The organism is Arthrobacter sp. 'calajunan' (assembly GCF_046940185.1).
GTDB lineage: Bacteria > Actinomycetota > Actinomycetes > Actinomycetales > Micrococcaceae > Glutamicibacter > Glutamicibacter soli.
On record NZ_JBKZDY010000003.1, the window covers coordinates 283,237 to 339,344 of the forward strand.

The window sequence follows — 56,108 nt, forward strand, 5'->3', positions numbered from 1 at the left end:
CGGACGCCGCGGCGCTGACCACCCGCGCGCGCCGGGACGGGGATGAGTACGTGCTCAGCGGGGTCAAGCAGTTCATTTCAGGAGCCGGCACCTCGGCGCTCTACATCGTCATGGCGCGCACCGAGGACACCGGCTCGCGCGGCATCAGCGCCTTCCTGGTTCCGGGGGACAGCGCAGGGCTGAGCTTCGGCCCGAACGAGAAGAAGATGGGCTGGAAGGCGCAGCCCACCCGGCAGGTCATCATGGACGGCGTGCGCATCCCGGCCGGCAACCTGCTCGGCGCCGAAGGCCAGGGATTCTCCATGGCCATGCAGGCGCTGAACGGCGGACGGCTGAATATCGCTGCCTGTTCGCTGGGCGGCGGGCAGCATGCACTGGAGCAGTCCGCGGCATACCTCAAGGAACGCCAGGCTTTCGGCGGGCCGCTGACCCGCCAGGAGGCGCTGGTCTTCAAGCTGGCCGAGATGGACATGGGACTGGAGGCGGCCAGGTCGCTGCTGCGCAGGGCCGCCGCCGCGCTGGACGCGAAGGCGCCTGATCGGGTCAGGCTGTGCGCCATGGCCAAGAAGGTCGCCACGGATGCAGGTTTCGAGGCCGCGAACAGCGCCATCCAGCTGCACGGCGGCTACGGCTACCTCAGCGACTACGGTCTGGAGAAGATCGTCCGCGACCTGCGGGTGCACCAGATTCTGGAAGGCACCAACGAGATCATGTCGCTGATCGTGGGCCGCGGCCTGGTCGACAAGTAGCTGCCGGGCGCCCGCGGCTCAGTCGTGCCGCGGGCGCAGCTCGACATCGAGAACCGGGGTGGAGGTATTGGTGTCCTTCCCGGTGGGATGCACCGGGATGATCTCCCGGTCGAAACTCCGCAACGCAGCGATGGACCCCAGCTCCATGGCATCCAGCAAGGTGCGCTGGGTGGGGCGCATCATCTTGATTTCCTTGCGCTCCAGCGCCGCGAACAGCGCTTCGGGATGGATCCAATTGGAGATCGCCGCTTCGGAGGTCTGGTGGCGTGGTTCCTGGTCCTCGCGCAGCACCGCGATGAAGAAGTAGGTATCGAAGCGCTTGGGATAGCCCACCGGGGTGACCCAGTTCGCCCAGGGAAGCAGCTGTTCGGGATCCAGCAGCAGACCGGTTTCCTCGAATACCTCGCGGCGGGCGGCCGCCAGCATTTCCCCGGCGTGGAAGGAGGCCTGCTGCTCACCCTCGTCCCAGACGGTGGAGTGCTTCCAGCGCTGAGCCTGTTCGGCGAGCAGCCGCGCATCGAGGGCTCCGCTGCGCACCAGCTGAGCGTCCTGCGCGTCGACCCGGCCTCCGGGGTAGACGACCATACCCGCGGCAAAGTCCATGGTGCTGACCCGGTGCTGGATGAACACCTCGAACCCGGTGTCCGCTGCGCGTAGCAACAGCACGCTGGCGGCGCGTCGGATGGGAACTTCTACGGCCGGATCTAAAATGGGCTTCGTCGTCATGAACCCCAGTATGTCCTGTATTTGCCGTGCTGAGCCAACGGTATGCACGTTCAGGCGTCATCGAGCCCGGCTATCGCTGCAGGATTCCTTGCCACTACGCTGCTGCTTGCATAGAGTGTGACGCACGCCGGGGCCTCTGCGTTCCCGGCGTACCTCGGGGCCTCGGTGGCCTGACGTCTGCTGAAAGAAGGAACTCGCGTGAAGGGTCCGCAGCTCTATGTCCTTTTCCCCGGTACGGCGCGGGAAGCCTTGAATTTCTATGCAGGGGTGTTCGGCGGCGAGCTGGCCCTGTACTCCTATGCGGAGTTCAACCGGAGCGACGGGCCGCCCACGGCGATCGCCCATGGAATGCTCAGCGGGAACGTGACGCTGGGTGCGGCCGATGCGGCGCCGGACGAGAACCCGGTGCAGATCCAGGGCGCCATGCTCTCCTTGCTGGGCGCTGCGGAACCACCCGTGCTGCACGGGTGGTTCGAGGCGCTGGCCGAGGGAGGCCGGGTCCTCGACCCGCTGGCCGCCAAGCCCTGGGGCGCCTGCGACGGCCAGGTCCTCGACCGCTTCGGCCTGACATGGCTGATCGGCTACGAACAACCATCCCAGTGAGCGGCGGGACTACTGCGGCGGGAAGGCGAGGGTTCCGAGCACCGAAACAACCGTGATGACTATCGTGGCCAGCAGTCCCAGCAGCAACGACTTGCCGCCGGTTTTCACGATGCTGCGCAGGTGGACTCCGAGCCCCAAAGCGAACATGGCTGACGAGAGCAGCAGGGTCTGCAGCATCTGGCCCGCGTCAAGGGCCCAGACGGGAACAATTCCGCTGCTGCGCAGCAGCATTGCCGCGATGAATCCGAGCACGAACAGCGGCACCAGCGGCGGGTTCTTGCCGCCGGTTACCGCGTGGCGGCGGCGCATGAACATGCCCACGCCGGCGATGATCGGCGCCAGAAGCACCACGCGGGCGAGCTTGACGGTCACCGCCACCTCGAGGGCGGCCGCTCCCACCGACCCGCCGGCCGCCACGACGTGCGCGACCTCGTGGGTCGAGGCGCCCACCAGCATGCCGATGCTGCGCTCATCCATTCCCAGCAGCGCGCCGAGCGCAGGCATGGCAGGGATCATGAGGGTTCCGAAGAGCACCACCAGTCCGACGGCCGTGGCGACTTCGCTCTGCTTGGCCCGCACCACGTTCTCTGCCCCAGCCACCGCGGCCGCGCCGCAGATGGAGAACCCGGCGGCGATCAGCAGCCGTTGCGGCAGATCCATGCCCAGCCGGGAGCCGATCCACAAGGTGGCGAAGAAGGTCACTCCGACGGAGAGGAAAACCACCAGCAGCACCCCGGGGCCCAGCCCCAGGATGGTACCCAGGGACAGCTGCAGACCGAGCAGGACGATGCCCAGGCGCAGCAGCTTTTTGCCGGAGACGGCGATGCCTGGTTCCAGGGCCGTGGGAACCGGAACGATGTTTCGCCACAGCGCGCCGAGCACGATGGCCAGCAGCAGTGCGCTGACTCCGTCGAGGAATCGGCTGATGACCATGCACAGGGCCCCGGCCAGTAGGCAGACCGCCAGTCCGGGGAACAGGGTGCGCAGCGTTGCGCGGGTTGATGTCGGGGAAGTTGTTTGTGTCTGGTCTGTCGATTGCATGTTTTCAGTCTTCTCCCGTCACGGTTTCGGCGGTATTCGTCCCGTGGCTATTGGAGGCATATGCTCTTGATATGGATCAAGACCCGTCATCACTGAACAGCATTGCGCACTGGATCCAGTTCTCCTCGCTTTCCCTGCTGGTCGGCATCGCCGACCACGGCAGCCTCAGCGCCGGAGCCCGGGCAGCCGGCATCGCCCAACCGAATGCCTCGCGCGCCTTGAAAACCCTCGAACGCCGGCTCGGATACCAGCTGGTGGATCGCAAGACCACGGGGTCGACGTTGACTCCGGAAGGCGTGCTCACCGTTCAGTGGGCGCGCGAAGTGCTCGAATGCCTGCAGACCTTCGCCGCCGGAGCGCGGTCCCTGGCAGACCCGGGCCAGAGCGAGCTGGGTTTCGGGGCCAGCATGACCGTGGCGGAGTACCTGGCGCCCAGCTGGATCGGGGCGCTGCACCGCAAGATGCCGTTGGTGAAGCCGCGGATGCGGATCATGAACTCGCAGGACGTGATCCAGTCGGTCCGGGAGGGCGAGCTGGAATTTGGTTTCGTCGAGACGCCGCACATCCCCATGGGGCTCAGAAGCCAGCAGGTCTACAGCGACGAAATGCTGATCGTCACCGCGCCGGATCACCCGTGGGCGCAACGAGGCGGCGCACTGACCCTGCACGAGCTGCAGAACACCGCGTTGATTGAGCGAGAGGCGGGCTCCGGGACCCGGGCCTTCCTCGACTACATTTCACATGCCGACCGCCCCAAGCCGTTGGCCGAGTTCAACAGCAACGCCACCATCTGCCAATGCGCGGCCGCCGGCATGGGCCCGGCGGTGCTCAGCCAGCTGGCCGTGGAAAGCCAGCTGAAGCTCGGGACGCTGGTGGAGATCCCCTTCGACGGCCCGGCGCTGGTCCGCGAGCTGCGGGCGATCTGGTCGGTGGACCACGTCCCCGGCGCCGCCGAGCAGGCGCTGCTGGAAATCGCCGCGGAATCCGCGTCCTAACCCTCCAAGAGGGAGGCTGACCTCGGATAACCTCGGCCGCAGCCGCTGTTCGATGGAAGCAAGCCCGTGCAGTGACGGGCGCATGCTGCGGGGTCCGCTGTGCAACAATGCACGCTTGGTGTGCGCAATCGGCCCCTCGAACAAGACTGGTAAACCTTTCAAAGCTGTGTGAGCTGCGACATACTCGGGTGCTACGGGACGGGTCCAATGGGGGACCTGCGGCATCGGAAGGATTGGCAGTGGCATCGGAAATTTCTGATAAAACCGAACGCAAGGGGCTGCGACGGGTCGTCGCGGCATCGATGGCGGGCACTATCGTCGAGTGGTACGAATTCTTCCTCTACGCGACCGCGGCCACCTTGGTGTTCAACAAGGTCTTCTTCCCCGACTCGGGCAACGACCTGGACAACATCATCAAGGCATTCCTCACCTATGCGGTGGGATTCATCGCCCGGCCGATCGGCGGCATCGTCTTCGGCCACTTCGGCGACAAGTACGGTCGCAAGCACCTGCTCCAGGTGGCCATCATCCTGGTCGGCGTGACCACGTTCCTCATGGGCTGCCTGCCCACCTACGACATGATCGGCTACGCGGCCCCGATCCTGTTGATCGTCCTGCGCTTCCTGCAGGGCTTCGCCGTCGGCGGCGAGTGGGGCGGCGCCGTGCTCCTGGTGGCCGAGCACGCGCCCAACCGCGAGCGAGGATTCTGGGCTTCTTGGCCGCAGGCAGCGGTGCCGATCGGCAACCTGCTGGCGACCATTGTGCTGCTGGTGCTGTCCTTCACCCTCAGCGACGAGGCATTCCTCGCATGGGGCTGGCGCGTGGGTTTCTGGCTCTCTGTAGTGATCGTGGGCGTTGGCTACTACATCCGCACGAAGGTCTCCGACGCGCCGATCTTCCACGAGGCCAAGGCCGAAATGGAAGCCAATGCCGCGGCAGGCTACGGCGTGGCCGAAGTGTTCAAGCGCTACCCACGCGGGGTGTTCACCGCCATGGGCCTGCGCTTCGCGGAAAACATCCTCTATTACATGGTGGTGACCTTCTCCATCACCTACATGAGCGTGCAGCTGGACATGCAGACCTCCAACATCCTCACCCTGATGCTGCTGGCCCACGTCTTCCACGCCATCGTGGTTCCGCTGGTTGGACGCTTCACCGATACCCTGGGCCGCCGCCCGGTCTACGCCGCCGGCGCCGGATTGATGATCGTTTGGGCTGTGGTCGCCTTCCCGATGTTCAACACCCGCAACGACGCGATCATCCTGCTGGCCATCGTTGCAGGACTCGCAGTGCACGCGCTGATGTACGCGGGGCAGCCGGCGATCATGGCTGAGATGTTCCCGACCCGCATGCGCTACTCCGGGGTGTCGCTCGGCTACCAGGTCACCTCCATCGTCGCCGGGTCGATGGCTCCGATCATCGCGGCGGCCCTGCTGCGGGCGTCCGGAAGCTGGGTGCCGGTAGCCGGATACATCGTCTTCGCCGCGCTGGTGACGCTGGTTGCCGTCTACTTCCTTCGTGAATCCAAGGGAGTGGACCTCGGCGACATCGACGAGCAGGACCGCATCAGCAACGGCCTGTCCACCGAGGTGCTGGACTCCGAAAGCAAGCTGACGCGCTAGCTGCCAAGCCGCTACTGCCAGAGTGCCGCATCCCGCACCGGGGAGCGGCACTCTGGCAGTTAAACGGCACCGGCCCGGCTGTGGTGTCCCTTCAGGAATTGGCCGCGGAGGACACCGGGGCGAAGGGCGCCAAATGCCAGTCCCCGCGCTCGGCGGCCTCGTGCAGCGCCGTGGCGGTGAGCTGCACCGCCGGATTGCGCAGCGCTTCCTCACGCCCGACCAGCCAGTATTCCGATTCGTAGGTGAACTGGTCGTGGAGCACCGGAACCAGTGCCTCGTAGTGCCGGCTGAGGAATGTTGGCAGCAGGCCGATGCCGCCATGGCCCATGGTCGCCGAGTACTGCACCGCGATGCTGTTGGACGAGATGGCTCGGCGCATGGGCGGCAGCCCGCTGGTGGCATCGTCGAGCTTGTCCACCGTCAGCGCGGTGTCGATGTAGTAGTTCAGCGCATGCTCGCGCAGGTCTTCCAGTTTCCCGGGGGTCCCATGCAGGTCCAGGTACCTTTTAGTGGCGTAGAGCCGCAGCTCGTATTTCAGCAGCAGATGGGAGACCGCGCGTCGCACCTGGGGCTGGCCGATGACGATTTCCAGGTCCATGCCGGTGCGGCCCTGGCGTGCCCGCGTGGTTTCCGAGACCAGGTCGAACAGTAGCTGCGGGTGGATCTCGTGCAGCTTCGCGAGGGTCGGCGCGGCCAGATGGGCGCTGAAGGCGTCCGGTGCGGCGACGCGCACGTGGCCGGTCACCTGTCCAGGCTCGTCGGCGGAGCCGATGGCGGCGACGGCCCGTTCGATGGCCTCGGCCGAGGCCATGGCGCGCCGCCCGAGGTCGGTCAGTTCCCACCCCTGCGCCGAGCGGGTCAGCAGCCGTCCGCCCATGGCCTGCTGCAGCGAGGCGATGCGCCGGGAAATCGTGGAGTGGTTCACCCCGAGCACGTTGGCGGCCGCCGTGTACCTGCCCAGCCGGGCGACGGTCAGGAAGGCGATCAGGGACTCGAGATGGTGGTAATCGATGGGACGCTGCATGCTCCCAGTGTGCGCCAGCGCACAGCGGTGTTGCAATTTTCTCGGGTCTTTGTGCATTGAGGAAGTGATGTGGCGCACCTACGCTGGCCATATCCGGGATTACCCGAATTATCAAGCACCTGTCGGCGCGTGGAAGGAACAGCACAATGAGCGTATATGCATGGATCGGACTGGGGAACATGGGCGGACCCATGTCGGCGAACCTGGTCGCCGCCGGGCACGAGGTGCGCGGCGTCGACCTGAACGAGCAGGCCCGCGCCGCGGCGGCGGGAGCCGGTGTGCTCCTCGTCGATTCCGTGGCCAAGGCACTGGAGGGGGCGGATGCGGTGATCACCATGCTGCCCAAGGGCCAGCACGTCCGTGCGGTTTACGAGGGCCCCGAAGGCATCTGGGCCCATGCCACCGACTCGATGATGCTGCTTGACTGTTCCACCGTGGACATCGAGACCTCCCGCTACATCCACGAGCAATCCGCGGCCCGCGGCCTGAAGTTCGTCGACGCCCCGGTTTCCGGAGGCATCTCGGGAGCGGCGGCCGGATCTCTGGCCATCATGCTGGGCGGGGCGCCGGAACTCATGGAACGGGCCAGCGAACTGGTGGCGCCGATGTCAGCGCGAGCCATCGTCGCCGGCGGCCCGTCCATGGGCATCGCGGCGAAGATCTGCAACAACATGATGCTGTTCATCGACCTCATGGCCAGCGCCGAAGGATCGCAGCTGGCCGAGAAGCTGGGGCTCGATCCGCAAGTGTTCTGGGAGATCGTGTCGGTATCCTCAGGCCGTTCGTGGGCGCAGCAGACCTGGTACCCGGTTCCCGGCATCGTCGAGACCGCCGCGGCGAACAACAACTTTGACGCGACCTTCCGCGTGGACCTGGCGCGCAAGGACGTAGGGCTGGCGCTGGATGCGGGAACCACGTCAGGCATCTCGCTTCCCGCCGCGGAACTGGTCAGCAAGCACTTCGACGAGCTGATCTCCGAAGGACTGGAAGACAAGGACTGCTCGCTGATCGTTAAGAACCTGGTGCCCGGCGGGCAGGTGCGCGGCTACGGAGCGGCAGAGCATGCAAGCCGGTGACACCCGGCGCACCGTGCGCCGGGCGGTAGTCACCGGCGGCGCGGGAGGCATCGGGCTGGCCTGCGCCCGCGAGCTCTCCGCCCAGGGAGTCCGCGTCGTGGTGGCGGACCTGGACGAGCAGGCGGCGCGGAATGCGGCGGCCGAGGTCGGAGGGGAAGCCTGGGTGGTGGACCTGTCCGACACCTCGGGGCTGGAGGAGCTGTCCCTCGACGCCGACATCCTGGTCAACAATGCCGGGGTGCAGCGGGTGGGACCGATCCATGAATACCAACCCGATCATTGGCGCCTGATCCACCGATTGATGCTCGAAGCGCCGTTCCTGCTGATCCGCGCGGCGCTGCCGGGGATGTATGAGCGGGGGTTCGGGCGCATCATCAACATCTCCTCCGCCCATGGCCTGCGCGCCAGCGCGTTCAAGAGCGCCTACGTGTCGGCCAAGCACGGACTGGAGGGCCTGTCGAAGGCGACCGCGCTGGAAGGAGCGGAGCGCGGGGTGACGAGCAACTGCATCAATCCCGGATATGTGCGCACCCCGCTGGTCGAAGCGCAGATCGCCGACCAGGCGAGGGCCCACGGCATCGACGAATCCGAAGTGATGGAAAAGATCATGCTGACCGAGATGGCGGTTAAGCGGCTCATCGAGCCGGAGGAAGTCGCTTCGCTGGCCGGTTGGCTTGCGGGGGACAGTGCTGCGATGGCCACCGGAGCCAGCTACGCCATCGACGGAGGCTGGACGGCGCAATAGCCATTGAACCCGCCGCGGCAAACAGCGGGCAGGTGCCGGGAATGGACTTCCCGGCGCCTGCCCGCTGTCGTTTCTCGGCCGTATTTATGCCTTTGCTACGTGGTGCCCCAGCTGGCTGGTCGGCACGCGGTAGGTTTCGCGGGCGGTCAGCGCGGAGAGCGAGGCGATCAGGGCGATGGCCGCGGTGAACAGGCTGATCTGCACCCAGCCGCCGGGCTGCAGTCCGCCCAGGGCGGCGACGATGGACGGGGCGAAGCCAGCCATCAGGAAGCCCAGCTGGGTGCCGATGGCCAGGCCGGAGAAGCGCACCTGGGAGGAGAACATCTCCGCGTAGAAGCTCGGCCATACGGCGTTGGCCGCCGCGTAGGCGCAGGAGAAGACCAGCAGCGAGAGCCCGAACTGCAGCAGCGTGTTGCTGGTTTCCATGGATCGCAGGTAGAAGGGCATGACCGCGGCGGAAGCCAGCGCGCCGTAGATGAAGACCGGTTTGCGGCCGATCTTGTCGGCCAGCATGCCGAAGAGCGGTTGGGTGAGCAGTGCTCCGATATTGCCTGCCACGACCAGCCACAGGGTGATGGACTCGTCCATGTTGCCAATGGTCTTGCCGTAGGAGATGGCCAGGGTTCCATACACGGTGGACACCGCGGCGATGAACGCGCACAGCACCACGCGCAGCACGTCCTTCCAATGGAAGCGCAGCAGCACCGCCAGCGGCAGCTTGGCGATCTCGTTGTTCTTCTTGGCCTTCTCGAATTCAGGGGTCTCATGCAGCGAGCGGCGGATGAAGAAGGTGACCACAACAACCACGGCGGACAGCCAAAACGGGATGCGCCAGCCGATGCCGAACTTGATCTCGTCCGGCAGTGCCACTACCGGAATGAAGATCAAGGCCGCCAGGATCTGGCCGCCCTGGGTGCCGGTCAGGGTCCAGGAGGTGAAGAAGCTGCGCCGGTGATCCGGGGCGTGCTCCAGGGACATGGAGGAGGCTCCGGCCTGCTCGCCGGCGGCGGACAGGCCCTGCATCAGGCGGGCGACCACCAGCAGGATCGGGGCCAGCCAGCCGACCTGGTCGAAGGTGGGCAGGCAGCCGATGGCGAAGGTCGAGGCTCCCATGAGCACCAGGGTGAACATCAAGACCTTCTGGCGCCCGATCCGGTCGCCGAAGTGGCCCAGGATGATCGCGCCGATGGGGCGGGCGATGTAGGCGAAGCCGAAGGTCGCCAAGGACATGACCGCGGCGTTGGTGTCGGCGTCGGGGAAGAAGATGTGCGGGAAGATCAGGGCTGCGGCGGAGCCGAAGATGAAGAAGTCGTAGTATTCGACGGCGCTGCCCATGAAGCTGGCCAGCGCGGCCTTGACCGGCGTGCGCTGACCGGCTCCGTTGTCTTCAGATGCCGACGGCTTCGGTGTCGTGGTCATCGGGTTACTCCCTAGATGGTGGCGATGTTCTGGCCTCATTCCTTCTAATGTTCGCTATGCGACCACTTGTTCGGAATGTGTTCATTGGTTTAGAGTAGATGCAAATCACAGACGAAGCAATACCTGTTGCATCGATGACTGAATGCGAGGACCTGCGATGAGTACAACTGCCGAAGCCTATTTGGTGGGCTTGATCGGCGACGGGGTGATGCCGTCGCTGACTCCCGGAATGCACGAGCAGGAGGCTGATGCGCAGGGCCTGCGCTACCTGTACCGTCCCATCGACCTCACCGTGCTGGAGCGTCCGGGCAGCGATGTGGGTGCTCTATTAAAGGCCGGTGAGCAGCTCGGATTCAATGCCTTCAACATCACCCATCCGTGCAAGCAGCTGGTCCTGGAGCACCTTGATGAGATCTCCCAGAACGCGCGGGACATCGGCGCGGTGAATACGGTGGTCATCCGCGACGGGAAGTTCCACGGCTACAACACCGACGCCTCAGGATTCGGCCGCGGCTTCGCTGAAGGGCTGCCCGGAGCCAACCAGCAACAGGTCCTGCAGCTGGGAGCCGGCGGCGCCGGATCCGCCGTGGCCTACGCGCTGCTGGCGTCCGGAACCGAGCAGCTGTTCCTGGTGGACCCGGACGCGCAGCGCGCTGGGCAGCGGGCCGCGGAATTGAACCGGCTTTTCCCTGAAGCCACGGTCACCGCGGCGTCCCCTGACCAGGTTCCCGAGCTGCTGCCTGCGGCGGACGGGCTGCTGAACGCCACCCCGATCGGCATGCACCACCACCCGGGCCTGCCGCTGGATTTGGCCGGGCTCGAATCCCGCCACTGGGTAGCCGACTGCATCTACCGCCCGGTCGACACCGAACTGATCCTCGCAGCCCGCGACCGCGGCTGCCGGGTGCTTGACGGCGGGCACATGGCGGTGGGCCAGGCCGTGGACTCCTTCGAGATCTTCACCGGCATCAAGCCCGATGCCGCGCGCATGCGCGCACACCTGCTGGAAATGCTGGAGGCGGGCCTGTAATGCGCACCTCCATTGCCACCGTGTGCCTCTCGGGCACGCTGGAAGAGAAGATGCTCGCCTGCGCCAAGGCCGGATTCGACGGCATCGAGATCTTCGAGCAGGACCTTCTGGTCAGCCCGATGTCCCCGGAGGAGGTCCGGGCGCTGGCCGCGCGACTGGGGCTCACCTTGGACCTGTTCCAGCCCTTCCGCGACTTCGAAGGCGTCGAGCCGCAGCTGCTGCAGGCGAATCTGCACCGGGCGGAGGCGAAGTTCAAGCTCATGACGCGCCTGGGCATGGACATGATGCTGCTGTGCTCCAATGTCGGCACCGCCACGATCAACGACGACGAGCTGTTCGTCTCCCAGATCCGCCAGCTCGCGGACCTGGCCGCCGGATACGGGATCCGCATCGCCTACGAGGCGCTGGCCTGGGGCACATACGTGAACACCTACCAGCACTCCTGGGAGATCGCCCGCCAGGTGGACCGCGAGAACGTGGGCATCTGCCTGGACAGCTTCCACATCCTCTCGCGCGGGGACGACCCCGAGGCGATCGCGCAGATCCCGGGGGAGAAGATCTTCTTCGTGCAGCTGGCCGACGCCCCGGTGCTGTCCATGGACATCCTGTCCTGGTCGCGGCACTACCGGGTGTTCCCGGGGCAGGGCGGATTCAAGCTGGACGAGTTCCTCGGCGCCATCGCCCGCTCGGGCTATGCCGGCATCATTTCGCTGGAAATCTTCAACGACGTCTTCCGCCAGTCGAATGTCGAGCGCACCGCGGTGGACGGGCTGCGCTCGCTGAACCTGCTGCAGTCCCAAACCGCCGCGCTGCTCGATGCGCAGGGCATCGGCTCCGCTCTTGCACTGCAGGCACTGCCCGGCGGGCAGAAGGCCAACGGTTTCGACTTCACCGAAATCCGCACCGAGGACCCCGAACCGGTGGCCCGGCTGCTGGCCCAGCTGGGCTTCGAATTCCGCGGCCAGCACCGGCGCAAGCCGGTGCAGCTGTTCAGCGCCGGCGGGGCGCGGATCATCATCAACTCGCAGCGCAGCCGCGGGGTCACCGCCGCGGTGTCAGGCTTCGGGGTGCAGGTCCCGGACCCCGCCGCGGCCGGCGAGCGCGCCGTGCAGCTGCTGGCCCGCCCGGTCCCGCGCCAGCACCTGCGCAACGAGGCGGACCTGCCCGGCTTCAACGCCCCAGACAACACCGAGGTCTTCTTCGGAGCCACCGGGGACGCCGGGGGCTGGGAAGCCGAATTCGGGGTCCACGAGTCCGGAGCCGCGGCGGGGCACCCCGCGCTGATCCAGTGCATCGACCACCTGAACCTCGCCCAGCCTTGGCAGTCATTCGACGAATCCGTGCTGTTCTACACCAGCGTGCTGAACCTCCAGGCGCTGCCCGGCACCGAGGTTCCCAGCCCCATGGGGCTGGTCCGCTCGCAGGTGCTGGCCACCGGGGACAATGCGGTCAGGTTGGCGCTGAACATCGTTCCGCACGGGCTGGAAGAGGCCATCGACAGGAACCACGAGTACCCCGAGCACACCGCGGTGCGCACTGGGGACATCATCACCCTGGCCCGCAACGCGGTGGCCGACGGCATGGAATTCCTGCACATCCCGGCCAACTACTACGAGGACCTCGCCGCGCGCTTCGACCTGGAGCCGCAGCTGCTCCAGACTTTGCAGGAGCTGAACCTGCTGTACGACCGGGACGAGCACGGGGAGTTCCTGCATTTCTACACAGAGACCATTGGAAACATGTTCTTTGAAGTAGTTGAGCGCCGCGATGGTTACGATGGGTACGGGGCGCCCAATGCCCCAATCCGGCTGGCCGCGCAATTCGAGCGCAACCGCTGGAGCAGACACTAGCCACGGGGAGAATCGACTGTGACGCAGCGGCCGGACTACTTTGTTAAATCCACGGAGAAGACCCTGGCCGTTCTGCTCGCCTTCAACGGCGGAAACCCGGAGATGACCGTCAGCCAGGTCGCCGCCGCCACCGAACAGACCCGCGCCTCCGCCCGCCGCTTCCTGCTGACCCTCACCGACCTGGGCTACCTGGAAGCCAACGGAGCGAACTTCCGCCTGACCCCGCGCGTGCTGGACCTGGGAGCCTCCTACCTTTCCGGGCTGACGCTGCCCAAGGCCGCCACCTTGCACCTGGAAAGCCTGGCCCGCGAGCTGGAGGAAAGTGCCGCACTGTGCGTCTTGGAAGGCCAGGACATCCTGTACATCGAGCGGGTGTCCTCGCCGCGGCTGTATTCGATGAACGTGTCCATCGGCAACCGGCTTCCTGCCTGGGTCACCTCCATGGGCCGTGTTCTGATCGCCGAGCTGGGCGACGCAGAGCAGAAGGAGTTCTTGGCGCAGATCGACCTGCAGCGCTACACCGAGCACACCGTGGCGAACCTGGAGCAGCTGCGCGCGGAGCTGGCCCGGGTGAAGGAGCAGGGCTGGTCGCTGGTGAACCAGGAACTGGACGAGGGCCTGCGCGGGCTGGCCGTGCCGGTGTACCGGGGAGACCAGCTGCTGGGCGCGCTGAACATTTCGGTGCAGCGCGGGCGCGCGGACCTGCAGAGCATCACCGAGCAGCTGGTGCCGCGCCTGCGCCGGGCCGCGCAGGACATCGCCGACGACTTCGGGGGACGGCTGGCCTGACAAGCCGCCCGGTTGCGCCGCGACGGCGTAGGCTGTCCTGCATGAGCACAGGCAAGGCGGCCATGGCGCCGCACGAGCACCCGGCATTCGCCAACGACAAGTCCGCCCAGTGGCTGGGCGCCGAGGTGCTGCGCGCTGACTACGGCGACGTGGTGATCAAGATGCGGCTGCGCGATGACATGCTCAACGGCTACGGCATCGCGCAGGGCGGCATGATCGTCGCCTTCGCGGATACCGCCTTCGCCCTGGTCTGCAACGACCCCCACAGCGATGCAAGCACCATCACCGTGGCCTCCGGGGTGGACGTGAACTTCATGAATCCGGGATTCTCCGGGGATACCATCACCGCCACCGCCAAGCTGGTGGGCCATGCCGGGCGCATCGGGCTGTTCGACATCGAGGTCACCCGCGACAACCAGGACGGCAACACCACTCACCTGATCCATATGCGCGGGCGTTCGCGCACCATCCCCAACCGCAGCTAGGTCCGGGCGATCGCCTGCCCAACCCGGAGTCCGACAGGGCCCTGCGCCCGAGCCATTGCGGCCCTCGGCCGCTACGAGCCGGCCGGCGCTGAAGCAGTCGGGGCGGTGCCAGGTTGCTGCCCATCGGGCAGTGCAGGAGGACGCCCGGTAGGCATGCCTCCTGGGGCCCCTCCGCCGCCTGGGGCCCCTGCGCCGCCTGGAGCACCGCCGCCTCCAGGGGCTCCTCCGCCGGTAGCCTCGGTGTTCGTATCCACATTGACCGTGAGGCGCACGGTGTAGCCGGCGCTTGTATCTCCGGTGATGGTCGCCAGCTGGGTGGCCCCCGAATCATCGCCGAAGACATTGTCCGAGTCCAGACTCACGCCCTGCAGGTTCTTCACCGACTGCTCGTAGCCGGTGGTGGCGTACACCGCGGTACAGGTTTCCTGCGGCAAGGCGACCTGCGAGGTGGCGATCGCCGTGGTGTGGTCGGTAATCGACCCGGTATCCGGGTACACCTCGAAGTGGATGTGCGGCCAGCGCCCGGCATAACATGCAGGGAAGATGCTGGTGTAGCGCACCAGACCCTCGGCATCGGCCACCTGGACCCCGCGCAGGTAGTTCTCGTCTTCCAGACCGCTGGAGTACATGGAGTATTCCCCGGACCGGTCGCAGTGCCACACGTACACTGCCACACCCTCGAAGGGCTGGTTGTTGTTGGCCATGTCCACGATCTTCAGTTCAAGGGTCATCGGGATGCCCTCAGCCGTGGTGGTGCTGGTGCCGAAGCTGGAGCGGATGTCGCTGCGGACGATTCCGCTTTGCTCCAGCACATCGGGCCCATTGGACCCGTCGCCCGGGTACGGGCCGGCGGTCTCGTCAGGGATCTCCGCGGCGGTGGACGGGGAAGGGGTGCCGTGGGTGCCGGTGGGGGAACAGGCCGCCAGGGCGAACGCGAGGGTGCCCACTCCCATCCCGGCCAGGACCTTGCGCCGCTCGATCAGGGTGCCGACGTCGAAGGACAGACCCTGGTCCTCAAGATCTTCTTCGGGCCGGGGCAACTGTCGGTGTCCGAACCAGCGTGGTGGGGGATTCATAGCGCGCTCCTTGAAGCAGGTGACATGGGATTGATTGCCGTGTTCACTACCGTAGACGCACGGATCATGGCCCATCACAGGAGGCACTGTGGGTTTTCTGAGAAGGGCCGGCGGCTAGCTTCCCTTGGAGGCGATGGCCTGCTCGAGCAGCAGCGAGAGACGGCGCACGCCCTCGGCGATGGTTTCCTCGTCCACCGAGCAGAACGCCAGCCGCAGCTTGTTGCTGGCCTCTCCCGAAGGGCTGAACGCCGCCCCCGGAATGAAGATGACCCCGGCCTTCACACCCTGTTGCAGCAGCTCATAGGTGTCGATGCCCTCGGGCAGCGTCAGCCAGATGAAGAATCCGCCCTCCGGATGGGTATGGGTGATCCCCGCCGGCAAATGCTCGCCCAGCGCGGCCAGCATGGCGTCGCGGCGCGAACGATACAAATCGTTGTACTTGGCAATCTGGCCCTTCCAGTCATGCTCGTCCAAGTAGGCGCTGATGATCATCTGGTTCAACGTCGGCGGGCACAGCGCCACGGCCTCGCCGGCCAGATAGAAGCGCCGGAACAGGTTGGTGGGCACCGCAGCCCAGCCGATGCGCAGGCCCGGGGCGAAGATCTTGGAGAAGGAACCCATGTAGATGACGTTCTGCGCATCCAGACTGCGCAGCGTCGGGGCAGCCTCGCCCTCGTAGCGCAGCATGCCGTACGGGTTGTCCTCGAGGATCAGGATTCCGGCCTCGCGGCAGATCTCGACGATTTCGCTCCGGCGCTCGGCGGCCAGCGTGATTCCCGAGGGGTTGTTGAAGTTCGGAATGGTGTAGAGGAACTTGATGCTCTCGCCGGCGGTGCGCAGCTCGGCGATGCGGGCGCGCAGCGCGTCGGGGATGAGCCCGTTCTCATCGGTGCCCACCGGGCGGGCCTTGACCTGGTAGGCCTCGAAGGTGTTCAGCGCGCCCACATATGTGGGATCTTCGCACAGGACGGTGTCGCCAGGGTCGCAGAAAACCTTGCAGGCCATGTCCTGGGCTGACTGCGAGCCGTTGGTGACCACCACGTCCTCGATACCCACGTTCGTGATGCCCTCGGCAGCCATGACTTCGATGATCTGCGCGCGCAGCTCGGGGGTTCCCAGACCGGAGCCGTATTGCAGGGCCACCGGCCCCTGCTCGACGATGATGCGCTGGGCCAGCTCGCCGACTTTCTGAAGCGGCAGCAGCTGCAGGTACGGGTTGCCGCCGGCCAGCGAAACCAGCGAAGGATCCAGCGACAGCTCGAACACGTCGCGGACCGCCGACTGCTTGATTCCGGCGGCGCGCCGGGAGAAGAGCGCTTCCTGCACGTCCTGGATGGAACGCTGATCGGTTGACATGGGTCCTCCTGGATCGGCCGGCCCCACGGTAGCGGGAGCGCGGCGACTGCGACGTTCAGTGGCGCAGAAAAGTTTTCAAATAGAATACTTTGGTATTCCAGCAGGAAAACAGGTGCTTGGCAAGATCCTGGGCCCCGAAAACCGCAATTTCCCTGTCAGTCCGCCTTGGATGACGGGTTCTCGCGGGAGTCGAGCCAAGCCTGGATGGCGCTGGGGCGGATGCGGCGATGCGTGCCCCGGTATTCCACCGGAATGATTCCGGAGTCCGCGAGCTTGCGAAGATAGCTGTTGGAAATCCCCGCCATCTGGGCCGCCTGCGAGGTGTTCAGCAGCAGTTCGGCGGTGCCGATGGTGACCGAGTCCCCGGCGGCGAAGCGCGAGAGCACTTCGATCAACGCGTCGTGGGCATCCTTCGGGATCTGTAGGGCGGTGCCGTTGACGAATACCGTCGTGTCGCTGGATTCGGCCAGCGCGCGGCGCAGCCTCGCGGTGGTTTTTTCATCGAGTGCCTCGAATGTGCGCACCTTGCCCAGCGCGGAAGTCGGAGTTGCCATAGGTCTCATTTTGCCTGAGAACCGCCCTGGCCGCACGGTTGGTGACCGAGGCCTTCCAGATGCCGATTATGAAACTTTATGACGGTGATGCGACGAATGGGGGTTGTCTAGCGACCAGCGGTTCCCGTATGGTGGAAATCGTAGGTCTAAAGAAAGTACTGACCAGCCATCTTCCGGCACACCGTGGGGGAACGCTTCGCCTTACCAGGCTGCTTCGCTCGGGGAACTGTGCACATGGACGCTTGATACCTGCCTTAACTGCGCAGCCTCAAGATCCATTGCGGTCGGATGAATGGTCATGCGCGTTCCTACGCTATTCCACAAGCTTCGTGGGTACTGCGTTTTCGTCATTCAGAACTTTCTTGAAAGTAGAGCTATTCAATGTCTGTTGAATCCACTAAAGACCTGTCCACCATCACCGACACCGAAATCTTCGACTCCCACCTCGGCGGCAAGCTGAGCGTCCAGTCCAAGATGCCGCTGACCTCTAAGCGCGATCTGTCCATTGCCTACACCCCGGGTGTCGCCAAGGTATCGCAGGCCATCGCGGATGATCCGGCAAAACACGCCACCCACACCTGGGCCTCCCGCTTGGTCGCCGTGGTCTCCGACGGCACCGCGGTGCTGGGCCTGGGCGACATCGGCGCCGCCGCCTCGCTTCCGGTTATGGAAGGAAAGAGCGCCCTGTTCAAGGAATTCGGCGGCCTGGATTCCATCCCGTTGGTGCTGGATACCAAGAACGTCGATGAAATCGTTGAGACGATCGTCCGCCTGCAGCCAAGCTTCGGCGCAGTGAACCTGGAAGACATCTCCGCCCCACGCTGCTTCGAGATCGAGCGCCGACTGATCGAGGAACTCGACGTTCCGGTCATGCACGATGACCAGCATGGAACCGCCGTGGTGGTCCTCGCGGCCCTGATCGGTGCAGCACGCCAGGTCAAGCGGGACATCAGCTCCATGAAGGTTGTCGTCTCCGGTGCCGGTTCGGCCGGCGTCGCCGTGACCAACCTGCTGCTGTCCGCCGGCGTCGACGACGTGATCGTGCTCGACTCGCGCGGCACCATCCACCGCGAGCGCAACGACCTGAACCAGTTCAAGGCAGACCTGGCCGCCCGCACCAACCGCGACGACGTGATGGGCGGACTGGCCGAGGCGCTGGACGGCGCGGACGTCGTGGTCGGCCTGTCTTCCTCGACCTTCCCGGAGGAAGCGCTGGCCAAGATGAACAAGGACGCGATCATCTTCGCCCTCTCCAACCCGTCCCCGGAAGTCATGCCGGATGTCGCCGCCAAGTACGCGGCAGTGGTCGCCACCGGCCGCAGCGACTTCCCAAACCAGATCAACAACGTGCTCGCATTCCCGGGCATCTTCCGCGGCGCGCTGGATTCTGGCGCCAAGAAGATCACCGAGGAAATGAAGGTCGCAGCCGCACACGCCATCGCCGAACTGACCGGCGACGACCTGGCCGCCGACTACATCATTCCTTCGGCGCTGGACGACCGTGTGATGCCGGCCGTTGCTGCAGCCGTTGGCGCCGCTGCCAAGGCGTCGGGCGCGCTGTAAAGATTCCCCTGCGAGGGAGCTCATAGGCGGCAGTTGGAGAGCTGCCGCCACCGGAATTCGCCGTTCCGAATCATTCGATTCGGGACGGCGTTTTTCGTTGCCGCGGGATTCACCGCGATGATCCGGAATGGGCGGCATCCGTTGTCCACATGTCGCACCGCACCGCGCTGGTCCCCCCGGAAGCGCGCTGAGACTGGGAATATCTCGGCTCACTACCTAGGGAGGACACTTATGGAAACGTCCGGCGGAACCTTAAGTTTCATAAGCAGCACACCCGATGAAGATTTCATGTACAGGATCGCGCGGGAACTGGACGAGGCGGGATTCGCGGTGGTGGCGTACCTTCCCGACGACGGCCGGACCTTCGCGGCATTTTCCATCGGGCTCAGCAGCTACGGGCATCCGGAACTCGTGGTCACCGCGGACTGCGAAGAGTCCGCGCGCTGTTTCCTGCTGCACCTGATCGAGCAGGTGCTCCGTCGCGGCAAGGCCTTCCGGGAAGGGATCACGTCGACGCCGTTCTTCCCCTCGCTGGAGGTCGTGGACATCACCGACCCCTTGGCTGGGCTGCGCATCTACGATGAATTGCTCGACGCCGAGGATTTGCGGGTGTTCGGAGTACGACCGAAACACGCACTCGATAGCGCCCCTGCCGACAGCACTTCGGTGCGCTGAACACGGAGAGGAAATGACATGTGCGATATGTGCAATGGCATGACCAGGGAACAAGTCAATGCCAAAACGAACCGCCACATCCAGGAATACGGCAGATCCATTGTCTACGTCGAAGCAGATGCAACCAGCGGATCCTACGGTTACACAGTTGGGCTGAGCAAGGTTGGCCATCCAGAATTCCTGGTTCGGGGCATGGGCCCGGAGGACACCATGCAGATGCTCAACGGCTTCTCGGAAAGCGTTTTGTCGCGCGGCGAGAAGTTCGGGCAGGGGCACACCGCAAATTGGAAGGATGGCAGCCTGTTGTTCTTCAGCACGGTGTCCGGCCGCCTCCATCTGCTGATTCCGGCTGCCTACTCGCGGTACGCGCAGCGGACCCGGCTGCTGGAGATCAGCTTCGTCGGGGAGGACGTTCCGTACAGCGTGCTCGCCGCGCGAAAGAACTAAGCTGGAGGCCGGACGGGAACTGCTCCGGGGGTACGGTTTGGGCTTACCACTACGAGACTGATGGCCCTGCGCTACCGGAATGGAACAGGCCCGGGCAGCGAGTACCGGGATTCGGTTGCTGCGCTCCTGTTCGGAGCGACTCTTCGCCGGGGCTCCGGCCGGATTTGCAGCCGGGATTAGCGGAATGAGGCATGCACGGTACCCAGCCTGCTGATTTGCGCGGACGCTGCGGCAGCATTGCCCAGCGACACCGGTACGTTCATGGAGCCGCTGAGCACGACGTCGCCCGGCTTCAATCCCGAACCCAGCGCTGCGAGGTGGCGGGCCAACCATGCGACGGATTCGAGCGGGTTGCCCAGGACGGAGTCGGTGGAGCCGGGATGCTGCGCCCCGCCGACTGTCAGCAGGCTCGTCGCGTCGGCGATATCGGCAGGTAGCCGGACCGGTTCGCCAACCACGGCCGCGGCCGCATTCGTGTTGTCGGCGATGAGCAGCGGGAGACTTGCAGCTCCTCCGGACCAGCGGCTGTCGATGATTTCCAACGCAGGGGCCACGGACTCGGTGGCCTCGATGACGTCTTGCACCGAAGTGGCGGGGTCGTCGAGCGGCGAACCGATGGTGAACGCGATTTCCGCCTCCACCATCGGATTGCTGAGCTGTTGTGTCTCGACGAAACTACCGGAGGGCGACAGCGTGCTTTCCAAAACGTATCCGTGGACCGGGGATTCGTACCTGTATGAGGCGCGCGCGGACGCTGCGGTCAGGCCGATTTTGTAGCCCGCGACGCGGTCGCCGTCAGCTAGTGCAAGTTCGCGGCCCAAGGCAGCGATTTCGCAGGCGAGCTCGAGATCCAGGGCTTCGAATCCGGCAGGCGTGAGTGGTGAGCCGCAGCGTGTGGCGTGGCGCAGATCGCGGGCGACGGCATGAATGTTTGACGCTTCCATATCTTCCTCCGTTAGGACGAACAATCCACTGGCTGCGGAGCTTTAGCAGCCTGTTGGATCTTTCGTTGGGGCACTGCGGGGACCGTTGGGTTTACGGATCCGGCGAGGCGTCTTCGTCGGGATTTTTCCGAGCTACAGTACCAGCATGGCAAATCGCATAGTGGAAAATAAATTTCATTACACGAAAAAAAGTCATATTTCGGTGAGAGGTCGAAGGCCCTCTCGGCGGCCCATGCCGCAGCGAAAGAACGAGAGGGCCGCTGGAACCAGAACTGGTTCCAACGGCCCTCTCCGTATGGGGGATCGTCCCTGGCGCACCTCGCCTAGTGCGACAAGCGCGAGCCCTTGGCTTCGAGATAGGCGGCTGCATCGCGCTTCTCCTGGGCGATGCGCACCTCGTGGTCCCGGCGCAGCTGCTTGTGCTTCGGATTCTTGCGCAGCAGCAGGTATCCGAGACCGACCAGCGCGAACCAGATCGGGGCCGCGTACATCCCCAACAGGGTGTCCGGGTCCTGGGTGAAGGCCCACAGCAGGAACACGAAGAAGGCCAAAACTACCCACGGCATGAACGTGCCGCCGGGGACCTTGAAGATCGACTCGTCGTGGGCCTGCGGGCGGCGCTTGCGGTAGACGATGTAGCTGATCAGGATGATGCTCCAGACGAAGATGAAGCACAGCGAGGAAATCGTGGTGACGATGGTGAAGCCCTTGGACTCGCCCAGTCCGAAGACCAGCAGGACGATCGCGCTGAGCAGCACCACGCCGGAGAGGAACAGCGCGTTGCGCGGAACCTGGCGGCTGGTCAGCTTGGAGAACGCCTTGGGGGCGTTGCCGTCCGTGGACAGGCCGAACACCATGCGCGAGGTGGAATAGATGCCGGAGTTCGCGGAGGACATGGCAGAGGTCAGCACCACCATGTTGACGATGTGCGCAGCGGCGCCCAACCCGGCCAGGGAGAACAGCATCACGAACGGGGAGTTGTCCGCATCGAAGCGGTCCCACGGAACCACTGACATCAGCACAGCCAGCGAGCCGACGTAGAACAGCAGTACGCGGACCGGAATGGCGTTAACGGCCTTGGGGAGGTTGTGCTCGGGGTTCTTGGTTTCCGCCGCCGCCGTGCCCACCAGCTCGATGCCCACGAACGCGAAGACCGCGATTTGGAAGCCCATGATGAAGCCCATGAGCCCGCCTCCGAAGAAGCCACCACCCACGTTGAACAGGTTAAGGAAGGAAGCCCGGGCGCCGTCGTGCTCGAAGCCGGTGAACACCATGACCAGGCCGATCACGATCAGCAGCACGATGGCCGCGATCTTGATCAGCGCGAACCAGAATTCGGTTTCGCCGAATCCCCGCACCGAGGGGAGGTTCAGCGCGATAAGCGCCACGATGACAACCAGTGCAGGAATCCAGGTCGGGATCAGCGGCAGCCAGAAGGTTACGTAGACCGAGGCAATCACGATCACGTCGGCCACGCCGGTGACGATCCAGCAGAACCAGTAGGTCCAGCCGGTGAAGAACGCGGCCCAGGGACCGAGGATGTCTCCGGCGAAGTCGGAGAAGTTGCGGTAGCTGCTGCGGCTGAGCAGCAGTTCGCCCATGGCCCGCATGACGAAGTACAGCATGAAGCCGATGATCATGTAGACGAGGATGACCGATGGGCCGGCCACTGAGATGGTTTTGCCGGAGCCCATGAACAGGCCGGTGCCGATGGCACCGCCAATCGCAAGCAGCTGGATATGTCGGTTGGACAGGGCGCGTTGGAGCTCCGGTCCGTTCTCGCTGGCAGTATCCGTGGATTCGTGCGCCACGTGGTGCCCCTTTCGTGCATCGCCCCGCGGGACGCCGGTCGTACTGGTGCGAGCTCATACGAGCCCAGTGAGTGACATTACAGCATCCGAATCTCGTTCAATAGTCGAATTTCCGCGGGAAGTGCAATGCCAGAGGTGGGAATAGAGTTAATTGTGTTCGAGCTCATTAGTGCCGATGACGGGTCAATGAGTAGTCTTGGATCATGGCATTTCGAAATCGTCGAGCAGCGGCTCTCCCGGCAAAGTTGTCCCGATCCTGGCTATTGGTTAATGCGGCCAAGGACGAAGATTTTGCCCCGGCCCTGGCCTCGGAAGCGGACTCAGTCATCTTCGACATGGAAGCCGCGGTGCCCGATGACAAGAAGGCAGAAGCCCGTGACAAGGTGGTCCACGCGCTTTCCAACGGCATGACCGCCTGGGTGCGTGTCAACGGCATCGACACCGACTACTGGTCCGATGACTTGGCAGCTCTGTCGGCCACTCCCGGCCTGCGCGGCGTCATGCTGGCCATGACCGAAAAACCTGAACAGGTCACCTACACCGCGATGCGCCTTCGTGCCGGAACCCCGGTGCTGGCGCTGATCGAATCAGCAGTCGGCATCGAGAATGCTACTGCCATTGCCTCGGCTCCCGGCACTTTCCGCCTGGCCTTCGGCGTGAACGACTTCCGCAAGGACACCGGCGTCTCCGACGACCCGCTGGCCTTAGCCTACGCCCGCGGCAAGCTCGTGGTCGCATCCCGCGTGGGCAAGCTGCCTGGCGCCATCGACGGCCCGCCTCCTGCAGGCTCCGACGGAGCCAAGGTCACCGAGGAGACCCTGGTGACCGCATCGATGGGCATGACCGGAAAGCTGTCGCTTTCGCGCGACCACGTGGACGGCATCAACGCAGGGCTTGCACCGAGCGAGGACGAGCTGTCCTGGGCCATGGAGCTGCTCGAAGCCCACGCGGCGGGCGCCTCGGTGGGCGACGGTTCCTACCTGCCACGACTGGCCCGAGCACAGAAAATCGCCGATCTGGCCGATTCCTACGGCCTGTGGAACGCCTAGGCATCTGATACACAGCACCATTGCATCCCTCCCGGCGGCTCGCCGGGAGGGATGCTTTTTGGTGTGCTGGTGGCTTGGGCCGCCGACTGGGTTGGACTGCGTTTCGGAGAATAAAACAGCGCCCTCCCTGATCCGTGAATCAGGGAGGGCGCAGGGACGGAGTCCGCGTTTCGAATTAGCGGATTGGATCCGGTTCCTGGACGTCGCCGCCGTACTTGTGCGACGAGCCCACGACATCGCCGGACTTCCACTCGGCCCAGCCTGGGCGGCCTGCCATGAAGTCCTCGATCTGGGCCTTGTCGGCTTCCAGCTTCGGGTCGTTCTTGAGGTACCACTTGGTTTCGCGGGCGATGAGTCCGGACATGATCAACAGGCCGATGAGGTTCGGCAGAGCCATCAGGCCATTCATCATGTCGGAGAAGTTCCAGACCGCGGTCAGCTCGGTGGTGCAGCCGACGAACACGATCAGCGAGAAGACCACGCGGAACGGCATGACGGCGCGGCGGCCGATGAGGCGTTCGATATTGCGCTCACCGTAGTAGGACCAGCCGAGGATGGTCGAGAAGGCGAACATGACCAGGCCGAGGGTCACGATCCAGTGGCCCCACTGGCCCGGCAAGCCGTAGCTGAATGCCTGGCCGGTCATCAGTGCTGCGGAGATCTGCTCCCCGGTTTCCGGATCGGTCATGTTCCACACCCCGGTAGTGATGATGACCAGGCCGGTGCAGGTGACCACGATGATGGTATCGATGAAGGTCTGGGTCATGGAGACCAAGCCCTGGCGTACCGGGTGGGTGGTCTGCGCAGCCGCTGCTGCGATAGCTGCCGAACCCATGCCCGACTCGTTCGAGAAGATACCGCGGGCCACACCGAACTGCACGGCGATGATGATGGCCGAACCGGCGAAGCCGCCGACTGCCGAGGTGCCGGTGAAAGCATCGGTGAAGATCTGCGCGAAAGCGGCGGGAATTCCACCGACGTTGGCGATCAGGATGTACAGCGCTGCGGCAACGTAGAAGATGATCATGACCGGGACGAAGCCGGCGGTGACCTTGCCGATGGACTTGATGCCGCCGACCAGCACGGCCATGGCCAGCACAGTCAGGACCAGGCCGGTGACCCACGGAGCCACGTTGAAGGAGTTTTCCATGTTGGCGGAAATCGAGTTGCCCTGGGTCATGTTGCCGATGCCGAAGCAGGCAAGAGTTGCCGCAATGGCGAAGAACAAAGCCAGGAACTTGCCGAACGGGCCCTTGATGCCGCGTTCAAGATAGTACTGCGGACCACCGGACTTTTCGCCGGCAGCGTCGGTGCCGCGGTAGCGGACGCCGAGGAAAGCTTCGGAGTATTTCGAGGCCATGCCCAGCAGGCCGGTGACCCACATCCAGAACAGGGCGCCGGGGCCGCCAATGCCGATGGCGGTGGCAACACCAACGATGTTGCCGGTGCCGACGGTTGCGGCCAGCGCCGTGGTCAGGGCCTGGAACTGCGAGATGTCGCCTTCGGCTCCCGCGTCCTTGCGCTTGAGCAATCCCAAGCGCAGGGAGGCCCCAAGCTTGACTAGCTGCAGGCCGCCCAGGCGGATGGTCAGGTATAAACCGGTACCCAGCAAAAGCGGGATGAGGACAAACGGTCCCCAAATTACCGAGGAGATGTCACCAAGTGTGGTGGCCAAGGCATCCATAGAAAAGTTCCTTCGTGCGAGTGAAGAGTATGCAGTCCGTTGATGTAGACGGATTGCTTGCTGTGACACACTTTATAGGAAGCTGAGACGGATGTCACAAACGGTAACCTTGGCCAGGGTTCCCCGATGTGCCGCCTTGTCAGGTGACGGTCGGATGCGCGGGTTGGACTACGGGATTTCGCGGGGATCCAGCCGAATTATCGACATTCAAGCAGGCGAAAACTGCCTGAGATCGGATTCTTCTGCGGTGAAAATAAGATCCCAGTGAAGAAAATTCCGATCCAGCAACGTGCGCCAGAGGCGTGGGAATTTTCGCTGAACGGCAATAACTGGCACGTTTATGTCGAAAATTCTTGTCTCTGGACAACTCCGCTCCCGCATTCGACGTGATGAATGCGGGAGTGGAATCGTCCGTGGAGCGCGCTATTCCGGGGTGGCCGCCTTGAAGGTCACCCGGGAGGTGCCAAGCCCCTCGATGCTGGTTTCCAGGACATCGCCGGCCTTGAGCCAGGGGTGGCGGTTGTGCTCGTTGCGCCGGCCCAGGGCAACACCCGCGGGGGTGCCGGTGAGGATGACGTCGCCAGGCTGCAGCTCGTTCATGACCGACAGATAGGCAACAAGTTCCGCCGCGGAGAAGATCAAGTCGTCAATGGTGCTGTCCTGGACGGTCTCGCCGTTCACGACACTGGTGATGCGCGCGTCGGGCTTGAGCTCGTCTGGGGTCACGAGCCAGGGGCCCAACGGAGTGGTTCTGTCCCAGACCTTGCCCTGCAGCCATTCGGAGGTGCGTCCTTGGTAGCCGCGCAGCGACACGTCGCTGCTGACCGCGTATCCCGCGATATGCTCTTCTGCCTGCTCGGCGGCGATGCGTCGCCCGGGCTTGCCGATGATGATGGCCAGCTCGGCTTCGTAGTCCAGGCGGTGGTCCTCCGGTGGAACTTCGATGTCGTCGTTTGCGCCGCACAGCGTGGAAGCGAACTTCGCGAACACCGAAGGGTACTCCGGCAGCTCCTTGCCAACCTCCGCTGCGTGCGCCTTGTAGTTGAGCCCGATGCAGAACACCTTGCTGGGATTCGGGATGACCGGTGCGTAGTCGGCTTCACCCTCGGCGATCGAATCGCCGACCAAGGCGCGGGCCAGAACTTCCTGCTGGGTGGCATCGTTCAGGCGCAGAAAGCGCTGCACGGTGTCCAGATTTTCCAGGTAGTAAATCCGGTCGTCCTCGATGACTGCTGCGGTCGTATGGCCGGGGTCGCTGGCCAGGCGAAGGGTAGCTAGTTTCATATACCTATCGAACTACATTTCCCGCGACTGCGCACCCGTAATCCGGACATTCGAAACAAGGCCTGCCTCAATAAATACAACCTAGTCAAATGCTGTATACGGGAAACCCAACTAGTTTCGCCCTGAAAGCGGGACTAAAGTGGGAAGAAACTGAGGCTGGCTCAGCACTCGGTTGCACTGCTAAATACGAAACTAAAGTGAAGTAGGTTTTAATGTGGGAGATTTCATTGGCGAGCGATCTCGCCAAATACTTTTCGCCTCCTGGCAGCACTTCTCGCTGGTCGCGCAGTGCTTGATCCTGGCGACGTTCATCGCGGTTTTGATCGCCGTTCTGGTGTATCGGAACAAAGCATTAGCGGGAATTGCCAACGGAGTCAGTGCCGTCGGCCTGACCGTTCCATCCTTTGCGCTCATCGGTCTGTTGATCGTGCCTTTCGGCTTCGGCGTGACGCCCGCCGTTATCGTGGTGACATTCTTTGCCGCCCTGCCCATCCTGCGCAATGCGATCGTGGGCCTGAACAATATTGAGCCGACCATCGTCGAATCCGCTCGCGGGATTGGCATGAGCCGGCTCAAGACGCTCGTATCCGTTGAAATCCCCATCGCCTGGCCGGTCATCCTCACCGGCGTGCGCATCTCAGCCCAGATGGTGATGGGTGTGGCCGCGGTCGTTTCATACGCCCTGGGCCCTGGACTCGGCGGATTCATCTTCTCCGGACTCTCCCGGCTTGGCGGCGCCAATGCGCTTGAGTCGGTGGTCGTCGGAGTAGTCGGCGTCGTCATCCTGGCACTCATTCTTGACCTGATCTTGCTCGGCATCGGCCGACTGACTACCCCGCGAGGTATCCGTGTCTGATTCAAAAAATTCCGCATCCGGCGTCTCGGAGCACACCGTCTCCGGCGCTTCCATCATGCTCGAAGAAGTAACCAAGACCTACCCCGGGCAGAAGAAGTCCGCCGTGGGTGGCCTGACCCTTGAGATCCCGGCGGGATCCATCGTCATGTTCGTCGGCCCTTCGGGTTGCGGCAAGACCACGACGCTGAAGATGATCAACCGCCTGATCGAGCCGACCAGCGGGCAGATCGTCATCAACGGCGAAGACGTCACCACGATGAACGGCGACGAGCTGCGCCGCCGCATCGGCTACGTGATCCAGGCCGGCGGCCTGTTCCCGCATATGACCGTGGCGGCCAACATTGCCATGGTTCCCAAGATGCTCGGCTGGGACAAGGCGAAGATCGCAGCCCGCGTCGACGAGCTGCTCGAACTGGTCTCGCTGGATCCCGAGCTGTACCGCGACCGCTTCCCCAAGGAGCTCTCCGGCGGGCAGCAGCAGCGCGTGGGCGTGGCCCGCGCGCTGGCCGCCGATCCTCCGGTGCTGCTCATGGACGAGCCCTTCGGCGCGGTGGACCCGATCACCCGCCAACGCCTGCAGGACGAGCTGCTGAACATCCAGTCCGAGGTGCAGAAGACCATTGTCTGCGTGACCCACGATTTCGACGAAGCGGTGAAGCTGGGGGACTGGATCGCCATCTTCAACGAGGGCGCGCAGCTGGAGCAGTACGATTCTCCTGAACGCATCCTGGCCAACCCGGCCAGCGAATTCGTGGAGAACTTCATCGGCTCCGGCGCAGGGCTGAAGCAGCTCACGTTGACCCGTGTGAACGAGGTGGATCTGGTGGATGCAATTACCACCACCCCGGGCAAGCGGGCCTCGGATGTGCTCTCGCAGCTGCAGGGCGCAGGGCGGAAACTGGCCGTGGTGCTCGACTCCAGGGGCCGTCCGCTGCGCCGACTTGGCCGCCGCCAGCTCTCCCGCATGGAGATCATCGAGGGCACCTATGACCCTGGTCTTCCGGTGGTTGGCGAGCAGGCCACGCTGAACGACGCACTGGACACCATGTTGGTGGCCAGTGCCGAATACGCCCTGGTGACCGGCCGCCGCGATGTCTTCAAGGGCATCATTACGGTGCAGACGGTGATGGAGGCGATCGCCGCGGCGAATTCCGCGTCCGACGATCACCACGAAGCTCCGGTGGGCTTGAATTCCGGCGCCATCAACGTGGTGGATATCGAGGTCGAGCCCGCGGAGCGCGGTGGGGAGCCGGCATGAGCAAAGAGACCAAGGGGCTGATTTATCAGCTGGTGGCGATCGGCGCGGCATTCGCCGCGCTGGTCATCTGGCTTGTGACCGCTGACCTGACCGAGACCGAACGCCAGACCCTGGATCCGGCAACGATCTGGAAATATACGCAGGAGCATCTGCAGATCACGCTGATTTCCACCGTGATCGTGCTGCTGATTGCCATCCCGCTGGGGATCCTGCTCACCCGCCCGTCGCTGCGCAAGGCGGCTCCCGCCGTCCGGGCCATCGCGAACTTCGGCCAAGCCGCACCGGCCATCGGCGTGATCGTCCTGCTGGCCTTCTGGCTGGGATTCGGTCCGAAAACCGCCGTGATCTCGCTGGTGATCTACGCCATCCTGCCGGTGCTGTCCAATACCATCGTTGGCCTGCAACAGGTCGATCAGCGGCTGGTGGAAGCCGGACGCGGCATCGGCATGAGCCAGCTGGCCGTCTTGTTCAAGGTCGAGCTGCCGCTGGCCGTACCCGTGATGCTGTCCGGAATCCGCACCGCCTTGGTGCTTCTCGTGGGCACCGCGACGCTGGCGACGTTCATCAACGGCGGCGGCCTGGGCATCTTGATCACCACTGGCGTGAACCTGAACCTGAACGTCGTGCTGATTGCCGGCTCGCTGCTGGTGGCGCTGCTGGCTTTGACCGTCGACTGGATAGGTCGCCTGGTTGAACAGCTGGCACGACCGAAGGGACTTTCATGAAAAGAACATCGAAACTCATCGCTTTGTCCTTCGCCGCGTTGATCGGCCTGACCGGTTGCGGACTGAGCCCTTCCACCGGCACTGTGCCGGAATCGGCGCCGGGAAGCATCCAGCCCATCCCGGACCTTCCGGAGGATGCCAAGGCCACCGTGACCTCGAAGTCCTTCACCGAGCAGCTGCTGCTCGGCAAGATCACCGTGATTGCTCTGGAAGTCGCAGGGTTCAACGTCACCGACCTGACCAACGTGCCCGGCTCGCAGCCCGCACGCCAGTTGCTGCTCTCCGGCGATGCCAGCGCGCTCTGGGAATATACCGGCACCGCCTGGCTGACCTATCTCGGTCACGAAGAACCGGTTGCCGGTGAGCAGAAGCAGTGGCAGGCCGTGCATGATGAGGACGTGGCGAACAATATCGTATGGGGAAACCCGGCACCGCTGAACAACACCTATGCGATGGCCATGAACCGTGAGACTGCGGACCGTCTGGGCATCACCAAATTGTCGCAGCTCAAAGAGCTGGACAAGAAGGAACTGAGCTTCTGCGTTGACCCCGAGTTCAACTCCCGCCGCGACGGCTTGACCCCGATGCTCAAGCATTATGACATCGACCGCGGCAAGGGCGTCTCTGAAGACAACATCGGCCTGTACGATGTCGGTGCGATCTACCAGGCCACAGCCGACGGGGCCTGCAACTTCGGCGAAGTCTTCACGACCGACGGCCGCATCAAGGCGCTGGATCTGACGGTGCTGGAAGACGACCTGAAGTACTTCCCGAGCTATAACGCCGCTCCGGCGTTCAACGGTGATTTCATCCGCGAGTTCCCGCAGGCAATGGACATCATGGAGCAGATCGCTCCGCTGCTGACTGATGAAGCTCTCATGGATATGAACTACCAGGTGGACGTCGTTGGACGCGAACCTTCGGATGTCGCCTTCGAATGGATGGTCGACCAAGGGCTGGTGACCAAGCCATAGGGCTGGGCGCCATCCAACGCACCGGAGGTGTGTTCCGGGAACAGCACGTTCCCTGAACACACCTCTTGTGTATTAATCATTGATAGCGTCCAAGGCCACCGCAACGAGGGTTCAGACTTGGTTTCGGGTTTCAAGTTGTCCATCAACCTCGTCTGCGGCTTCGGTGCTCGCGGCCGTGGTGGTGGACCCCTCCTGCCAGATTTCTTCCAGGTCGGCAGCGAGTTCATCTTCCTGTTCCGCGATAACGGGTTTCCTGGGTCTCGATACTCACGCGACCCGCCTGTCCATGAATCCTGCTTGGCGCAACATGGCTGGCAAAAAAGTTTGAAAAATGAATGGACTAGTCAACAGCGTTTTTTATGGTTTGCGTGTCGAAGTTTGACAACATTTCACCGATAAGTGGTTGACGGTTCAACTTGATTGGTGCAATACTGATATCAGCAAAACAAATTGAAGCATCAACTAATCCAGTAGGTGCTGACGGAAGGAATTGATCATGACTGCAGCAGCAACTTCGCCATTGACCGCAGGTACCTGGAACCTGGACGCCTCGCACTCCGAGGTGGGCTTCTCGGTTCGCCACGCAGGCATCTCCAAGGTCCGCGGCAGCTTCACCGAATTCGATGCAACCCTGACCATCGGCGAGAGCCTGGCTGATTCCTCGGTGGAGGCCACCGTCCAGATCGCTTCGGTTTCCACCAAGGATGCCAATCGAGACGCCCACTTGAAGAGTGCCGACTTCTTCGATGCCGAGCAGTTCCCGACCATGACCTTCAAGTCGACCGGAACCAAGGGCGACGCAGACGAGTTCGTGCTCATCGGCGACCTGACCATCCGCGGCGTCACCAAGCAGGTTGAGCTGGAAACCGAACTGGGCGGCCAGGCTGTGGATGCCTTCGGCGCCACCCGCGTAGGCTTCTCTGCCTCGACCACCATCTCCCGCAAGGAATTCGGCATCACCTGGAATGCCGCTCTGGAAGCCGGCGGCGTACTGGTCAGCGACAAGGTCAAGATCGAGATCGACGCCTCGTTCGTCCTGCCGACCGCAGAATAGTTTTCCCGACTGCCGCCTTGGGGAAGGCGGTACAGGGCCGATACCGGCAAAACCTCCGAATCACGCACTGCGTGGGTCGGAGGTTTTGTCGTTAGATCGGGTTGCGCGGGCCGAATGAGATCAGTAGTCGAAACCTCCGGCGACGGGGAAGGATACGAAGACCGCGAGAATTATGAAGATTATGTACAAGAACCCCAGCGCTCCAAAGATGGTGCCAATCCACCCGGTGACCTTGCCGACGGTGGCTGAAGTGTTGAATTCGCGCTCCGCCCTGTTCGCCTTAACAATTGCGATAGGGCCGAGGACGATCCCCACGACGAACAGGGAAATGATGCCCAGGATCATGGAGGTCTGGGCCAGCTGCGCACCTTCCGGATGCACCATGGGATAGCCGTATCCCGGCTGGTTGCCGAACTGCTGCTGGTTCTGGCCTTGGTACTGCGGCGGCTGGTACGCGGAATTCGGCTGCGACCAGTTCTGGTTGCCGCCCGAAGAATAGGGATTGTTGGTTTCGTTATTTGGCGTGGTCATCTGGCCGTTGCCTTTCCTCAAAGCGATTGATAAGTCTATTGAACCAAGAAATTTCGCGGATGCACCGTACAGACGCGGGGAAAGACGCCATGAGCCGGAGAAGTTCATCACGCACAGCTAGGCGGGATTCGCGGCCCTCCACCTGGCATGCGCCAGCGTGGCGATAATTGCCAGTGCGATCCCGAGCCAAAGCCCATAGCCGAAAATCTGCGCGTAGCCGGCAGCGGCCGCAAGATCCGCGGTCAGGTAGGTCATTGTGGAGGCTCCGAAAAACAGGGAGAACACGAACAGCGAGACGGTTGTCGCACGAGCCTCAGGGGCAATGTCGGTGGCCCAGCCCTGCATGGATGAATGCATGATCGCGTTCGCCGCACCGAGGAAAAACCCGGTGAAGGTGAAGGAGGCGGGGGAGGGGATGAATGCTGAGGGAACGAAGCTCAGGAACAGCACCGCCCCGCCGATACCGATTAGCCAGGTGCGCGAGAATCGGGCCACCAGCCGCCGCATCAGTCGGGCCCCGAGGATCACGCCCAGCGCGAAGCCGCAGCCGAGCAGACCGGAGAGCCCGACGCCTACCCCTGACTGCTGCAAGGCGGGAACAATATAGGTCAGCAACCCCATCAACAGCGCGCCTTCAACGAAAACTATCGCATAAAGCAACAGGTTGGTCGGCCGCACTGCGGCCACGAGCTTCATCGTGGCGTGTGCGCGGGCCGGCTCCTGCACCCCGCGCAGCGACACAAGCGCGGCAACCGCGCCCAGTGCGGGAAGGATGAAGACCACCCGCCAATCGAGATAGGCGGCCAGCAGTCCCGCGGCCAGGGTCGCCAGCGTGGTGCCCAGGGACGAATAGATCTGCAGGTCCGACAGGCCACGGGCACGTTCAATGCCCTTGCGCGTATCGCCGAGCAGGGTCAGCAGCGTGGGATACATGGCCCCGAACATCAGGCCGGTGAAGGACCGGGCCAGCAGCAACGGCAGGTAGGCGGTGAATAGCACGCTGGCAATGGAGCCGAGCGCGGCGCCGACCAGCGAGCAGCGCAGTACCGTGAGCCTGCCGAACTTGTCGCTGACCAATCCCCAGAAGGGCTGGCCCACCGCGTAGAGCAAGGCATAGGCGGCAATCAGCTCAACGGCCTGGGCGAAGGAGAGCTCGGTTCCGGCCGACAGCATGAGCAGCATCGGTGCGGTGCCGTAGCGGTCGAAGAAGGACAGGAAGCCGATGAACCGCAGGGCGGCGTCAGGCAGTCCGCGCGGGGCCGCCCGCTGTGTGTCCTCGGTGCCCACGTGCCGGTCCTCCATCGTGCTGCGCTTGGTGCCGCGAAAAGCTTCTCGTCAATCAAAACAGATAGCCCGCGGGCATAAAAATTCGCAGCCGGTTCCCTGGAGGTTAGGAGTGGGAACCGGCTGCGATGGCCTTGTACGATTCGGCTACAGGCCGCGCACCAGCAAAACGTCCAGCACGCGCGGGCCGTGCACGCCCTCGACGCGTTCGAGCTCGATGTCGCTGGTGGCCGACGGGCCGGAAATCCAGGTCAACGGCCGGGTCACGGTCAGGCGGGGCATGGCCTCGGGCAGCAGCTGCACGATCGTGGAGACCGGCACGATGCACACGTGGTGATCGGGAACCAGCGAAATCGCGCGGCGGCCCTGGTCCGGCTCGCCGTCAAGGATGATGGTGCCGGATTCGGCGATGGACACCGCCGAGGAGGTCACCACCGCGCTGGTCTCGTCGAGCTCGGCGACACTCAGCCGGGCGCCCGGCTCGTCGATGCGCCGGGCGATGTCCTGCGGCAGCGCGGACAGCCAGCCGGTGTCCAGCCCATGCGGGTAGACCACCGACGAGGCCTGGTCCAGCTTCGCGGCCACGAAGTCGGGGATCTGCGCGGCCTCGATCACGTCCACGCCCGCCTTGTAGTCGACCAGCCGGTCGACGAGCAGGTCGATGAGCTGCTCTTCGGTCATCTCCGAGCTGGTGCGGTACTCACGCGGTACTTCCTCGGCGGCTGGGGCGTCGGCCAGGGCCGAACGGATACGTCCGAGGATTTCTTCTTTGGCGCTCACTTGGATTCCTTCTCGTCGCTCCACCAGTCGCGGAAGGACTTGATGGGAGGGGCAGGGATGTCGCGGGACTGGGTCCAGCCGGCGGCGATGCCCGGAAGCTTCTTGATCTTCTTGCTCTTGCCGGCCGCCAAGCGGCCCAGCGGCAGCGCCTTCTCCAGCAGGCCGATGTTCTTGCCCTTGCCCAGCGCCCAGGATCCGCCCTTCATGAGCAGGTCCATCTGGGTCGGGATCTTGCGCTTGCCACGGTTCGCGTCCACGTCGTCCCCGCGCAGGTGCACCAGGATCTCCGGGATGTTGATCTTCACCGGGCAGGCCTCGTAGCAGGCGCCGCACAGCGAGGAGGCATACGGCAGCGAGCCGTTGTCCTCGGCTTCGATGCCGGTCATCAGCGGCGAGAGGATCGCGCCGATCGGACCAGGGTAGGTCGAGCCGTAGGCGTGGCCGCCGGTGCGCTCGTAGACCGGGCAGACGTTCATGCAGGCCGAGCAGCGGATGCAGTTCAGCGCGGAGCGCCCGAACTTGTCCGCGAGCACGCGGGAGCGGCCGTTGTCCAGCAGCACGATGTGCACGTTCTGCGGTCCGTCGTCTTCGCTCACGCCGGTCCACAGCGAGGTGTACGGGTTCATGCGCTCGCCGGTGGAGGAGCGCGGCAGCAGCTGCATGAACACCTCGATGTCCTCCCACTTCGGGAGAACCTTCTCGATGCCCATGACGGTGATCAGGGTTTCGGGAAGGGTCAGGCACATGCGGCCGTTGCCCTCGGACTCCACGACGCCCAGGGTTCCGGTGTCAGCCAGCGCGAAGTTCGCGCCGGAGATGGCGACCTTGGCGGCCAGGAACTTCTTGCGCAGGTGCTTGCGGGCGGCCTCCGCGAGCCGGGCCGGCTCGTCGGTCAGGTCCGGATCCACGACCGGCATCTCCTTCAGGAAGATGTCGCGCACCTCGGTGCGGTTCTTGTGGATGGCCGGGACCAGGATGTGGCTCGGCTTGTCGTGGCCCAGCTGGACGATCAGCTCGGCCAGGTCGGTCTCGAAGGCTTCGATGCCCTGGGTTTCCAGGTGCTCGTTCAGGCCGATTTCCTGCGTCGCCATGGACTTGACCTTGACGACCTCGGTGGAGCCGGTTTCCTTGATCAGGTCGGTGACGATCTTGTTCGCCTCATCCGCGTCGCGGGCCCAGTGGACCACGCCGCCGCGGGCGGTGAAGTTCTTCTCGAATTCCAGCAGGCGCTCTTCAAGATTGATCATCGAGGAGTTCTTGATGGCGCTGCCGGCATCGCGCAGCTGCTCCCAGTCGGGCAGTTCGCCGACCACGCGCAGGCGCTTGTCGCGGATGGTGTGCGTCGCGTGGCGCAGGTTCTTGCGCATCTGGGTGTTGCCCAGTTCGCGGTGTGCGGCCTGGGGGAACGGCTCCTGCTCGAACAGGTTGCCCATTCCCGGGGCCGGCATGCCGAGGAATACCTGGCTCACAGTTTCACCGTCTCTTCCATGGTGCTGGCCAAGATGTCGGCCAGGTGCAGGGTCTTTGGCTTGGCGCCGGTGCGGGACAGGCCGCCGCCGATGTGCATCAGGCAGGAAGCGTCGCCGCCCGAGCAGGCCGAAGCGCCGGTGGAGCAGATGTTCTTCACCTTGTCCTCGAGCATGGCGGAGGAGACGTCGGCGTTCTTGATCGAGAAGGTGCCGCCGAAGCCGCAGCACTGGTCGGCCTCCGGAAGCTCGTTCACGGTGATGCCGCCGACGGTCTTGAGCAGGTCGAGCTGGCGGTCGCCGAGCTGCAGCGAGCGCATGCCGTGGCAGGACGGGTGGTAGGTGATGGTCTCGGGGAAGTAGCTGCCCAGCTGCTTCGCGGCATCGGTGATTCCCAGGACGTCGACCAGCAGCTGCGAGAGCTCGTAGGTGCGCTTGCCAACGGCCACTGCGCGTTCCTTCAGCTCCGGCTTGCCCAAGCGCTCGGCGAGGTAGGGGTGCTGGTGCTTGACCGAGGCGACGCAGGAGCCGGAAGGGGCCACGGCAACGTCGTAGTCGTCGGTGTCAAAGGCATTGATATGGTTTTCAACCACCGGCAGGGCTTCGGGCATGTATCCGGAATTCATGTGCATTTGCCCACAGCAGGCCTGCGCCTTGGGGAAAATGACCTCATGACCCAAGCGTTCCAGGATTTTCACCGTGGACTTGGCTGTTTCGGGGTACATGGCATCGACGATGCATGTGGCAAAGAGAGCGATCCGCATACTAAATATCTCTTTCGAAGTGTGGTCTGACCATACTACGTCGGAACTTTCTCGATAGTCAAGACTTGTTGTGATGGCTCTCACCTCGTACACTTGGTGGTCGGACCACGTATGGTCAGACCATCACAAGTAAGGACGCCCACACCGTGTTTACCCCCACAACAGATCCCATAGCTGGCAGCGTTGCCATCTCGGCTCTGGTCGCTCTCGTGCCATTGCTGACATTTTTCATCCTCCTTGCGGTTATTAAAACCAAGGCCCACGTGGCGGGTCTCGGCTCGTTGGCCGTCGCAATCCTGGTTGCCATCTTCGGTTGGCATATGCCGGTGGGCATGGCGCTGAACTCCGGCGTCATGGGCATGGTGTTCGGTGCCTTCCCGATCGTCTGGATCGTCGTCATGGCGATCTTCCTCTACCAGGTCACTGTGGTCTCAGGGCGCTTCGACGACCTGCGCCGCGTCTTCGACGTAATTGGCGGCGGCGATGTCCGCATCCAGGCAGTGCTGATCGCCTTCTGCTTCGGCGGCCTGCTTGAAGCGCTGGCCGGATTCGGCGCCCCCGTGGCCATCACCGCCACCATGCTGCTGGCCCTGGGCCTGTCCCCGCTGCGCGCCGCCTGCGCCGTGCTGATCGCCAACACCGCCCCGGTCGCCTTCGGCGCCGTGGCCATCCCGATCACCACCGCCGGTGCGCTGACCGGCATCCCGTCAGCCGAGATCGGCGCCGTGGTGGGCCACCAGTCGCCAATCCTGGCACTGTTCGTTCCTTCCATCCTGGTTCTGGTCATCGACGGCTGGCGCGGCATGCGCCAGACCCTGCCGGCCACCTTGTTCATCGGTTTCTCCTTCGCCGTGGCCCAGTGGCTGTGCGCCACCTACTTCTCCTACGAGCTGACCGACATCGTCGCCTCGCTGGTCGGCCTGGCCGCCGCCGTGATCCTGCTTCGCTTCTGGACCCCTAAGGGCGCCGGCGAGGCCCGCGGCCGCATCCTGACCGCCGAGGCCGCCGCGCTGCCGATCGAGCACGGCAAGAAGCTGAACCCTTCCAACACCTGGATGGCGCTGTTCCCCTACCTGCTGGTCATCCTGATCTTCGGCGTGGCCAAGCTCTGGAAGCTGGGCGTGGACATTCCCGCATGGCTTGCCAGCACCGACATTAAGTTCGGCTGGCCGGGACTGCATGGAGCTGTGGTCAACGCCAACGGCGAGGCAGTGTCCTCCACCATCTACAACTTCTCCTGGCTGTCCTCCCCGGGCACCCTGCTGCTGATCACCGGCACCATCGTGGCGCTGGTCTACTCGATGAACGACGGCGGCGGCAAGTACAAGATGACCTTCGGCCGCGGCATGGCCGAAGTCTGGCACACCGTCTACAACATGCGCTACGCCGCGCTGACCATCCTGTCGGTGCTGGGCCTGGCCTACGTGATGAACCTGTCCGGCCAGACCATCACCGTGGGCACCTGGCTTGCCGGCACCGGAGCGTTCTTCGCCTTCCTGTCGCCAATCCTGGGCTGGATCGGCACCGCGGTGACCGGTTCGGACACCTCGGCCAACGCGCTGTTCGCCAAGCTACAGCAGACCGCCGGCATGAACGCCGGCATCGATCCGACCCTGCTGGTGGCCGCTAATACTTCCGGCGGCGTGGTCGGCAAGCTGATCTCCCCGCAGAACCTGGCCATCGCCGCCACCGCGGTGAAGATGGAAGGCCAGGAGTCGGTCATCCTGAAGAAGGTTGCCGGCTGGTCCGTGGGCATGCTGATGGTGCTGTGCGTGCTGGTTTACCTGCAGTCCACCCCGGTCCTCTCCTGGATGCTGCCGTAGCCCGAATCCGGGCTAAAATTGGGTCTAGATGTCAGTAAATCCAGCTCCACGTGCCTACCAAGTAGTTCTCACCGCAATTGAGAACGACCTGCGGTCAGGAGTCCTCACACTGGGGGACCAACTCCCCGGTGAGAGGGCCCTGGCCGAGCAGCACGGTATCTCCCGCGCTTCGGTGCGCGACGCGATCCGCATCCTCGACGTGATGGGGATCGTGCGGACCTCTACCGGTTCGGGCCCGAACTCCGGCGCGGTGATCATTTCCGAGCCGTCGGCCGGGATCTCCCAGGCGCTGCGACTGCACGTGGCGGCCAAGGGGATCAATGTGCGCGAGATCGTGGAATCACGCATCCTGCTGGAAACCTGGGCCGCGCAGATGCACCCGCGGGACACCGTGTACGCGCAGCAGGTCCTGGACCGCACCGCCGTGCTGATCATGCGCATGGACGACCCGCAGCTTTCGCGCGACGAGTTCCACCGCATCGATGCGGAGTTCCACGTGCTGCTGGCTTCCACGGCAGGCAATGCGGTGGTCGAATCCATGATGGAGTCGCTGCGCAACTCGATCAGCGACTACGTGGCCGCGTCGATCCCGGATGACGAGTCCTGGCAGCCGATCGTGCGCACGCTGCGCCGCCAGCACAAGGCGATCCACCACGCGTTCGCCACGGACCAGCGCGAGCGCGCGGCCCAGCTGCTCGAAGAACACATCAACTGGTTCTACTCGCAAACCCGATAGCAAGACCAAAGCCGAGGCCTTCGATCCAAGAATGGATTGAAGGCCTCGGCTTTTTGCGTCTGCATGTCACTGGGCAAGACTAGGAATCAGTCGGCCAATGGTTCCGACACCCAATGGGGATGCTCACCGAAGCTCAGTTCGCAGTTGCGGCAGGAATACCTCGGCACCGGAGGGTTCGGAATGGCGCAGCCGCCAACGACGTATTCCTCTTCATCAGGCGGGAAGGCCGGCATACCCCAGAAATATTCCTTCGGATTCCGGGCTCCGCAGCCCGGGCAGGCAACGAGCATTCTCTGGAGATGCTTGAGCGTGGGTGCGTGCATCAGCCGGTGGCAATCGGCGCATAGCAACGCTGCGTCATCAACATGGTCCTGGATGTCCCAATGCAGATCGACATGACGATCGCGGAAGAAGTGAACCGTACTCCTGCCCTTGATATTAGTCTGGCAGCCGTCGCAGTAGTCGGTTTCTGAATCATGTCGCTGCGCGAGGGCCAAGGCATGCACCGTGGCTGTAGCTTCCGACTCGCTATCGACCCCGCAGGCTCCCGCATCGAGGTACAACGGGCGCGGATTTTCAACGAGCCCGGTCAACGCGTTGAGAACGCGCTCCGCGAGCTGGGGATTGAGCGCCTGCGAAGATCGAGGCAGCCCGGAATCGCACAGCTGTTCGAGGTCCAGCAACGAAATCGGCTGGGCGAATGTTGCCTCACGGCGGACATCGTAGGTTCGCCCTTCTAATGATTTCACAGTTTCCAATGCCATAACCAACGGCGGCGTCGTGGCAAGGACGGTAAGTACCATGGTGCCTGCCGAAATTTCTTCCCCGATATTCCAGACGCGTTGATCCATCCTGGACACATCGAGGTAGGCTGCGGCACCGATCGCGTCAGGCTCCCAGCAGAAGTACAACTTCTTTTCGGATCCCAGCGTGAAGGGCATCTCGGCACCGATTTCGTTGCGCTGGCGGTTCAGCAGCGCGTTTGGTGGGAAATGGGGCCTAAGCTGTTCCTCGAATGGCTCATGCTGGTGAATCATGTCGATTAGTTTCTGACGAGTCATATCCATGCAGGCCCAAGCCTGCTCGGGTGACGTCAACTGGCCGTAGCGGGAAATCAGTTGTGTGCGGTCGAAAGAGCGGTAGTCGGTCATTAGGTCAGGACTCCCCGGTGCGATGAGCTAATTGTTGACTAGAATCTATCCGGTTCTTCCGACAAATTGGCGACCAACTACCAGATGATCAGCGGAAGCTTGCTGAATCCACTGCCGGGGAAGTGGGCGCGGACCGGCGGATCGTTCTCGATGGACACCAGCCGGTGGACGCGCAAGATCAGTTCTTCGATCAATACCCGCAGTTCCAGCCGTGCCAGGGGCGCACCGGGGCAGTTGTGGATCCCTGCCCCGTAAAGCGAGTTCAGGCTGGGATGCCGGTCGAGGAGGATGTCGTCGGGATCTCCGAAAGCGCTTTCGTCGCGGTTGGCCGACGCCCCCATGGTGCTCACACGTTTGCCGGCAGGAATACGTACCCTAGAAATCTCTACATCCTTTATAGCGACCAGCCGGTCGGAAACTAGCGGTGCAGGGGAGCACAGTATCCGTCGGAAACGGCATCGACCAGGCGTGAAGCAGACTCGCAGGGATGCCGAGTCTGGTCGTAATTGTGGTTAGTTCGCTTACTGTCCAATTGCTCAGCAGGCTGACCAGTTCCTTCATCGGTCATCTTGCGGTCGTAGACCCACTCATTCATCAGACAGGTGGTCAGATCCGTTGACGCGTTTCCCCAGCACAGCACCAGTCCCTCAGCGGGATGTAGCCGCCGATCTCGATGGCGTTTTGCTTCATGGCCGTGCGGTTCTGCTCTCCGGTCGCAACACTGCCGAGACGCCTCGGGATCCTTGGGTCCCACTGGACAATTTTCGGCGCAGACATGGCAGCTTCTTCCGGTCCTTAGCCTTCGCAGTCAGCCTATGAGTGCCACGCCGTGGAAACAAGGCTCTGTGTAAAGCATGGCGTCGCCCGTGAAGCGGGCAACGCCATGCTGATCAGCTAGTTGTTGGAAACCAGCGAGATCTTTGTGCTCACCGGCACCGGATTGGCGAACAGATCCAGAACCGGGCAGTGGGCGTCGACTGCCTGGCGCAATTCGTCGTAGCGCTCAGCGGTTTCCGGGCCGGTGATCTGCACATCGAGATCCACCGAGGTGAAGCCGGGGCGGATCGACTTGTCGATGCCGAACAGGCCGCGCACGTCCAGGTTTCCGTTGGCCACGATCTTCACGTCGTCGACCTGGATGTTCAGCTGCTCTGCATAAAGACGGTAGACAACGACCTGGCAGGAGATCAATGCGCCCAGCGCGTATTCGACCGGGCTCGCTGCCAGATCGTCGCCGCCCAGAGCAGCTGGCTCGTCGACGGTAAAGGTGTGTTGGCCCGAAACGATGTTGCTGGCCACCGAGCCGAAGCCCTCGCCCTGAACGGTGAAGGTCAGTTTGGCGCTGTCCGGAGCAGCGGAGATGCGTTCTCCCCAGCCGGTGCCGGCCTGCTGTAGGCGGGCTGAACGATCTTCGGCAACGGAAAGGGTGGAAGCTGCGGTAGACATGAGGAAATAATCCCCTTTCTGGCGCAAAGGGGCGCCATCGCTTACGAACCTGTCTTTCAGATCCGTCGAATCATCACCTGGAGCACCCCGCACAATGACGCGAATAGGGTTGCCGTCCAACCAGCCAGGGCTTGTGTGATTGGAACTCGTGATTCAGTAGTTACTTTTCTACCGGGTTTCTTCGTGGTTGGTAAATAGCTTTCTTCATGTTTCGTCACAGGAAGAACTGTCCATTGCGTCGATAGAATTGATCACGAACTCCGCGCAGTTACGGCGCGGCCTCCTACCCGAGAAGTTGTGAGCATGGAATACCAGCTGACCCCCGTCGCCGCTCAAACCCTGGTCACCGAAGGCGAGTACAGCCAAGGGTGGCTGATGGCCAATTCCGGGCAGGTGACCATTTCAGACCGTCGGCAGATGCCCGGTCGTTCGATCGTTTCCGGCTGGGTTCTCCGGGCCTTCGTCGTGGTCCAGCTTTCCATCGAGGGCACGAGCATCAGCTTCAGCAGCCGTTGCGATGCGCATCCGGAAGAATATTCCTGCGCGGATGTCGCAGCGTTGCTCGTGGAAGCAACCCAGATCGGCAGCGGCGGCTTCGCAGTTTCGGATGTAGTCAGGACAGAAGACACCTGGAAAGCTCCGCAGGCCCCGCAATGGGAACGGACCCTGAAGCGGCTGCTTCCGCAGGTGCCTGCCGGTGCTGAGCACGAAAACGACCTTGAAGAGGAACCACTGGGACTGATCCTCAAAGTCATCCCCGCCACTCGATTTGGCCGGCCGACCTTGAACCTCAACGCGCGTCCGGCCCGCAGGGGAACCCGCAGCCCCTGGGTCCAGACCGGAGTATCTTGGCGTAAGCTGCCATTTGACGACAGGTTCGCCAAGGAGCAGCGCCGCGCCGCCAACGAATTGGTCATGCTCAACGAACGATCCCAGCATGACCAATATGGCCATGTCTGGGATGCGACCGACTGGATCATCCTGAACAACTTGCCCGGAAAAGACCTGCGCGAAGCCTTCGACCTGATCCATGAAACCGGAATTCACATTGTCAACGGCAACGCCAGCAACCGCAGCGAGGTGTCTTTTGCGGATCTTTCCGGTTCAGCCTTTCTCGACTTGCGGCGAAACGACAGCGGCCTGACCATTGAAGGCATTTTCCGCGGTCCGAACGGCGAAACGGATAACGTCTTGGCATTGGGCAACCCGCCGTCCATGATTGCCTTTGCCGACAAACCGCTGGACAAGGCGAAAAATCTTTCACTGGCACCGCTGGAAGACGCGGTAGGGCCGGAGCTGAGGGATCTCATCAGCGCCGGCGCAATGATGGTTCCGACCAAAGACATCGAGGACTTCGAAAGTGGGTACCTGAACTCCCTTCGGCAGGTGGCACCGGTGCGCAGCGAAGATGCCAGCTACAGGGTTCCCCAGCCGGCACGCCCGGTGCTCCAGCTTCAGCTGACTGAAACTGGCACTGGTTTGACCATGAGCTTTGCGTGGAAATATCCGCCCAAATCGCCACGCCAGAAGTCGGTTGAACGCGAGATCATCAGCTCGGTGAACGACAAGCTCGGCGGGGACCAACCACTGGGCCAGACGACCAAGAACGGTGTCTTCCCAGAACAAGAACTCTCCAAGAGCCAAGCCATTGAATTCGTCATGTACCTCCTTCCGTTGCTTGAGGAACACCCGGATATCCTCATCACCGGCCACGAGCAGTTGCCGAGCTATTCACTGAATTCCGAACCGGCCACGGTGAGCATCGAAGCGGGGGAGAGCACCGGAGACTGGTTCGATCTGGCCGTCGAGGTGTCCATCAACGGGCTGAAGGTGCCGTTCGCCGAACTGCTTTCCGCACTGACCATGGGGGACGAGTATCTGGTCCTTGAGGACATGACGGTGATTCCGATTGACGGACCGGAATTCCACCAGCTGCGCCAGCTGGTCCAGGAAGCCGGGGAACTGGGCACCGTGTCCGGCAACAGCATCCGAATCCACCGCTTGAGCATCGACTGGTGGCAGGAATTGGTGGACTTGGGCATCATCGAAGCCCAGGAAAACCAGTGGTTCCAGACCATGTCTGAACTGACCAATGGCGCGCAGCTGGAGAAGATCGACCTCCCCGACTCGTTCACGGCGCAACTGCGACCGTACCAGGAGCAAGGCGCCGCCTGGCTGAACTTCCTGCGCACGCATTCGCTGGGCGGGGTGCTGGCGGACGACATGGGCCTGGGTAAGACCGTCCAGCTGCTGGCAGGCCTCGAACAGGCCCGCACCGAGAACCCGGAGCAGAAGTTCCTGGTGATCGCTCCGACCTCTGTTGTTGGCAACTGGGTTAACGAAGCGCATCGTTTCACCCCGCAGATGCGGGTCCAGTCCATCACCTCCACGGCCAAAAAGGCAGGGAAGAGCATTGTCGAGCAAATCGGCGATGCCCAACTGGTGGTCACCAGCTACGCCATTTTCCGGTTGTCATTCGAAGAATTCGAGGAGGCAGGGTTCTCCGTGCTGATTCTCGATGAGGCGCAGCAGCTGAAGAACCACACGTCCAAGGGATACAAGCAGACGCGCCAGCTGTCGGTTCCGTGCAAGCTGGTGGTGACCGGTACCCCGATGGAGAATAACCTGATGGAGCTGTGGGCCCTGGTCTCGCTGGCTGCGCCCGGTCTGCTTGGCGGCCAGAAGGCATTCAAGGACAACTACCAGAAGCAGATTTCCGACGGCGACTCGGAACGGCTGGAACGGCTGAAGAAGAGGTTGCGCCCGTTTGTGCTGCGCCGTACCAAGGAACAGGTAGTCCCGGAGCTTCCCGCCAAGACCGAGCAAGTACTGGAAGTCGAGCTGGAACCGGCGCACCGCAAGGCCTATGACCGCCGTTTCCAGCGGGTGCGCCAGGAAGTGCTGGGACTGGTGGATGACGTGGATTCCAACCGGTTCAAGATCCTGCAGTCATTGACCCTGCTCCGGCAACTGGCGCTTGACCCTTCCCTGGTTGATGAGGGAAATGCTCCCAGCGCCAAGTTGGAGATGTTGCGCGAGCTCATGGCGGACGCAGTCGCCGAGGGGCACAAGATCTTGGTCTTCAGCCAGTTCACCAGCTTCTTGGGCAAGGCGAAAGACATTGCGGTGGAACTCGGAATCGACCACGGTTACCTGGACGGCGCGACCAGCGGTCCCAAGCGCAAGGACATGATTGACGGGTTCACCGACGGGCAATTCCCGGTCTTCTTCATATCGCTGAAGTCCGGCGGCTTCGGCATCAATCTGACCACCGCCGACTACTGCATCTTGCTGGATCCCTGGTGGAACCCGGCGGCCGAAGCGCAGGCCATCGACCGTGCGCACCGCATCGGCCAGACCAAGCCGGTGTACGTCTACAGGCTGGTTGCCAAGGACACCATCGAATCCAAGGTGCTGGCCCTGCAGGCAAAAAAGACAGCACTATTCAACGACGTACTGGGCGAGCAGACGGATGCGGCACAGTCCTCGGTGCTGAGCGCGGATGACTTCCTGGCTTTGATGCAGTAGGTCGTTTTGCTGCTGTACAGCGAAAGGCGGATTTCTGATCAAAAAATTTGATCAGAAATCCGCCTTTCGCGTGTTCAGGGTCCGGAGCGCCTACACGATGTCGTCAAAGGTCGAGTTGAGCCGGTGCATGAGAATGCCGAATTCTTCCAGATCGTCGTGGTTCCAGTCGCTGAGGTGGTTTCGTAATTGCTGGCGCAGCATGTCGCCACTGGAACTCCATTTCTCGCGGGCCTCATCGGTGGCGGAGACCAGCTGAGCCCGGCCGTCCCGCGGATCCGGAACCCGGGAGACCAGCCCGATGGACTGCAGGTGCTGCACTAACCGCGACACTGTGGCCTTGTCGAGGCGGAGCTTTTCGGCGAGCACACCCTGCTGCTGGGCGTCTTCGCGGATGACGACTGCGAGAAGCCGGTAACCCTGGTCCTGGAGTTCAGGATGGATGATTTTGGCGCGGCGAACCAGCATCTGGCGCGCACGAAACAACAGGGCGGTGAATTCGTCTTCCACCTTTTGCATCAGCTGTTCTTCTTGCATGTTTTCTATTCTAAGATTTTTTGCGGTTCCATGACGTGATTGGGCACAATTCGCTCAAAGAACTAATCGCGCGCCATTCGTAAATTGCATTCGGCCGATTCTGTTTTTTCGCCAATTGCCGGGTTTTCCACGGAGCCATTGAGGCCCAGAACTCCGACCAGGCTGAAAAACCGTCCGTCATCACGGCCGCATGTCACGGGGAATCGATCCGCAGGTTGAACATAGCCTATGAATGACGACAGGGAGATCTAATCATCATGTTCCACACGCAACTGGCGGTCGACGGCGGTCAAACCGAAATAAAACTCAGGATTATCGACAAGGGCTACGTCGCGGAACGTCGCCTGCCTGGGGTCCAGACGCATCTGCCGGTACTGCCGCAGTTGGCGGCCGCTATCGGGCACGCAGCAAGTATCCGCGGTACCGGATTCGACGTCGTTTCCATCGGCACCACCGGGCTGACCAAGGCCGAGCATGACGCCGGGGCGCTCAGGGCGATGCTGCAGCCAGGCGTGGCCTCGGGTCTCAACCTTGCCCATGACTCAGTTTCCAGTTATCTGGGCGCGCTGGGAGACCGGCCCGGGGCGGTCGTTGCCGCCGGAACCGGCGTGGTCACCCTCGCCGTCGGAACCAACAACACGGCCCGCGTGGACGGCTGGGGCAACATCATGGGGGATGCCGGCAGCGCCTACTGGATGGGGCAGCAGGCATTATCCGCGGTGATGCGCGCGCACGATGGCCGCGGACCGCAGACAGCGTTGACCGGCCCGGTCCAAGAACGTTGGCCGGAGCTAGAAGAAGCCTACATCCAGCTCCAGGCCGCGCCCGACAAGATCGCCGTGGTGGCCTCCTTCGGGAAGGAAGTCTCCCGCTACGCCCAGACCGATCCGGTCGCTGCCCTGATCTGCGATCTCGCGGGCAAAGAGCTGGCCCATTCGGCGGCCGCCGCATTGCGCCGGACAGGCCAAGCCGATGCCTCGCAGGCAAGTGTTGCCTGCCTCGGAGGAGTATTCGCCGGTGCCCGGGTACGCTCGGCCTTCACGGCAGAGCTGGCCTCGCTGGTTCCCGGAGCGCGGCTGGTCGAACCGGCCGGCAACGGGCTGGACGGCATCCGGCTGATGGGCGGGCTGACGGCGAACCATCCGCTGAGATCCATGATTTCTTCTGTTTGAACCATCCAGAGGGCTTGGAGGTGACACCGCTAATATGTGCATCGCCTAATTAGGTGACAAGATAGGTTCAGAACTATTTGCGCACCAAAGGAGTCATTGTGAGTTACCGTGTCGGTCCAGCAGACCAGTTGCCAGAAGGCGAAGCGTTGCTGGTAGAGGCAAAAGACAGTGGAGCCATCGAGGACATCGCGGTGTTCCACGCCGAAGACGGTAACTTCTATGCGCTGCAGGACGAATGCACCCACGAAGTCGCGTCGCTCTCCGAAGGCTGGATCGACGGCTGCGAAGTAGAGTGCCCGTTGCACTCCTCCAGCTTCGACCTGCGCACCGGCAAGGTGCTGTGCATGCCAGCCACCAAGGACGCCCGCACCTATAAGGTCAATGTGGTGGACGGCAATCTGGAGCTCGACATCTAGATGTCCTCCGTACACATCATCGGGGCAGGAGTCGCCGGCTACACCCTGGCCCGTGAACTGGTCAGCCGGAACTATGCGGGAACCATCAGCATCAGCGATACGCAGGGGCTTCCCTACGACCGACCGCCGTTGAGCAAGGCCCTGCAAGTCGAGCCCTTCGCGCCGGTCTCCTGGTACCGCGAGAACCGTATCAACCTGGTCCAGGAAGAAATCACGGAACTGCAGGTGCCGACGGCCGAGGACGACTGGGTAGTCTTGGCCACTGGCACCATCCCGCGCACCCTGGACGTGCCCGGCGCGGAATTCGCGCGCAGCCTGCACACCGCGGCCGACGCCCAGCATCTGGCCCGCGAGCTGGAAGACGGGATGTTCGGCCAGCGTGTGCTGGTCATCGGGGCAGGCCTGGTCGGCGCCGAATTCGCCTCCACCGCCCGGATGTTCGGTGCCCAGATCACTCTGGTCTCCAGCTCCAACGCCCCGCTGGCGCACGTGCTGGGCGAGGATCTGGCCGAGCAGCTGCATGCGGAGCACCAGTCCCACGGCGTCACCACGATCACCGGCACGGTGACCGAGCTGGGCCCCGGCTACGCTATCGTCTCCGGCGAGCGCCACGACGCGGACATCATTGTCTCGGCCATCGGCGTCGAAGCGGATACCGCGCTCGCCGAACGCTCAGGCCTGGACGTGGAGAACGGAATCCTGGTCGATGCCGGACAGCGCTCGACAAGCCATCGGCAGGTGCTGGCCCTGGGCGACGCGGCCCGCGAAGCAGGGCGCCCCCGTGCGGTGCACTGGGAAGCAGCGATGGAGGACGCGGCCATTGCCGCCTCCACCATTCTCGGCACCCCGGCGCCCGGCCGGTCGGTCCCGTGGTTCTGGTCCGACCGCCACGATGCCCACGTGGAAACCGTGGGGGACTTCTCCAAGGTTGCCAGCGTCGTGAAGCGGTACAGCCGCCGCGGCAAGATCCAGACGGTATTCGGCCTGGACGAATCCGGCACGCTGGTGGCGGCCTCCATGATCGATGGGGGACTGATGTCCAAGGCAGTGCGCAAGCTGATCACCCGCGGCATCACCCCCGGCATTGAACAGCTTGAGGACCCGCAGATCGGTCCCCGCGAGTTAGGACGACCCGCCCCATGAGCCCTGGAGCCCCGGGAAGCATCCCTGCCGCATTGCAGGTTCCCACCCGGCGCGTAGGCGCCGCCTGGATCACTGCCCTGGTGATCGTGCATATCGGCATCAACGTCGGTTTCTTCGCGCCCATCCAGGTGCTGCTGGGACTGCATGCCCAGCAGCTGGATGCCAGCCAGAAGAATGCGATCCTCTCGCTGGTCACCGGCGTGGGCGCGGCCGTCTCGCTGGTGGCCAATCCGCTGTTCGGAGCGCTGAGCGACCGCAGCACCTCGAAGTTCGGCCGGCGCATCCCATGGGTCTTCTTCGGCACGCTCGCCGGCGCGCTCTCGCTGTTGCTGATGTCCACGGCCCAGACGGTGAGCCTGCTGGTGCTTGGCTGGGCGCTGATGCAGGCGGCCGGCAATGCCGCGCTGGCCGCGATCTTCGCTGCCATTCCGGACAAGGTCCCGGTGGAGCAGCGCGGCATGGTGGGCGGCCTGGTGGCGCTGGGCCAGACCTGCGGTTCGCTGATCGGCGCGGTCATCGGCATGTATGCCGCGCAGGATCTGGTCTTCGGCTATGCCATCGTCGCGGTGGCAGTGGCGCTGTGCTCCATCCCGTACGTCATGATGCGCCAGGATGTTCCGCTGCCCAAGGGTGCGCTGCCGGCGCTGAAAGCGGGCGAATTCCTCAAGAGCTTCTGGATCAACCCGGTCAAGCACAAGGACTTCGGCTGGGCGTGGCTGACCCGTTTCATGCTGTATCTCGGCTGCCAGTTGTGCCTGGTGTACCTTTTGTTCTTCCTGCAGGACCAGCTGGGCCATCCGGACCCGGCCCAGGGCGTGCTGGTGCTGACCGCTATCTACGCATTCTGCGTGATCTTCTCCTCGGTGATCTCCGGAAAGATCTCCGACCGCGACGGCAAGCGAAAGAAATTCGTGATCATTTCCTCGGTCATCGTGGCCCTTGCCGCCGGGGTGCTGGCCTTCGCCTCCAACTTCACGACCGCCGTCATCGCCGCGGTGCTGCTGGGCATTGGGTTCGGCGCCTACCTGGCCGTCGACTTCGCTCTGCTGACCCAGGTGCTGCCGCACGCCGATTCGCGCGGCAAGGACCTGGGCATGATCAACATTGCCAACTCGCTGCCGCAGGTGGTTGCACCGCTGGTGGCCTGGCTGTCGGTGACCTGGTTCGGCGGCTACCCGACCCTGTTCCTCATTTCGGCCGTGATCAGCCTGGTCGGCGCAGCGCTGGTCCGCCAGATCAAGAGCGTTCCGTAAGCATGTCCGAAACCATCTCATGGCTCACCAACGACGCACCATTTGCCATCACCTTCGTATTCTTCTTCTGCCTGGCGTTCGCCCGCGGGAATGCCACCTATTGGGTCGGTCGCGGCATCGCCAAGGGCGTGGAGCATACGAGGTTTGAGCGGCACCTGCATGGTCGGGCCTACCAGCGCGCCCAGCGCTTCATCGCCCGGTGGGGCATGCTGGCGGTTCCACTGAGCTTCCTGACGGTGGGCATCCAGTCCGCGGTGAATACGTCGGCAGGCGTCAGCCGGATGCCAGTGCGCCGTTACCTGCCGGCGGTGGCGGTGGGCGCCATGGCCTGGGCGCTGCTCTACACCACGATCGGCTTGGCGGTATTCTATGCGTGGTTGGCCCTGGACTGGCCGTGGCTCGTCGGCGGGGCGCTGGTGATCGCGCTGGCCGCCGTAGTCATTCTCCGGATGCGCAAGCGCCGCATAGCGCACGACGCCCCGGACAATATCCCGCCGCAGTAACGCCGGCAGCGGCCCTCCGTAAGATCAATGGAAGCACCACGACTCATTGAAAGCAGGTGTGCAAACGATGCTCAATGGAACCAACGCCTCGGGCGGCCCCACGGCGCAGCTTGATGAACTAGACCGCAAGCTGCTGGAGCTGCTCTCCAAGAACTCCCGGCGGACGAATAATTCGCTGGCCGAAGAGCTGGGCATCGCTGCATCGACGTGCCTGGCACGGCTCAACGCCCTGCGCGATTCCGGAGTGATTTCCCGGTTCACCATCGAGGTGGACCCGCAGGTGCTCGGCAGGGAGCTCGAAGCCCTGATCTTCGTGCGCATCCGCCCGGGAGCCCGCCACCTGATGGCGAATTTCGCCACGCAGATGCGCGACAAACCCGGGGTGCGCCAGCTTTTCTTCCTGGGCGGCGCTGACGACTTCGTGCTGCACGTGGCCGTGCGCAACTCGTCAGATGTACGCCAGTTCGTACTGGACAACTTGTCAGCCAATCCAGCCGTGGCGACCACGCAGACGTCGCTGGTCTTCGAGCACAGCCATGGTACCGGCGAGTTCTAGCGGATCCAAGCGGCGGAACCGAGTGACAATTACGCGTCGATTCGATACCCCAATTCAGTAATTCGAATAAATCTGCTAAACTTGTTGTTCCTCTGTACAGGAGAATGAAGCGTCCGGGAAGTTTGAATTGAACACAGCTCCTAGCTGGGATCGCGGGCTGCGGAATCCTCAACTTGAAGACAAAGGGGGTCGAGAAGACAATGAACGTGGAAACCACAATGCTCACTGCCCTGGTCACCCTGGCGGTGCTGGCAATCGTAACGGTCGTCATGGTGCGCAAATACAACCGCAACCATCACGCGGAAATTCGTCAGGGTCTGCTCAAGCAGGCGCATGACTACGACATCGCATCACCCGATGACATGACGAACAATGAATTGACGGTGCAGATCCGCGCGGCCAAGCGCGCGCGCAAGCATCGGAACATCAAAACCGCATAGCGGCTTCGGATTACGATCCGAATGAAAAGCGGAGGCAGGATCCTGCCTCCGCTTTTTTGCGCCCTGTCCGTTAACGCCGAAACAAATGCCCTCGGCACCAACGAATCCGCGCACGCGGGGATGCCCGAGCTACCTCGTTGTCGCTGGTCACCCACCAGACAGCGGGGGATCGGCCGCGGGAAAATTGCCCTCTTGGCAAGCCGGTGAAGCAGGTGTACTGTTTTCCATTCGTAAGGCTTTTCTACAACATGTAGACGGCAGGCACTACGAATTCGGATTCTATGAGCAAACTCCAGCGAAAGCACCGTTTTCATGTTTCCGGATCAACCGTGGTGGCGCGGCCGGCCCGCACGGTGGCTACGGGATTCGCCATCACGATCCTGACCGGCGGGTTGCTTCTCGCGTCCCCTCTTTCCTCTTCCACCGGGCAGTGGACGCCTTTCATCGATGCGCTGTTCACCGCAACTTCAGCAGTCTGCGTCACGGGCCTCGCGGTGCTCGATACCGCGACGCACTTCAGCGTTTTCGGGAAAATCGTGATCATCGCCTTGATCCAGGCCGGCGGTCTGGGCATCATGCTCGTCGCGTCCCTGTTCTCGCTGAGCATCTTGGGAAAACTCAGCCTGCGCGCAAAAATCACTGCGCAGACCGAGGCCAAGGCCGTCGAAGGCCCAAACGTGAAGAACGCCGCCCTGTCGATCGTGAAGGTGACGTTCACGATCGAGGGCATCATCGCGGTGCTGCTGGCTGCCCGATTCATCCTCGGGTACGGCTATTCGTTCGGGGAAGGTCTGGCCTACGGAGGGTTCCACGCGATCTCCGCTTTCAACAATGCAGGATTCGCACTCTTTTCCGACAACTTGGTGGGGTTCGCATCCGACCCGTGGATCTGCATTCCTATTGCCGCGGCGATCATCCTCGGCGGCCTGGGATTCCCCGTCATCCTGCAGATCCGCCGATACGCGCGGAACAGGCTGAAATGGTCCATGAATACGAAGATCGTTCTGGTAGGCACCGTTGCCTTGCTGCTGTTGGGCACCGTATTCATCACCGCCATGGAGTGGGCCAACCCGGACACATTGGGGCCCATGTCCGTCCAGGACAAGCTGCTGGCAGGATTCTTCCAATCCGTGCAGACGCGTACCGCAGGGTTCAACTCGATCAATATCGGGGACATGCATTCGGCCACCTGGCTGGGCATGGATCTGCTCATGTTCATCGGCGCTGGCCCGGCAGGCACCGGTGGCGGCATCAAGATCACGACCTTCGCGGTCCTGTTCTTCATCATCCTCACCGAACTTCGCGGGGAAGCCGCAGTGAACATCTTCGGCAAGCGGCTGTCCCGCTCGGTGCACCGCCAAGCGATCACGGTGGCGCTCGTCGCGGTGGCCGCGGTCTTCACCGGAACTATGGCGTTGCTGGTGATCACCGAATTCACCCTGGATGAATGCCTGTTCGAAGCGACCTCGGCGTTCGCCACGGTGGGGCTGTCGACCGGCATCACCCCCGAGCTGCCCGCGACCGGCGAAGCGGTGCTGATCGCGCTGATGTACCTGGGACGCGTCGGCGTCCTGTCGCTCGGATCGGCGCTTGCCCTGCGCGACAAGAAAGCAGTATTCGAACTTCCTAAGGAAAGGCCAGCAATTGGTTAACTTCTCCGGCGGCCGCGGTGCGGCCAAGAAAATTGCCCATGCAAATTCCGTCGCAGTCATCGGCTTGGGACGTTTCGGAGCTTCGCTGGCTCTGGAGCTGATGAGCTCGGGAACCAGCGTGCTGGGAATCGACCTGGACGAAGATATCGTCCAGTCCCTCAACGGGGAACTCACCCAAGTGGTCCGGGCCGACGCCACCAAGCGCGAAGCTCTTGAACAGCTCTCGCTCAACGAATTCGACAGGGTTGTGGTGGCCATCGGAAACCACCTCCAGGCGTCGATCCTCACCTGTTCAAAGCTGTTGAGCATGGACATTCCCCATGTCTGGGCCAAGGCGCTGGATGACCAGCACGGCCTGATTCTCGAACAGCTCGGCGTGCACCACATCATCTACCCGGAGAAGGACATGGGCCGAAGGGTAGCCCACCTGGTGCGCGGATCGATGATGGACTACCTCGAAATCGATCGTGGATTCGCCATGGTGAAAATGACGACGCCGAAGGTGCTGCAGGGGCTGAAACTCGGCGACAGCAACCTGCGCAAGCACTACGGGGTAACAGTGGCGGCCCGCACCAATGACGAGGGCCGCTGGCAGCATGCCGATGCCCAGACGGTGCTCAAGCCCGGTGACCGCATCCTGGTGCTCGGCCCGATTTCGGATACCGAAGCCTTCGGCCAGCTGCCCGATTGAACGGGTTCCCACAGGCGGCTGAACGCCGCCCGGAGGCCCACCCAGGTGTGACGTAGGCGCGTTTAACGCTGAAATCATGCCGTTTGCATCACAGGGGCATGTGTGTTTGTGAACAAATAGACAAGTATTTAACAGGTAGCGAAAATTCGTGGGGTTTACTGGAAGTACGGTGTTTGAATTTACTTAGGAGAGCGGTTATCGATGGGCACGATCCCACTTGGCGAAGATATTCTGTTGGCACGACATGGCTCGAACATTGTCAAGCTCCGCCAGGACCGCAAGCACCGTTCGACCGTCGCCTACCTGCGTGGCGGAGAGATCGACACCGCATCGAACATCCTGATGGCGGCACCGGCAGTAGCCCCTGCCATCTCCCAGACTGCATCGGCGCAGGCCCAGTCCGCAACGGAGAAGCCTGCAACCCCGGCGGCAAGCATCAGCGCCGGCGCAGCCCGGTACCTGAACAACGAAAGCGCCATCAGCCGTGACGAGGTCCGCTCGCTGGCCAAGATCTCGTTGGGCTTCAGCGCGATCATGGGCACCGTCTTCGGCGGCCTGCTGCTGGCCCTGTACAAGGTCGGCGGCCCCGAAGCCTTTGACTCCATCGCGACGATGACCACGATGCAGTAATCGGATAACTTTCACCGTGCGAAGCGGGGTCCCTTTGGGGCCCCGCTTCTGCCATTAACGTGCAGATTTCACCCATTGCGGGTCAGTCATTGTCCAGCCCTTGTCAAGTCTCGTATTTCAGCGAATCAGGGCATAGGATTGCCGCAACGCGAGGGATGGGAGTGCACCATGCGCTTTGTTTTGGAAGTCAACTTCGACACCGAGAACATGCAGCTGAAGCCGTTGGAGGAGCTGCAGAAGATTCTGCGTGACTGGTCCACCAAGATCACCATGTATCCGCTCGTTCCCGGAGCCCAGGAAGACGTCTTCGACTCCGACAACGAGGAAGTCGGGGAGTGGGCGATCCTGGACGACTAGTCCCGGCGCTTGGAGAATCTTCCGATCACATAGCCTGCCGCCAGCGTGATGAGCAGGATCGCCCACAACGGAGCGGCGGTGTGGAACAGGAAGAATTCGACGCGCACGATATTCAGGTTCTGCAAGATGAACACCAAGGCCACGATGACCAGCGCCACCGAGGTCCACTGCTTGCCGGTGATACGTGCCAGCCATGACTTCTTCTGCGGCCCGTCGGCGTCGTGGGCTTGAGTCATTTTTTGCTCCCTGCCGCCAGGAGGCCTGCGACCATGGCCTGCAGGCCGCGCTGGAACGAGTCGTCGCTGGTGTTCCGCCCGGTGGCACGCTGATCGGACACTGCTTGGGTGAAGTTCGGGGTGGCATCCTTGTGGTCCCGCGCGTCGAAGATGTCGTGCGGGGCGGCGGTATCCATGGCCGAGCCGAAAATGAATGATTCCAGCGCCACGATGGTGGGGATGATTGCCTCGTCCTTCAACCCGTAGTCGCGCAAAGCCTCGGCGACCCGTTCATACATCTTCAAGGTGCGCGGGGAATCGGACACCGGGAGCACCGCAATGACCGGAACCAGGGGAATGTGCTGGGCGAAGACATTCCGGTAGCTCGTGGCCCATTCAACCAGCGCCTCGGAGATCTCCAGGGTGTCGAAGACCGAGGTGTCCACGTCGGTCATCACCAGTTCCTGGACCCACTGCAGCAGGTCGTGCTTAGAGGACACGTGGTTGTACAGGGCCGAGGCGGCAACGCCCAGGGATTTGGCCAGGCGCTGCATCGTCAGGGCCTCGTAGCCGTCTGCAGAAGCCAGCTCCAGCGCGTGGCTGGTGATGCGTTCCCGGGTGAGCACGGCTCTGCGCGGTCTGCCCGCACGGCGAGGCGCCTCTTCGCTCATTGATGATCCCCTAGCTGACGTGGGTTACTTCACAAGATCGTGTTCGTACCCTATGCTATAGGAAAGATAAATGAACTGAATTCATTTTATTGTTCTAGGAGAGCAGTCATGAAACATCTCGAACGCGATGTCGTTGTCATTGGTGCAGGTCCTTCCGGCCTGACCGCCGCCTACGAGCTGGTCAAGGCCGGTAAGTCCGTAGCGGTGCTCGAAGCACGCGACCGCGTGGGCGGCCGCACCTGGACCGACACCATGGACGGCGCCACCATCGAGATCGGCGGCCAGTGGATCAGCCCGGACCAGACCGGCCTGTACTCGCTGATCGAGGAACTGGGCATCGAGACCTTCGAGCGCTACAAGCAGGGCAAGAGCGTCTACCGCACCGAGGCCGGCGAAGCCATCATCTACGAAGGCGAGGACTTCCCGGTCGGCGAAGCCACCGTGGCCGAGATGAACAAGCTCATCTCGATCATGAACGAGCTGGCCGCCGGCATGAACCCGGACAAGCCGTGGGAGCACCCGCAGGCCGAGGAGCTGGACAAGATCTCCTTCCACCACTTCCTGCGCGAGAACTCCTCCGACGAGGTGGCGTGCAACAACATCGGCCTGTTCATCGCAGGCGGCATGCTGACCAAGCCGGCCCACACCTTCTCCGCGCTGCAGGCAGTGCTCATGGCCTCCTCCGCAGGCTCCTTCGACAACCTGGTCGACGAAGACTTCATCCTGGACCGCCGCATGAAGACCTCCATGCAGGGCGTGTCCATCGCCGTGGCCGGCCGTCTGCCGGAAGACACCCTGTTCCTGGAGAACCCGGTGCTCAAGCTCGAATGGTCCGAAGACGGCGTGGTGGCCCACGGTGCCGACGTCACCGTTAAGGCCCAGAAGGCCGTGCTGGCAGTTCC

At 63.1% G+C, this 56,108-nt stretch carries 56 protein-coding genes and 1 riboswitch (2 of these 57 only partly in view); of the genes, 34 read left to right on the forward strand and 22 right to left on the reverse strand.

The features are described from left to right. Positions 1-749: the 3' portion of an acyl-CoA dehydrogenase family protein gene (locus RF641_RS06165; RefSeq protein ID WP_047120113.1), read on the forward strand. Its footprint begins 388 nt before the window's first position; 749 of the gene's 1,137 nt are visible here — the last part of the coding sequence; the start codon falls outside the window, past its left edge; it ends in the stop codon at positions 747-749. Between the two features lie 18 nt (positions 750-767). Here RF641_RS06165 and RF641_RS06170 read toward each other — a convergent pair whose 3' ends face one another. Further along, entirely contained in the window at positions 768-1,475 is a 708-nt protein-coding gene (locus RF641_RS06170) for an NUDIX hydrolase (protein WP_047120112.1), read from the reverse strand. Positions 1,476-1,673: 198 nt separating this feature from the next. On the opposite strand from RF641_RS06170, the gene RF641_RS06175 reads away from it, so the two are divergent. Next, positions 1,674-2,078, forward strand: a complete 405-nt coding sequence (locus tag RF641_RS06175; protein WP_047120111.1) for a VOC family protein — start codon at positions 1,674-1,676, stop codon at positions 2,076-2,078. A 9-nt stretch (positions 2,079-2,087) separates the two neighbouring features. On the opposite strand, the gene RF641_RS06180 is transcribed toward RF641_RS06175, so the two are convergent. After that, positions 2,088-3,119, reverse strand: a complete 1,032-nt coding sequence (locus RF641_RS06180; RefSeq protein WP_424572791.1) for a YeiH family protein — start codon at positions 3,117-3,119, stop codon at positions 2,088-2,090. A 71-nt stretch (positions 3,120-3,190) separates the two neighbouring features. Between RF641_RS06180 and RF641_RS06185 the strand changes: the two genes are divergently transcribed. Both RF641_RS06185 and RF641_RS06190 read left to right on the forward strand, forming a co-directional pair. Next, a complete protein-coding gene (locus tag RF641_RS06185) occupies positions 3,191-4,114 on the forward strand; it encodes a LysR substrate-binding domain-containing protein (protein WP_047120109.1) in 924 nt (307 codons plus the stop codon). 239 nt (positions 4,115-4,353) lie between these two features. Then, a complete protein-coding gene (locus RF641_RS06190; protein WP_047120108.1) occupies positions 4,354-5,736 on the forward strand; it encodes an MFS transporter in 1,383 nt (460 codons plus the stop codon). A 91-nt stretch (positions 5,737-5,827) separates the two neighbouring features. Here RF641_RS06190 and RF641_RS06195 read toward each other — a convergent pair whose 3' ends face one another. Further along, positions 5,828-6,760 (reverse strand): LysR family transcriptional regulator, encoded by a 933-nt coding sequence (locus RF641_RS06195; protein WP_053798795.1) that lies wholly within the window; start codon positions 6,758-6,760, stop codon positions 5,828-5,830. Positions 6,761-6,906: 146 nt separating this feature from the next. Here RF641_RS06195 and mmsB point away from each other — a divergent pair, with 146 nt between their 5' ends. Both mmsB and RF641_RS06205 read left to right on the forward strand, forming a co-directional pair. Beyond that, a complete protein-coding gene (gene mmsB / locus RF641_RS06200) occupies positions 6,907-7,836 on the forward strand; it encodes a 3-hydroxyisobutyrate dehydrogenase (RefSeq protein ID WP_053798794.1) in 930 nt (309 codons plus the stop codon). Next, positions 7,823-8,581, forward strand: coding sequence for a 3-hydroxybutyrate dehydrogenase (locus RF641_RS06205; RefSeq protein WP_047120105.1), 759 nt, complete (start codon positions 7,823-7,825; stop codon positions 8,579-8,581). Before mmsB ends, RF641_RS06205 begins: the two co-directional genes overlap by 14 nt. An 84-nt stretch (positions 8,582-8,665) precedes the next feature. On the opposite strand, the gene RF641_RS06210 is transcribed toward RF641_RS06205, so the two are convergent. Further along, positions 8,666-10,000: an MFS transporter gene (locus tag RF641_RS06210; protein ID WP_113606993.1), complete on the reverse strand. Its 1,335-nt coding sequence runs from the start codon at positions 9,998-10,000 to the stop codon at positions 8,666-8,668. Positions 10,001-10,157: 157 nt separating this feature from the next. Between RF641_RS06210 and RF641_RS06215 the strand changes: the two genes are divergently transcribed. Genes RF641_RS06215 through RF641_RS06230 form a run of 4 tightly spaced genes read left to right on the forward strand, consistent with a single transcriptional unit; the run spans position 10,158 to position 14,154 of the window. Beyond that, positions 10,158-11,030, forward strand: coding sequence for a shikimate dehydrogenase (locus RF641_RS06215; protein ID WP_424572792.1), 873 nt, complete (start codon positions 10,158-10,160; stop codon positions 11,028-11,030). Continuing rightward, the gene (locus RF641_RS06220) at positions 11,030-12,880 is read left to right on the forward strand and encodes a bifunctional sugar phosphate isomerase/epimerase/4-hydroxyphenylpyruvate dioxygenase family protein (protein ID WP_424572793.1); all 1,851 of its coding nucleotides are present in this window, start codon (positions 11,030-11,032) and stop codon (positions 12,878-12,880) included. Before RF641_RS06215 ends, RF641_RS06220 begins: the two co-directional genes overlap by 1 nt. Positions 12,881-12,898: 18 nt before the next feature. Beyond that, positions 12,899-13,669 carry an IclR family transcriptional regulator domain-containing protein gene (locus RF641_RS06225; RefSeq protein WP_047120101.1) on the forward strand — a complete coding sequence of 257 codons (771 nt, stop codon included), beginning with the start codon at positions 12,899-12,901 and terminating at the stop codon, positions 13,667-13,669. A 41-nt stretch (positions 13,670-13,710) separates the two neighbouring features. After that, positions 13,711-14,154 carry a hotdog fold thioesterase gene (locus tag RF641_RS06230; protein WP_424572794.1) on the forward strand — a complete coding sequence of 148 codons (444 nt, stop codon included), beginning with the start codon at positions 13,711-13,713 and terminating at the stop codon, positions 14,152-14,154. 71 nt (positions 14,155-14,225) lie between these two features. Here the strand turns inward: RF641_RS06230 and RF641_RS06235 are convergent, their stop codons facing one another. The 3 genes from RF641_RS06235 to RF641_RS06245 form a co-directional block, all read right to left on the reverse strand. After that, positions 14,226-15,230 carry an intradiol ring-cleavage dioxygenase gene (locus tag RF641_RS06235; RefSeq protein WP_424572795.1) on the reverse strand — a complete coding sequence of 335 codons (1,005 nt, stop codon included), beginning with the start codon at positions 15,228-15,230 and terminating at the stop codon, positions 14,226-14,228. 114 nt (positions 15,231-15,344) lie between these two features. Then, positions 15,345-16,586 (reverse strand): PLP-dependent aminotransferase family protein, encoded by a 1,242-nt coding sequence (locus tag RF641_RS06240; protein ID WP_161447254.1) that lies wholly within the window; start codon positions 16,584-16,586, stop codon positions 15,345-15,347. A gap of 155 nt (positions 16,587-16,741) precedes the next feature. Next, positions 16,742-17,140, reverse strand: a complete 399-nt coding sequence (locus RF641_RS06245; RefSeq protein WP_047120097.1) for a helix-turn-helix domain-containing protein — start codon at positions 17,138-17,140, stop codon at positions 16,742-16,744. Between the two features lie 381 nt (positions 17,141-17,521). Here RF641_RS06245 and RF641_RS06250 point away from each other — a divergent pair, with 381 nt between their 5' ends. The 3 genes from RF641_RS06250 to RF641_RS06260 all read left to right on the forward strand — a co-directional run bounded on the left by RF641_RS06250 (position 17,522) and on the right by RF641_RS06260 (position 19,825). Beyond that, a complete protein-coding gene (locus RF641_RS06250; RefSeq protein ID WP_113606988.1) occupies positions 17,522-18,703 on the forward strand; it encodes an NAD(P)-dependent malic enzyme in 1,182 nt (393 codons plus the stop codon). A 231-nt stretch (positions 18,704-18,934) separates the two neighbouring features. Next, positions 18,935-19,378, forward strand: a complete 444-nt coding sequence (locus RF641_RS06255) for a hypothetical protein (RefSeq protein WP_146955948.1) — start codon at positions 18,935-18,937, stop codon at positions 19,376-19,378. A 39-nt stretch (positions 19,379-19,417) separates the two neighbouring features. Next, positions 19,418-19,825 (forward strand): DUF4262 domain-containing protein, encoded by a 408-nt coding sequence (locus tag RF641_RS06260; protein ID WP_161447255.1) that lies wholly within the window; start codon positions 19,418-19,420, stop codon positions 19,823-19,825. Between the two features lie 176 nt (positions 19,826-20,001). On the opposite strand, the gene RF641_RS06265 is transcribed toward RF641_RS06260, so the two are convergent. Together RF641_RS06265 and RF641_RS06270 are read right to left on the reverse strand one after the other, a co-directional pair. Further along, a complete protein-coding gene (locus RF641_RS06265) occupies positions 20,002-20,769 on the reverse strand; it encodes a 2-keto-4-pentenoate hydratase (protein WP_052772490.1) in 768 nt (255 codons plus the stop codon). 323 nt (positions 20,770-21,092) lie between these two features. Further along, a complete protein-coding gene (locus RF641_RS06270; RefSeq protein ID WP_053798783.1) occupies positions 21,093-22,580 on the reverse strand; it encodes an amino acid permease in 1,488 nt (495 codons plus the stop codon). A 203-nt stretch (positions 22,581-22,783) separates the two neighbouring features. Between RF641_RS06270 and RF641_RS06275 the strand changes: the two genes are divergently transcribed. Further along, complete coding sequence (locus RF641_RS06275; RefSeq protein ID WP_047120092.1) at positions 22,784-23,629, forward strand: HpcH/HpaI aldolase/citrate lyase family protein; 846 nt, start codon at positions 22,784-22,786, stop codon at positions 23,627-23,629. 175 nt (positions 23,630-23,804) lie between these two features. Here RF641_RS06275 and RF641_RS06280 read toward each other — a convergent pair whose 3' ends face one another. Beyond that, positions 23,805-25,313, reverse strand: coding sequence for an alanine/glycine:cation symporter family protein (locus tag RF641_RS06280; RefSeq protein WP_053798782.1), 1,509 nt, complete (start codon positions 25,311-25,313; stop codon positions 23,805-23,807). 423 nt (positions 25,314-25,736) lie between these two features. Beyond that, entirely contained in the window at positions 25,737-26,597 is an 861-nt protein-coding gene (locus tag RF641_RS06285) for a fumarylacetoacetate hydrolase family protein (RefSeq protein ID WP_424572796.1), read from the reverse strand. Between the two features lie 214 nt (positions 26,598-26,811). On the opposite strand from RF641_RS06285, the gene RF641_RS06290 reads away from it, so the two are divergent. From RF641_RS06290 to RF641_RS06310, 5 genes are all read left to right on the forward strand, one after another. Beyond that, entirely contained in the window at positions 26,812-27,453 is a 642-nt protein-coding gene (locus RF641_RS06290; protein ID WP_053798780.1) for an ABC transporter permease, read from the forward strand. Positions 27,454-27,508: 55 nt separating this feature from the next. Further along, positions 27,509-28,711 (forward strand): ABC transporter ATP-binding protein, encoded by a 1,203-nt coding sequence (locus RF641_RS06295; protein ID WP_053799472.1) that lies wholly within the window; start codon positions 27,509-27,511, stop codon positions 28,709-28,711. Next, entirely contained in the window at positions 28,708-29,436 is a 729-nt protein-coding gene (locus RF641_RS06300; protein ID WP_047120088.1) for an ABC transporter permease, read from the forward strand. Before RF641_RS06295 ends, RF641_RS06300 begins: the two co-directional genes overlap by 4 nt. After that, positions 29,433-30,410 carry a glycine betaine ABC transporter substrate-binding protein gene (locus RF641_RS06305; RefSeq protein ID WP_047120087.1) on the forward strand — a complete coding sequence of 326 codons (978 nt, stop codon included), beginning with the start codon at positions 29,433-29,435 and terminating at the stop codon, positions 30,408-30,410. The genes RF641_RS06300 and RF641_RS06305 overlap by 4 nt, the downstream gene beginning before the upstream one ends. Positions 30,411-30,906: 496 nt before the next feature. After that, on the forward strand, positions 30,907-31,464 hold the full coding sequence (locus RF641_RS06310) for a YceI family protein (RefSeq protein ID WP_047120086.1): 558 nt from the start codon (positions 30,907-30,909) through the stop codon (positions 31,462-31,464). 120 nt (positions 31,465-31,584) lie between these two features. Here RF641_RS06310 and RF641_RS06315 read toward each other — a convergent pair whose 3' ends face one another. The 5 genes from RF641_RS06315 to RF641_RS06335 form a co-directional block, all read right to left on the reverse strand. Continuing rightward, positions 31,585-32,103: a hypothetical protein gene (locus RF641_RS06315; RefSeq protein ID WP_424572797.1), complete on the reverse strand. Its 519-nt coding sequence runs from the start codon at positions 32,101-32,103 to the stop codon at positions 31,585-31,587. 9 nt (positions 32,104-32,112) lie between these two features. Further along, positions 32,113-33,282 carry an MFS transporter gene (locus tag RF641_RS06320; protein ID WP_424572798.1) on the reverse strand — a complete coding sequence of 390 codons (1,170 nt, stop codon included), beginning with the start codon at positions 33,280-33,282 and terminating at the stop codon, positions 32,113-32,115. A gap of 144 nt (positions 33,283-33,426) precedes the next feature. Beyond that, positions 33,427-34,059 (reverse strand): LutC/YkgG family protein, encoded by a 633-nt coding sequence (locus RF641_RS06325; protein ID WP_424572799.1) that lies wholly within the window; start codon positions 34,057-34,059, stop codon positions 33,427-33,429. Next, positions 34,056-35,507, reverse strand: a complete 1,452-nt coding sequence (locus RF641_RS06330) for a LutB/LldF family L-lactate oxidation iron-sulfur protein (RefSeq protein WP_424572861.1) — start codon at positions 35,505-35,507, stop codon at positions 34,056-34,058. Before RF641_RS06330 ends, RF641_RS06325 begins: the two co-directional genes overlap by 4 nt. Before the next feature lie 17 nt (positions 35,508-35,524). After that, positions 35,525-36,289, reverse strand: a complete 765-nt coding sequence (locus tag RF641_RS06335; protein ID WP_047120083.1) for a (Fe-S)-binding protein — start codon at positions 36,287-36,289, stop codon at positions 35,525-35,527. Between the two features lie 146 nt (positions 36,290-36,435). Between RF641_RS06335 and RF641_RS06340 the strand changes: the two genes are divergently transcribed. Together RF641_RS06340 and RF641_RS06345 are read left to right on the forward strand one after the other, a co-directional pair. Further along, positions 36,436-38,112, forward strand: coding sequence for an L-lactate permease (locus RF641_RS06340; RefSeq protein WP_113606981.1), 1,677 nt, complete (start codon positions 36,436-36,438; stop codon positions 38,110-38,112). A gap of 28 nt (positions 38,113-38,140) precedes the next feature. Further along, a complete protein-coding gene (locus tag RF641_RS06345) occupies positions 38,141-38,848 on the forward strand; it encodes a FadR/GntR family transcriptional regulator (RefSeq protein ID WP_047120081.1) in 708 nt (235 codons plus the stop codon). A gap of 86 nt (positions 38,849-38,934) precedes the next feature. Here the strand turns inward: RF641_RS06345 and RF641_RS06350 are convergent, their stop codons facing one another. From RF641_RS06350 to RF641_RS06360, 3 genes are all read right to left on the reverse strand, one after another. Next, on the reverse strand, positions 38,935-39,999 hold the full coding sequence (locus RF641_RS06350; protein WP_424572800.1) for a hypothetical protein: 1,065 nt from the start codon (positions 39,997-39,999) through the stop codon (positions 38,935-38,937). A 77-nt stretch (positions 40,000-40,076) separates the two neighbouring features. Beyond that, on the reverse strand, positions 40,077-40,484 hold the full coding sequence (locus tag RF641_RS06355) for a cytochrome P450 (protein WP_113606979.1): 408 nt from the start codon (positions 40,482-40,484) through the stop codon (positions 40,077-40,079). 409 nt (positions 40,485-40,893) lie between these two features. Next, a complete protein-coding gene (locus tag RF641_RS06360) occupies positions 40,894-41,445 on the reverse strand; it encodes an OsmC family protein (protein ID WP_113606978.1) in 552 nt (183 codons plus the stop codon). A 32-nt stretch (positions 41,446-41,477) separates the two neighbouring features. Continuing rightward, a riboswitch (SAM riboswitch) is annotated at positions 41,478-41,599 on the reverse strand. 149 nt (positions 41,600-41,748) lie between these two features. On the opposite strand from RF641_RS06360, the gene RF641_RS06365 reads away from it, so the two are divergent. Then, positions 41,749-44,973, forward strand: coding sequence for a DEAD/DEAH box helicase (locus RF641_RS06365; RefSeq protein ID WP_424572801.1), 3,225 nt, complete (start codon positions 41,749-41,751; stop codon positions 44,971-44,973). Between the two features lie 90 nt (positions 44,974-45,063). On the opposite strand, the gene RF641_RS06370 is transcribed toward RF641_RS06365, so the two are convergent. Further along, positions 45,064-45,507 (reverse strand): MarR family winged helix-turn-helix transcriptional regulator, encoded by a 444-nt coding sequence (locus tag RF641_RS06370; protein WP_047120079.1) that lies wholly within the window; start codon positions 45,505-45,507, stop codon positions 45,064-45,066. Between the two features lie 257 nt (positions 45,508-45,764). On the opposite strand from RF641_RS06370, the gene RF641_RS06375 reads away from it, so the two are divergent. The 11 genes from RF641_RS06375 to RF641_RS06425 all read left to right on the forward strand — a co-directional run bounded on the left by RF641_RS06375 (position 45,765) and on the right by RF641_RS06425 (position 54,320). Further along, positions 45,765-46,679 carry an N-acetylglucosamine kinase gene (locus RF641_RS06375; protein ID WP_047120078.1) on the forward strand — a complete coding sequence of 305 codons (915 nt, stop codon included), beginning with the start codon at positions 45,765-45,767 and terminating at the stop codon, positions 46,677-46,679. Between the two features lie 98 nt (positions 46,680-46,777). Further along, the gene (locus tag RF641_RS06380) at positions 46,778-47,095 is read left to right on the forward strand and encodes a bifunctional 3-phenylpropionate/cinnamic acid dioxygenase ferredoxin subunit (RefSeq protein ID WP_047120077.1); all 318 of its coding nucleotides are present in this window, start codon (positions 46,778-46,780) and stop codon (positions 47,093-47,095) included. Next, positions 47,096-48,238: an NAD(P)/FAD-dependent oxidoreductase gene (locus tag RF641_RS06385; RefSeq protein ID WP_424572802.1), complete on the forward strand. Its 1,143-nt coding sequence runs from the start codon at positions 47,096-47,098 to the stop codon at positions 48,236-48,238. Beyond that, positions 48,235-49,491: an MFS transporter gene (locus tag RF641_RS06390; protein ID WP_113606975.1), complete on the forward strand. Its 1,257-nt coding sequence runs from the start codon at positions 48,235-48,237 to the stop codon at positions 49,489-49,491. Before RF641_RS06385 ends, RF641_RS06390 begins: the two co-directional genes overlap by 4 nt. A gap of 2 nt (positions 49,492-49,493) precedes the next feature. Further along, positions 49,494-49,994 (forward strand): DedA family protein, encoded by a 501-nt coding sequence (locus RF641_RS06395; RefSeq protein WP_113606974.1) that lies wholly within the window; start codon positions 49,494-49,496, stop codon positions 49,992-49,994. Positions 49,995-50,061: 67 nt separating this feature from the next. Then, positions 50,062-50,550 carry an Lrp/AsnC family transcriptional regulator gene (locus tag RF641_RS06400; protein WP_047120075.1) on the forward strand — a complete coding sequence of 163 codons (489 nt, stop codon included), beginning with the start codon at positions 50,062-50,064 and terminating at the stop codon, positions 50,548-50,550. A gap of 200 nt (positions 50,551-50,750) precedes the next feature. After that, positions 50,751-50,990 (forward strand): hypothetical protein, encoded by a 240-nt coding sequence (locus RF641_RS06405; RefSeq protein WP_047120074.1) that lies wholly within the window; start codon positions 50,751-50,753, stop codon positions 50,988-50,990. A gap of 281 nt (positions 50,991-51,271) precedes the next feature. Next, on the forward strand, positions 51,272-52,642 hold the full coding sequence (locus tag RF641_RS06410; protein ID WP_113606973.1) for a TrkH family potassium uptake protein: 1,371 nt from the start codon (positions 51,272-51,274) through the stop codon (positions 52,640-52,642). Further along, complete coding sequence (locus tag RF641_RS06415; RefSeq protein WP_244910840.1) at positions 52,635-53,333, forward strand: potassium channel family protein; 699 nt, start codon at positions 52,635-52,637, stop codon at positions 53,331-53,333. Before RF641_RS06410 ends, RF641_RS06415 begins: the two co-directional genes overlap by 8 nt. Positions 53,334-53,534: 201 nt before the next feature. Continuing rightward, positions 53,535-53,963: a hypothetical protein gene (locus RF641_RS06420; RefSeq protein WP_113606972.1), complete on the forward strand. Its 429-nt coding sequence runs from the start codon at positions 53,535-53,537 to the stop codon at positions 53,961-53,963. Positions 53,964-54,131: 168 nt separating this feature from the next. After that, positions 54,132-54,320 carry a hypothetical protein gene (locus RF641_RS06425; protein WP_047120071.1) on the forward strand — a complete coding sequence of 63 codons (189 nt, stop codon included), beginning with the start codon at positions 54,132-54,134 and terminating at the stop codon, positions 54,318-54,320. On the opposite strand, the gene RF641_RS06430 is transcribed toward RF641_RS06425, so the two are convergent. Together RF641_RS06430 and RF641_RS06435 are read right to left on the reverse strand one after the other, a co-directional pair. Next, positions 54,317-54,556, reverse strand: coding sequence for a hypothetical protein (locus RF641_RS06430; protein WP_047120070.1), 240 nt, complete (start codon positions 54,554-54,556; stop codon positions 54,317-54,319). The genes RF641_RS06425 and RF641_RS06430 overlap by 4 nt on opposite strands. Then, positions 54,553-55,206 (reverse strand): TetR/AcrR family transcriptional regulator, encoded by a 654-nt coding sequence (locus RF641_RS06435; RefSeq protein WP_082344834.1) that lies wholly within the window; start codon positions 55,204-55,206, stop codon positions 54,553-54,555. The genes RF641_RS06430 and RF641_RS06435 overlap by 4 nt, the downstream gene beginning before the upstream one ends. 108 nt (positions 55,207-55,314) lie before the next feature. Between RF641_RS06435 and RF641_RS06440 the strand changes: the two genes are divergently transcribed. Then, a protein-coding gene (locus RF641_RS06440) for a flavin monoamine oxidase family protein (protein ID WP_113606970.1) crosses the window boundary here: on the forward strand, positions 55,315-56,108 show its 5' portion. The gene runs 640 nt beyond the window's last position; only the first 794 of its 1,434 coding nucleotides appear in the window; the start codon lies at positions 55,315-55,317; its stop codon lies off the right edge, out of view.

Bases quoted from the DNA above. Each gene is read 5' to 3' on its own strand.
- RF641_RS06170 (WP_047120112.1), bottom strand. From the start codon at position 1,475: ATGACGACGAAGCCCATTTTAGATCCGGCCGTAGAAGTTCCCATCCGA.
- RF641_RS06180 (WP_424572791.1), bottom strand. From the start codon at position 3,119: ATGCAATCGACAGACCAGACACAAACAACTTCCCCGACATCAACCCGC.
- RF641_RS06185 (WP_047120109.1), top strand. From the start codon at position 3,191: ATGGATCAAGACCCGTCATCACTGAACAGCATTGCGCACTGGATCCAG.
- RF641_RS06195 (WP_053798795.1), bottom strand. From the start codon at position 6,760: ATGCAGCGTCCCATCGATTACCACCATCTCGAGTCCCTGATCGCCTTC.
- mmsB (WP_053798794.1), top strand. From the start codon at position 6,907: ATGAGCGTATATGCATGGATCGGACTGGGGAACATGGGCGGACCCATG.
- RF641_RS06205 (WP_047120105.1), top strand. From the start codon at position 7,823: ATGCAAGCCGGTGACACCCGGCGCACCGTGCGCCGGGCGGTAGTCACC.
- RF641_RS06210 (WP_113606993.1), bottom strand. From the start codon at position 10,000: ATGACCACGACACCGAAGCCGTCGGCATCTGAAGACAACGGAGCCGGT.
- RF641_RS06215 (WP_424572792.1), top strand. From the start codon at position 10,158: ATGAGTACAACTGCCGAAGCCTATTTGGTGGGCTTGATCGGCGACGGG.
- RF641_RS06220 (WP_424572793.1), top strand. From the start codon at position 11,030: ATGCGCACCTCCATTGCCACCGTGTGCCTCTCGGGCACGCTGGAAGAG.
- RF641_RS06230 (WP_424572794.1), top strand. From the start codon at position 13,711: ATGAGCACAGGCAAGGCGGCCATGGCGCCGCACGAGCACCCGGCATTC.
- RF641_RS06235 (WP_424572795.1), bottom strand. From the start codon at position 15,230: ATGAATCCCCCACCACGCTGGTTCGGACACCGACAGTTGCCCCGGCCC.
- RF641_RS06240 (WP_161447254.1), bottom strand. From the start codon at position 16,586: ATGTCAACCGATCAGCGTTCCATCCAGGACGTGCAGGAAGCGCTCTTC.
- RF641_RS06245 (WP_047120097.1), bottom strand. From the start codon at position 17,140: ATGGCAACTCCGACTTCCGCGCTGGGCAAGGTGCGCACATTCGAGGCA.
- RF641_RS06250 (WP_113606988.1), top strand. From the start codon at position 17,522: ATGTCTGTTGAATCCACTAAAGACCTGTCCACCATCACCGACACCGAA.
- RF641_RS06255 (WP_146955948.1), top strand. From the start codon at position 18,935: ATGGAAACGTCCGGCGGAACCTTAAGTTTCATAAGCAGCACACCCGAT.
- RF641_RS06260 (WP_161447255.1), top strand. From the start codon at position 19,418: ATGACCAGGGAACAAGTCAATGCCAAAACGAACCGCCACATCCAGGAA.
- RF641_RS06265 (WP_052772490.1), bottom strand. From the start codon at position 20,769: ATGGAAGCGTCAAACATTCATGCCGTCGCCCGCGATCTGCGCCACGCC.
- RF641_RS06275 (WP_047120092.1), top strand. From the start codon at position 22,784: ATGGCATTTCGAAATCGTCGAGCAGCGGCTCTCCCGGCAAAGTTGTCC.
- RF641_RS06280 (WP_053798782.1), bottom strand. From the start codon at position 25,313: ATGGATGCCTTGGCCACCACACTTGGTGACATCTCCTCGGTAATTTGG.
- RF641_RS06285 (WP_424572796.1), bottom strand. From the start codon at position 26,597: ATGAAACTAGCTACCCTTCGCCTGGCCAGCGACCCCGGCCATACGACC.
- RF641_RS06295 (WP_053799472.1), top strand. From the start codon at position 27,509: ATGCTCGAAGAAGTAACCAAGACCTACCCCGGGCAGAAGAAGTCCGCC.
- RF641_RS06300 (WP_047120088.1), top strand. From the start codon at position 28,708: ATGAGCAAAGAGACCAAGGGGCTGATTTATCAGCTGGTGGCGATCGGC.
- RF641_RS06305 (WP_047120087.1), top strand. From the start codon at position 29,433: ATGAAAAGAACATCGAAACTCATCGCTTTGTCCTTCGCCGCGTTGATC.
- RF641_RS06310 (WP_047120086.1), top strand. From the start codon at position 30,907: ATGACTGCAGCAGCAACTTCGCCATTGACCGCAGGTACCTGGAACCTG.
- RF641_RS06315 (WP_424572797.1), bottom strand. From the start codon at position 32,103: ATGAACTTCTCCGGCTCATGGCGTCTTTCCCCGCGTCTGTACGGTGCA.
- RF641_RS06330 (WP_424572861.1), bottom strand. From the start codon at position 35,507: ATGCCGGCCCCGGGAATGGGCAACCTGTTCGAGCAGGAGCCGTTCCCC.
- RF641_RS06335 (WP_047120083.1), bottom strand. From the start codon at position 36,289: ATGCGGATCGCTCTCTTTGCCACATGCATCGTCGATGCCATGTACCCC.
- RF641_RS06345 (WP_047120081.1), top strand. From the start codon at position 38,141: ATGTCAGTAAATCCAGCTCCACGTGCCTACCAAGTAGTTCTCACCGCA.
- RF641_RS06350 (WP_424572800.1), bottom strand. From the start codon at position 39,999: ATGACCGACTACCGCTCTTTCGACCGCACACAACTGATTTCCCGCTAC.
- RF641_RS06360 (WP_113606978.1), bottom strand. From the start codon at position 41,445: ATGTCTACCGCAGCTTCCACCCTTTCCGTTGCCGAAGATCGTTCAGCC.
- RF641_RS06365 (WP_424572801.1), top strand. From the start codon at position 41,749: ATGGAATACCAGCTGACCCCCGTCGCCGCTCAAACCCTGGTCACCGAA.
- RF641_RS06370 (WP_047120079.1), bottom strand. From the start codon at position 45,507: ATGCAAGAAGAACAGCTGATGCAAAAGGTGGAAGACGAATTCACCGCC.
- RF641_RS06375 (WP_047120078.1), top strand. From the start codon at position 45,765: ATGTTCCACACGCAACTGGCGGTCGACGGCGGTCAAACCGAAATAAAA.
- RF641_RS06385 (WP_424572802.1), top strand. From the start codon at position 47,096: ATGTCCTCCGTACACATCATCGGGGCAGGAGTCGCCGGCTACACCCTG.
- RF641_RS06390 (WP_113606975.1), top strand. From the start codon at position 48,235: ATGAGCCCTGGAGCCCCGGGAAGCATCCCTGCCGCATTGCAGGTTCCC.
- RF641_RS06395 (WP_113606974.1), top strand. From the start codon at position 49,494: ATGTCCGAAACCATCTCATGGCTCACCAACGACGCACCATTTGCCATC.
- RF641_RS06400 (WP_047120075.1), top strand. From the start codon at position 50,062: ATGCTCAATGGAACCAACGCCTCGGGCGGCCCCACGGCGCAGCTTGAT.
- RF641_RS06405 (WP_047120074.1), top strand. From the start codon at position 50,751: ATGAACGTGGAAACCACAATGCTCACTGCCCTGGTCACCCTGGCGGTG.
- RF641_RS06410 (WP_113606973.1), top strand. From the start codon at position 51,272: ATGAGCAAACTCCAGCGAAAGCACCGTTTTCATGTTTCCGGATCAACC.
- RF641_RS06420 (WP_113606972.1), top strand. From the start codon at position 53,535: ATGGGCACGATCCCACTTGGCGAAGATATTCTGTTGGCACGACATGGC.
- RF641_RS06425 (WP_047120071.1), top strand. From the start codon at position 54,132: ATGCGCTTTGTTTTGGAAGTCAACTTCGACACCGAGAACATGCAGCTG.
- RF641_RS06430 (WP_047120070.1), bottom strand. From the start codon at position 54,556: ATGACTCAAGCCCACGACGCCGACGGGCCGCAGAAGAAGTCATGGCTG.
- RF641_RS06435 (WP_082344834.1), bottom strand. From the start codon at position 55,206: ATGAGCGAAGAGGCGCCTCGCCGTGCGGGCAGACCGCGCAGAGCCGTG.